The organism is Aeromonas sp. Y318-3 (assembly GCF_027706185.1).
Taxonomy (GTDB): Bacteria; Pseudomonadota; Gammaproteobacteria; order Enterobacterales; family Aeromonadaceae; genus Aeromonas; species Aeromonas veronii.
Window position 1 is genome coordinate 90435 of record NZ_JAPDCN010000009.1, and the last position, 56127, is coordinate 146561.

General features: G+C 59.6%; 56 protein-coding genes (1 of these 56 cut by a window edge). 26 read left to right on the top strand and 30 right to left on the bottom strand.

The genetic code is table 11. The features are described 5' to 3' along the window. Window positions 1-998, top strand: the 3' portion of a protein-coding gene (locus OKB77_RS13820; protein ID WP_019445736.1) for a GGDEF domain-containing protein. The gene continues 25 nt to the left of window position 1, outside the view; only the last 998 of its 1023 coding nucleotides appear in the window; its start codon lies beyond the left edge, outside the window; the stop codon is at window positions 996-998. 131 nt (window positions 999-1129) lie between these two features. Here the strand turns inward: OKB77_RS13820 and ompA are convergent, their stop codons facing one another. Together ompA and OKB77_RS13830 are read right to left on the bottom strand one after the other, a co-directional pair. Then, entirely contained in the window at window positions 1130-2167 is a 1038-nt protein-coding gene (ompA, locus tag OKB77_RS13825; RefSeq protein ID WP_005335824.1) for a porin OmpA, read from the bottom strand. 265 nt (window positions 2168-2432) lie between these two features. Next, window positions 2433-3470, bottom strand: coding sequence for an SGNH/GDSL hydrolase family protein (locus OKB77_RS13830; protein ID WP_042081581.1), 1038 nt, complete (start codon window positions 3468-3470; stop codon window positions 2433-2435). A 254-nt stretch (window positions 3471-3724) separates the two neighbouring features. Between OKB77_RS13830 and OKB77_RS13835 the strand changes: the two genes are divergently transcribed. Beyond that, window positions 3725-4111, top strand: coding sequence for a YgiW/YdeI family stress tolerance OB fold protein (locus tag OKB77_RS13835; RefSeq protein WP_005335826.1), 387 nt, complete (start codon window positions 3725-3727; stop codon window positions 4109-4111). An 85-nt stretch (window positions 4112-4196) separates the two neighbouring features. Here the strand turns inward: OKB77_RS13835 and mltC are convergent, their stop codons facing one another. The 3 genes from mltC to mutY all read right to left on the bottom strand — a co-directional run bounded on the left by mltC (window position 4197) and on the right by mutY (window position 6751). Next, window positions 4197-5300 (bottom strand): membrane-bound lytic murein transglycosylase MltC, encoded by a 1104-nt coding sequence (gene mltC, locus OKB77_RS13840; protein ID WP_123174110.1) that lies wholly within the window; start codon window positions 5298-5300, stop codon window positions 4197-4199. Window positions 5301-5417: 117 nt separating this feature from the next. Then, a complete protein-coding gene (locus tag OKB77_RS13845; protein WP_005335828.1) occupies window positions 5418-5690 on the bottom strand; it encodes an oxidative damage protection protein in 273 nt (90 codons plus the stop codon). Window positions 5691-5698: 8 nt separating this feature from the next. Continuing rightward, window positions 5699-6751, bottom strand: a complete 1053-nt coding sequence (gene mutY / locus OKB77_RS13850) for an A/G-specific adenine glycosylase (RefSeq protein WP_123172331.1) — start codon at window positions 6749-6751, stop codon at window positions 5699-5701. A gap of 237 nt (window positions 6752-6988) precedes the next feature. On the opposite strand from mutY, the gene OKB77_RS13855 reads away from it, so the two are divergent. Beyond that, window positions 6989-8227, top strand: a complete 1239-nt coding sequence (locus OKB77_RS13855; protein WP_123172330.1) for a multifunctional CCA addition/repair protein — start codon at window positions 6989-6991, stop codon at window positions 8225-8227. A gap of 118 nt (window positions 8228-8345) precedes the next feature. Here the strand turns inward: OKB77_RS13855 and OKB77_RS13860 are convergent, their stop codons facing one another. Together OKB77_RS13860 and OKB77_RS13865 are read right to left on the bottom strand one after the other, a co-directional pair. Continuing rightward, entirely contained in the window at window positions 8346-9944 is a 1599-nt protein-coding gene (locus OKB77_RS13860) for a BCCT family transporter (RefSeq protein ID WP_005335834.1), read from the bottom strand. Window positions 9945-9953: 9 nt separating this feature from the next. Further along, window positions 9954-10481, bottom strand: a complete 528-nt coding sequence (locus OKB77_RS13865) for a hypothetical protein (protein ID WP_123172329.1) — start codon at window positions 10479-10481, stop codon at window positions 9954-9956. 163 nt (window positions 10482-10644) lie between these two features. Here OKB77_RS13865 and OKB77_RS13870 point away from each other — a divergent pair, with 163 nt between their 5' ends. Then, window positions 10645-11124, top strand: a complete 480-nt coding sequence (locus OKB77_RS13870; RefSeq protein WP_021231719.1) for a MarR family winged helix-turn-helix transcriptional regulator — start codon at window positions 10645-10647, stop codon at window positions 11122-11124. 70 nt (window positions 11125-11194) lie between these two features. On the opposite strand, the gene OKB77_RS13875 is transcribed toward OKB77_RS13870, so the two are convergent. Continuing rightward, a complete protein-coding gene (locus tag OKB77_RS13875; protein WP_005335839.1) occupies window positions 11195-11776 on the bottom strand; it encodes a YjaG family protein in 582 nt (193 codons plus the stop codon). A 162-nt stretch (window positions 11777-11938) separates the two neighbouring features. Between OKB77_RS13875 and OKB77_RS13880 the strand changes: the two genes are divergently transcribed. Then, window positions 11939-12883 carry a D-2-hydroxyacid dehydrogenase gene (locus tag OKB77_RS13880; protein ID WP_005363043.1) on the top strand — a complete coding sequence of 315 codons (945 nt, stop codon included), beginning with the start codon at window positions 11939-11941 and terminating at the stop codon, window positions 12881-12883. Window positions 12884-12954: 71 nt separating this feature from the next. On the opposite strand, the gene mepM is transcribed toward OKB77_RS13880, so the two are convergent. Next, window positions 12955-14292 carry a murein DD-endopeptidase MepM gene (mepM, locus tag OKB77_RS13885; RefSeq protein ID WP_042081590.1) on the bottom strand — a complete coding sequence of 446 codons (1338 nt, stop codon included), beginning with the start codon at window positions 14290-14292 and terminating at the stop codon, window positions 12955-12957. Window positions 14293-14552: 260 nt separating this feature from the next. Between mepM and OKB77_RS13890 the strand changes: the two genes are divergently transcribed. Together OKB77_RS13890 and OKB77_RS13895 are read left to right on the top strand one after the other, a co-directional pair. Continuing rightward, a complete protein-coding gene (locus tag OKB77_RS13890) occupies window positions 14553-15851 on the top strand; it encodes a LapD/MoxY N-terminal periplasmic domain-containing protein (protein WP_064341643.1) in 1299 nt (432 codons plus the stop codon). Next, window positions 15848-16789, top strand: a complete 942-nt coding sequence (locus OKB77_RS13895; protein WP_064341642.1) for a TAXI family TRAP transporter solute-binding subunit — start codon at window positions 15848-15850, stop codon at window positions 16787-16789. The genes OKB77_RS13890 and OKB77_RS13895 overlap by 4 nt, the downstream gene beginning before the upstream one ends. Here the strand turns inward: OKB77_RS13895 and OKB77_RS13900 are convergent. Together OKB77_RS13900 and znuA are read right to left on the bottom strand one after the other, a co-directional pair. Then, window positions 16784-17458 carry a transglutaminase-like cysteine peptidase gene (locus OKB77_RS13900; protein ID WP_042052461.1) on the bottom strand — a complete coding sequence of 225 codons (675 nt, stop codon included), beginning with the start codon at window positions 17456-17458 and terminating at the stop codon, window positions 16784-16786. The genes OKB77_RS13895 and OKB77_RS13900 overlap by 6 nt on opposite strands. A 67-nt stretch (window positions 17459-17525) precedes the next feature. Beyond that, window positions 17526-18458 carry a zinc ABC transporter substrate-binding protein ZnuA gene (gene znuA / locus OKB77_RS13905; protein WP_005335850.1) on the bottom strand — a complete coding sequence of 311 codons (933 nt, stop codon included), beginning with the start codon at window positions 18456-18458 and terminating at the stop codon, window positions 17526-17528. A 93-nt stretch (window positions 18459-18551) separates the two neighbouring features. Here znuA and znuC point away from each other — a divergent pair, with 93 nt between their 5' ends. Then, window positions 18552-19328, top strand: a complete 777-nt coding sequence (gene znuC, locus OKB77_RS13910; RefSeq protein ID WP_069526907.1) for a zinc ABC transporter ATP-binding protein ZnuC — start codon at window positions 18552-18554, stop codon at window positions 19326-19328. Between the two features lie 21 nt (window positions 19329-19349). Further along, window positions 19350-20129 (top strand): zinc ABC transporter permease subunit ZnuB, encoded by a 780-nt coding sequence (znuB, locus tag OKB77_RS13915; RefSeq protein ID WP_005354863.1) that lies wholly within the window; start codon window positions 19350-19352, stop codon window positions 20127-20129. A gap of 9 nt (window positions 20130-20138) precedes the next feature. Here znuB and OKB77_RS13920 read toward each other — a convergent pair whose 3' ends face one another. Beyond that, complete coding sequence (locus OKB77_RS13920; protein ID WP_042052463.1) at window positions 20139-21029, bottom strand: LysR substrate-binding domain-containing protein; 891 nt, start codon at window positions 21027-21029, stop codon at window positions 20139-20141. A gap of 91 nt (window positions 21030-21120) precedes the next feature. On the opposite strand from OKB77_RS13920, the gene OKB77_RS13925 reads away from it, so the two are divergent. Continuing rightward, window positions 21121-21978, top strand: coding sequence for a DMT family transporter (locus tag OKB77_RS13925; protein WP_123172326.1), 858 nt, complete (start codon window positions 21121-21123; stop codon window positions 21976-21978). A gap of 3 nt (window positions 21979-21981) precedes the next feature. On the opposite strand, the gene OKB77_RS13930 is transcribed toward OKB77_RS13925, so the two are convergent. After that, window positions 21982-22569 carry a uracil-DNA glycosylase family protein gene (locus tag OKB77_RS13930; RefSeq protein ID WP_270817846.1) on the bottom strand — a complete coding sequence of 196 codons (588 nt, stop codon included), beginning with the start codon at window positions 22567-22569 and terminating at the stop codon, window positions 21982-21984. A gap of 99 nt (window positions 22570-22668) precedes the next feature. On the opposite strand from OKB77_RS13930, the gene rarD reads away from it, so the two are divergent. Next, window positions 22669-23559 carry an EamA family transporter RarD gene (gene rarD, locus OKB77_RS13935; protein ID WP_005363056.1) on the top strand — a complete coding sequence of 297 codons (891 nt, stop codon included), beginning with the start codon at window positions 22669-22671 and terminating at the stop codon, window positions 23557-23559. Here the strand turns inward: rarD and OKB77_RS13940 are convergent. After that, window positions 23541-24275, bottom strand: coding sequence for a substrate-binding periplasmic protein (locus OKB77_RS13940; RefSeq protein WP_123172324.1), 735 nt, complete (start codon window positions 24273-24275; stop codon window positions 23541-23543). The two genes, rarD and OKB77_RS13940, sit on opposite strands and share 19 nt — an antisense overlap. A gap of 44 nt (window positions 24276-24319) precedes the next feature. Here OKB77_RS13940 and OKB77_RS13945 point away from each other — a divergent pair, with 44 nt between their 5' ends. Further along, window positions 24320-24664 carry a GIY-YIG nuclease family protein gene (locus OKB77_RS13945; protein WP_123172323.1) on the top strand — a complete coding sequence of 115 codons (345 nt, stop codon included), beginning with the start codon at window positions 24320-24322 and terminating at the stop codon, window positions 24662-24664. A gap of 90 nt (window positions 24665-24754) precedes the next feature. Here the strand turns inward: OKB77_RS13945 and pspG are convergent, their stop codons facing one another. The 4 genes from pspG to OKB77_RS13965 all read right to left on the bottom strand — a co-directional run bounded on the left by pspG (window position 24755) and on the right by OKB77_RS13965 (window position 26832). Then, window positions 24755-24973, bottom strand: coding sequence for an envelope stress response protein PspG (gene pspG, locus OKB77_RS13950; RefSeq protein ID WP_005335871.1), 219 nt, complete (start codon window positions 24971-24973; stop codon window positions 24755-24757). A gap of 48 nt (window positions 24974-25021) precedes the next feature. After that, the gene (locus OKB77_RS13955) at window positions 25022-25228 is read right to left on the bottom strand and encodes a PspC domain-containing protein (protein ID WP_005335873.1); all 207 of its coding nucleotides are present in this window, start codon (window positions 25226-25228) and stop codon (window positions 25022-25024) included. Between the two features lie 2 nt (window positions 25229-25230). After that, window positions 25231-25893, bottom strand: a complete 663-nt coding sequence (gene pspA, locus OKB77_RS13960; RefSeq protein ID WP_058057954.1) for a phage shock protein PspA — start codon at window positions 25891-25893, stop codon at window positions 25231-25233. 210 nt (window positions 25894-26103) lie between these two features. After that, window positions 26104-26832, bottom strand: coding sequence for a 1-acylglycerol-3-phosphate O-acyltransferase (locus tag OKB77_RS13965; RefSeq protein WP_123172322.1), 729 nt, complete (start codon window positions 26830-26832; stop codon window positions 26104-26106). 185 nt (window positions 26833-27017) lie between these two features. Between OKB77_RS13965 and OKB77_RS13970 the strand changes: the two genes are divergently transcribed. Genes OKB77_RS13970 through OKB77_RS13985 form a run of 4 tightly spaced genes read left to right on the top strand, consistent with a single transcriptional unit; the run spans window position 27018 to window position 30761 of the window. Further along, complete coding sequence (locus OKB77_RS13970) at window positions 27018-27395, top strand: hypothetical protein (protein WP_005354882.1); 378 nt, start codon at window positions 27018-27020, stop codon at window positions 27393-27395. A 53-nt stretch (window positions 27396-27448) separates the two neighbouring features. Then, window positions 27449-29491, top strand: a complete 2043-nt coding sequence (locus tag OKB77_RS13975) for a protein-disulfide reductase DsbD family protein (RefSeq protein WP_270817847.1) — start codon at window positions 27449-27451, stop codon at window positions 29489-29491. A 10-nt stretch (window positions 29492-29501) separates the two neighbouring features. Continuing rightward, on the top strand, window positions 29502-30242 hold the full coding sequence (locus OKB77_RS13980; RefSeq protein ID WP_270817848.1) for a DsbA family protein: 741 nt from the start codon (window positions 29502-29504) through the stop codon (window positions 30240-30242). Between the two features lie 3 nt (window positions 30243-30245). After that, a complete protein-coding gene (locus OKB77_RS13985; RefSeq protein WP_270817849.1) occupies window positions 30246-30761 on the top strand; it encodes a protein disulfide oxidoreductase in 516 nt (171 codons plus the stop codon). Between the two features lie 62 nt (window positions 30762-30823). On the opposite strand, the gene OKB77_RS13990 is transcribed toward OKB77_RS13985, so the two are convergent. Continuing rightward, window positions 30824-31648 carry a LysR family transcriptional regulator gene (locus OKB77_RS13990; protein WP_270817850.1) on the bottom strand — a complete coding sequence of 275 codons (825 nt, stop codon included), beginning with the start codon at window positions 31646-31648 and terminating at the stop codon, window positions 30824-30826. Window positions 31649-31778: 130 nt separating this feature from the next. Here OKB77_RS13990 and OKB77_RS13995 point away from each other — a divergent pair, with 130 nt between their 5' ends. The 8 genes from OKB77_RS13995 (at window position 31779) to OKB77_RS14030 (ending at window position 40589) form a co-directional block, all read left to right on the top strand. Then, a complete protein-coding gene (locus OKB77_RS13995) occupies window positions 31779-32657 on the top strand; it encodes an NAD(P)-dependent oxidoreductase (protein WP_270817851.1) in 879 nt (292 codons plus the stop codon). Beyond that, window positions 32654-33406 carry an SDR family NAD(P)-dependent oxidoreductase gene (locus OKB77_RS14000; RefSeq protein ID WP_270817852.1) on the top strand — a complete coding sequence of 251 codons (753 nt, stop codon included), beginning with the start codon at window positions 32654-32656 and terminating at the stop codon, window positions 33404-33406. Before OKB77_RS13995 ends, OKB77_RS14000 begins: the two co-directional genes overlap by 4 nt. Window positions 33407-33687: 281 nt before the next feature. Next, the gene (gene atcJ, locus OKB77_RS14005; RefSeq protein ID WP_005343121.1) at window positions 33688-33972 is read left to right on the top strand and encodes a cold adaptation protein ActJcold adaptation protein ActJ; all 285 of its coding nucleotides are present in this window, start codon (window positions 33688-33690) and stop codon (window positions 33970-33972) included. 23 nt (window positions 33973-33995) lie between these two features. Beyond that, the gene (atcA, locus tag OKB77_RS14010; protein ID WP_123172316.1) at window positions 33996-34538 is read left to right on the top strand and encodes a cold adaptation protein AtcA; all 543 of its coding nucleotides are present in this window, start codon (window positions 33996-33998) and stop codon (window positions 34536-34538) included. A 12-nt stretch (window positions 34539-34550) separates the two neighbouring features. Further along, a complete protein-coding gene (gene atcB, locus OKB77_RS14015; protein WP_005343119.1) occupies window positions 34551-35318 on the top strand; it encodes a cold adaptation protein AtcB in 768 nt (255 codons plus the stop codon). A gap of 11 nt (window positions 35319-35329) precedes the next feature. Then, the gene (atcC, locus tag OKB77_RS14020) at window positions 35330-36232 is read left to right on the top strand and encodes a cold adaptation protein AtcC (RefSeq protein WP_123172315.1); all 903 of its coding nucleotides are present in this window, start codon (window positions 35330-35332) and stop codon (window positions 36230-36232) included. A 525-nt stretch (window positions 36233-36757) separates the two neighbouring features. Next, window positions 36758-38245 (top strand): peptide MFS transporter, encoded by a 1488-nt coding sequence (locus OKB77_RS14025; protein ID WP_266140891.1) that lies wholly within the window; start codon window positions 36758-36760, stop codon window positions 38243-38245. Window positions 38246-39113: 868 nt separating this feature from the next. Then, the gene (locus tag OKB77_RS14030; RefSeq protein ID WP_266140892.1) at window positions 39114-40589 is read left to right on the top strand and encodes a P-loop ATPase, Sll1717 family; all 1476 of its coding nucleotides are present in this window, start codon (window positions 39114-39116) and stop codon (window positions 40587-40589) included. A 120-nt stretch (window positions 40590-40709) separates the two neighbouring features. Here OKB77_RS14030 and parC read toward each other — a convergent pair whose 3' ends face one another. The 10 genes from parC to nudF form a co-directional block, all read right to left on the bottom strand. After that, entirely contained in the window at window positions 40710-43004 is a 2295-nt protein-coding gene (parC, locus tag OKB77_RS14035; protein WP_270817853.1) for a DNA topoisomerase IV subunit A, read from the bottom strand. Window positions 43005-43087: 83 nt separating this feature from the next. Continuing rightward, entirely contained in the window at window positions 43088-44998 is a 1911-nt protein-coding gene (parE, locus tag OKB77_RS14040) for a DNA topoisomerase IV subunit B (RefSeq protein WP_005335894.1), read from the bottom strand. A gap of 115 nt (window positions 44999-45113) precedes the next feature. After that, on the bottom strand, window positions 45114-47123 hold the full coding sequence (locus OKB77_RS14045) for an FUSC family protein (RefSeq protein WP_270817854.1): 2010 nt from the start codon (window positions 47121-47123) through the stop codon (window positions 45114-45116). Between the two features lies 1 nt (window position 47124). Beyond that, complete coding sequence (locus OKB77_RS14050; RefSeq protein WP_043849649.1) at window positions 47125-47991, bottom strand: efflux RND transporter periplasmic adaptor subunit; 867 nt, start codon at window positions 47989-47991, stop codon at window positions 47125-47127. Continuing rightward, a complete protein-coding gene (locus OKB77_RS14055) occupies window positions 47984-48226 on the bottom strand; it encodes a DUF1656 domain-containing protein (RefSeq protein ID WP_033113020.1) in 243 nt (80 codons plus the stop codon). The genes OKB77_RS14050 and OKB77_RS14055 overlap by 8 nt, the downstream gene beginning before the upstream one ends. A 196-nt stretch (window positions 48227-48422) precedes the next feature. Beyond that, a complete protein-coding gene (locus tag OKB77_RS14060) occupies window positions 48423-49046 on the bottom strand; it encodes an NUDIX hydrolase (protein WP_270817855.1) in 624 nt (207 codons plus the stop codon). A 2-nt stretch (window positions 49047-49048) separates the two neighbouring features. Continuing rightward, the gene (locus tag OKB77_RS14065; protein ID WP_270817856.1) at window positions 49049-49636 is read right to left on the bottom strand and encodes a YqiA/YcfP family alpha/beta fold hydrolase; all 588 of its coding nucleotides are present in this window, start codon (window positions 49634-49636) and stop codon (window positions 49049-49051) included. A gap of 12 nt (window positions 49637-49648) precedes the next feature. Next, the gene (gene cpdA, locus OKB77_RS14070; protein ID WP_041202814.1) at window positions 49649-50467 is read right to left on the bottom strand and encodes a 3',5'-cyclic-AMP phosphodiesterase; all 819 of its coding nucleotides are present in this window, start codon (window positions 50465-50467) and stop codon (window positions 49649-49651) included. A gap of 22 nt (window positions 50468-50489) precedes the next feature. Further along, window positions 50490-50978: a DUF1249 domain-containing protein gene (locus OKB77_RS14075; RefSeq protein ID WP_234917839.1), complete on the bottom strand. Its 489-nt coding sequence runs from the start codon at window positions 50976-50978 to the stop codon at window positions 50490-50492. Next, a complete protein-coding gene (gene nudF / locus OKB77_RS14080; protein WP_270817857.1) occupies window positions 50941-51582 on the bottom strand; it encodes an ADP-ribose diphosphatase in 642 nt (213 codons plus the stop codon). Before nudF ends, OKB77_RS14075 begins: the two co-directional genes overlap by 38 nt. A gap of 305 nt (window positions 51583-51887) precedes the next feature. On the opposite strand from nudF, the gene tolC reads away from it, so the two are divergent. Next, a complete protein-coding gene (gene tolC, locus OKB77_RS14085; RefSeq protein ID WP_270817858.1) occupies window positions 51888-53207 on the top strand; it encodes an outer membrane channel protein TolC in 1320 nt (439 codons plus the stop codon). A gap of 116 nt (window positions 53208-53323) precedes the next feature. Here the strand turns inward: tolC and hldE are convergent, their stop codons facing one another. Next, window positions 53324-54751 carry a bifunctional D-glycero-beta-D-manno-heptose-7-phosphate kinase/D-glycero-beta-D-manno-heptose 1-phosphate adenylyltransferase HldE gene (hldE, locus tag OKB77_RS14090; protein ID WP_005335903.1) on the bottom strand — a complete coding sequence of 476 codons (1428 nt, stop codon included), beginning with the start codon at window positions 54749-54751 and terminating at the stop codon, window positions 53324-53326. Window positions 54752-54955: 204 nt separating this feature from the next. Between hldE and lpxL the strand changes: the two genes are divergently transcribed. Further along, on the top strand, window positions 54956-55879 hold the full coding sequence (lpxL, locus tag OKB77_RS14095; protein ID WP_021231687.1) for an LpxL/LpxP family Kdo(2)-lipid IV(A) lauroyl/palmitoleoyl acyltransferase: 924 nt from the start codon (window positions 54956-54958) through the stop codon (window positions 55877-55879). Window positions 55880-56127 lie beyond the last annotated feature (248 nt).

Consider the following 56127-nt stretch of genomic DNA (forward strand, 5'->3'; position numbering starts at 1 on the left):
CCGCCGCCTATCTCAAACAGGCGGTGCCTTTGATGATCAAGTACCAGATCCCCACGACGCCGGACAATTACCACCTGTGGTACAACTATGTCTCGGCCAGCATGCCCGAGCTCAACCAGGCGATCGATCAGGCAGTCAAAATGCAGGGAACCTGCTCGCTCACCACCTGCGAGCGACTCTATCACCAGTATCTGGCCGCTCAGGACGAGAAGCAGATGGAGGCGATGAAACTGAGCCTCGCCGCCATGGCCAACGAGCTCGGCCACTCCATGCAGGACGCCATCTCCGATACCGGCATGTTTCAGGAGATGCTCGACAAGAGTTTTGACAAGCTCAGCCGCATTGATGACGAGGGCTTCAGCCTGGAAGACACCATGGGGATCCTGCGGGAGCTGGTGCGCGAGTCGCGGGATGTGCGCATGTCCACCATGCACTTTCGCAACCAGCTTAGCAATGCGGAGAAAGAGATCAAGGAGCTGCGGGCGGCACTCAACGAGACGCGCAAACTGGCCAACGAGGATGCCCTCACCAACCTGCTCAACCGCCGCGCCTTCGATCTGGAGCTGGAGGGGTTGATCCGCAGCCAGCACCCCTTCTCGCTGATCCTCGCCGATATCGATCGCTTCAAGAACTTCAACGACGAGTACGGTCACCTGCTCGGCGATCAGGTGCTGCGCGCATTCAGCAAACGGCTGCGCGATGCCTGCAAGGAGGGGGTCACCGCCTATCGGCTGGGTGGGGAGGAGTTCGCCATGCTGGTCCCCCATCGCTCGCTGGCGCTGGCCAGACAGATGGCGGAGAGCATGCGCCGCGCCATCGAGCGGATGTCGATTCTGGATCGCAAATCGGGCCGCCGCATCGACCACATCACAGCCTCGTTTGGCGTGGGCGAGTTCAACGGTCAGGAGAGCGCAGACTGTCTGGTCGAACGTACCGACAAGCTGCTCTACAAGGCCAAGGAGCTGGGACGCAACCGGGTGATGCCGCTCCCTTCCTGATTTAGTCCCCTGCCCGACCGCAATGCCAATGTAAAAAGCCAGTCAGATCAACTGACTGGCTTTTTGGTCTCTCTTGCTCCGACAGGGGCTGTTCATTCCAGCCCCAGTGGAACTCTGCTCAGTGTGAAGGATTACTCCTGCACCTCGCTGACACCTTCGACTTTCACATCAACACGGCGATCCGGAGCCAGGCAGACGATCAGCTCACGCTTGGACTTGCTGACGCAGCTGTCGCCGGTAACCGGTGAGGATTTACCACGACCTTCCACATTGATCTTGGCGGCCGGAATCCCTTTACCAACCAGATAGTTGGCAACGGTCTGGGCACGCTGTTCGGAGAGCTTCTGGTTGTAGGCATCGGAACCGATACGGTCGGTGTGGCCAATTACGGTTGCCACGCCATCTTTGGGTCGCGCCTCTTCAATCTGGCTATAGAGGCTATCCAGTGCCTGACTGGCCTCTGGCTTGAGAGTCGCCTTGTTGAAGTCAAACAGCACATCGGAGCTCAGGGTGAACTGCTTCTCAACCATCACAGGTGCAGGAGCAGGTTCCGGAGCCGGGGCGGGCGCCACAGGGGCAACCTGACCAAAGCGATAAACCGCTGCCAGTGAGAGCAGGCCGTTATCCATTCTCAGACCGGTATCATCGCGGCTGCCATACGGGGTGGTGTACTGGTACTCCAGGCGAGCGGCCCAGTCGAGATTGAACGCATACTCGGCACCCAGTGCACCGACCATGACAAAGCGGCTGTCATCTTTGTAGACATCGCTCTTGGTATCAGCCCAGCCATAACCGCCACCGACACGACCATACAGATCCAGATTATCGGTAACCGGGAAGCCCAGTTTCAGGGTCAGTTGAGCCAGCTGTGCTTTTACTTCATCACTGAAAGCGCCTGCCGCCGTAGTGGCATCGTATTTGTAATTGCCCAGATAGTCGTAACCCAGCTCCAGTCCCAGATTCTTGTTGATCTGATAACCGCCAAACACGCCTGCACCCAAGGCATCGTTGGTCTCATTGCCAAGGGTCAGGGCATTGCTTTCATCAATGCCGTAGAAGTTGGACCAACCCAGTTTGGCACCGCCATACCAGGTGTTGTCCTGACCGGCAGCCTGGGCATTGGCCGCCAGCAAGCCGGTAACCAGCAAGGTAATCAATGATTTTTTCATGTTTGAGCCTCTGCAACTTTATGTAGGAGGAGGTTGATTGATATCACCTCGTCTTATAGGTGCAACCACCCAAAAGCGATCGCAGCATATCAACGTTAGCCTATTTTCAAGTCACTGATATCAATTAACAAAAAACACTCTAACGCAACCACGTTACAAAAACAGCAACAAACGTTTGTTATTTGAACTGAATGTGACGCAAAAAGACGCACAAATGAGGGCAGATAGGAGAAAAAGGCCAGCAACATGCTGGCCCGAAGCGATATCAGTGACGAACAAACTCGTAGTGCTGATCGATAAAGTCAGCAACACGCTGGCTCAGTACCTTGTGCACCGTCCTGGTCGGATGCACCTGATCCCAGAACATATGCTCATCGCAGTTGAGGGTCGCTGCTCGCCCTTTTGCCTGCCCGCTCACAACCGCCTGCGCCAGGATCGGGTTACCGGCAATAGCCACTCTTTCGGAGACACTTAAAGCCGGGGTCGCAGCCACCTCGGCGGCGCTGCCGGAGAACGGCTTCCATGTATAGCCGCCACCGTAGCAAGCGTGTTCTGTGTCACTCAGCCCGAACTGCTGAGGATCGCGCATCATCTCGTCAAACTGCTTGTCCACTTCGAACAGCTTCACGATGCCAAGGGGAGCCAGCTCTCGAGTGAGGTTCTGCAACTTCTGGTTGTGGTAACTGGCCACATGGCGCACCTTCTCCACCACCTTCATGCTGCGGGCTGACGGGGTCTGCCCCAGATCAGGAATGTTGAACAGCAGGATCTGCTGCGCGCCGTTGAGCACCAACCGGTTGGATGCCAGCCGGATGGTATCGATCACCCGATCCGCATCCCGCTCGGTGTTCCAGCCATAGGCCAGATAGTCGTTGGCACCGACCCAGATCACCACCAGATCATCGGGGCGGAACTTGTCCTTTTTCAGGAACTGATCGATCTCGTAATCGAGATTGTTGATCACCTGATATTTGGGATCCCAGGACCAGAAACCGAGCCAGCCATTCAGAGCCCCCAGATGGTTATAGGCCACCGCGGTTGCACCGCCTTCCGCCTCGTTGGCCACGACCAGACCGGGGAAACGCTCGTCACCCAACTGCTCCAGCCACACTGGGCCGTTGCTGAAGCGCCCGTTGAAGTAGGGTGGGCTGGAGGGGAGATACCCCCGCATCTTTTTGTACATCTTGCCGGTGTCGGAGAGGCTGTCACCAAACATCACGACCCGGGAAAAAGGTTGGCGTCCCTCTGCCGCTTGCGCGGTTAATGCCATTAACCCCAATAAACAAACAAGCCATTTTTTCATATTGTTATGCTCTTCGATTAAGCAGGTGAGACCTGCGGACTTCTCCTCGAGTGGCGACAGGCATGGGAAGAGTCTGCTGCCACTGACTTCTGGTGAAGGCGACAGATTACAGTTCCAGATGAAATCACACATGTTCCGCCACCGATGAAATCGCTTGCGCTCACAAAACAGACAATCACACCTGCCTATTTCTTTCACACTTGTTTCACGCCCCCCCCGGCACAATGCCCCCATACCAACGACAGGAGTATGAAATGAACAAGGCAAGCGCAAGCGTAATCGGACTGTTGACCCTGATGTCTGTCTCCTCTTTTGCCATGGCGGCCTATACTGGCCCGCAAGAGCAGAACAAGGTTTCCGTTGCTCAACTGAAAGATCTGGCAGATGACAGCTGGGCCACCCTGGAAGGGAAACTGGTCAAGCACCTGGGCGGCGAGAACTATCTGTTCCGCGATGCCAGCGGTGAGGTGGAGGTCGAAGTGGATCAGGATGTGTGGCGTGGCACCGAAGTGGGCCCGGATGATCAGATCCGTATCCGTGGTGAAGTGGACCACAGCTGGAACAAGACCGAAGTGGAAGTCAAAACCCTGGAGAAAGTGGGAGCGGCCCCGCAGACCAAGGGCGGCTTTATCGCCAAATAAGGCCACTTCAACGACGAACTGGCCAGACGTTAAAAGGGCGCTTGATATCAAGCGCCCTTTTGCATGGTTAACCCAGCATCACCGCTTAACCGGCCCGACTGGCAAAGGCTCTCTTGAAGCCCTTCTCGGCCTGATTGACCTTGTAGAGGTAACGGCGCGCCTCCTCTTTGGGATGCTGCTCGGTCAACACCTGATAGACCGCCTCGGGGGAGAGCCTGTTGATCCGGCTCGGCGCCGCCTTGCGATCGCTGGAGAAGGTATTGAGCACCCCGCCAGCGCCACCGTTATAGGCGGAGATCACCGCATAGCGACGGGAGCGCGGATCCTGAATATCCGCCAGATAGACGGTCTGCAACAGGTGCAGATAGGCGGTACCGACATCGATGTTGTAGGCCGGGTTGAACAGCTCCTCCCGGGTCGGCTGGCCGTTCTTGCCCTTGACCCGCACATAGACGTCACGACCGGCAGTGGCCGGGATCACCTGCATCAGGCCATAAGCGTTGGCATGGCTCACCGCATAGGGGTTGAAGCTGCTCTCGGTCTTGATCACCGCATAGATCAGGCTCTCCGGCACGCCGTATTTGCGCGACGCTTCCCGGATGATCCCCGCATACTTGTAGCCCCGTCGGTCTTCATGGTTGGCCACCATGGGTATATCGACGAAGAAGATGGTGCGAATACCCAGAGTGCGCTTCTTCATCGCCGTGTTGAGCAGGTAATCGGCATAACGCTCGGCGCGCCAGGAGGCTCGGATTGGCTGGCGCTGATTGTCCAGCACCTGACCATAGAGGAAAGGCTCGCCTCCGGTCAGAATTTCCCGGTCGGAGTAAAGATCCACTTCGGCCGGATCGTCCGGGGTCAGCAGGGTCTCGATGATGGCGCGACGCAGGTGAGTACGGGGATCGATGCCCGAGACCGTCTCCACCATGATGTGGCCGCTGGAGAAGTCGATATGGGCCCGGCTCTTGTACTGATCCGTGTATTTTACGTAGTCAAACTTGCCCGCAAACAGCGCCTCCCGCCCCCATATCTCGTTCACGTTATGGGAGAGCGCGCTGATCATGTGTTCAAAACCGCGGATGTCCTTGCCGTTGACCAGATCGTCATCCTCACTCCCGCTGGGCTTGGGGGAAGATGAGCAGGCAGAGAGAAACAGCAGGGTACACAGCAGCCAAAAAATTCGGCCCATAGGATCCTCAAACCGGGCAGCAGAGCTGCCCATCATTCATTTGCTGCGACTTCAGAAGCGGTCACGCCAGTGTGGCGCCATTCCCGCACCTGTTCACACGTACAACAGCCGGAGAGCTTACTGGGCAGGCGGGGTGTAACCTTCGATCTGCACTTCACCTGCATCAAACAGGTAGCTGACCATCTCTTTTTCCAGCAGTTGGCGATGCTCAAGATTCATCATGTTGAGCTTTTTCTCGTTGATCAGCATCACCTGCTTCTTCTGCCACTCGGCCCAGGCTTCCTTGCTGATGTTGTCAAAAATCCGCTTGCCGAGCTCACCGGGATAGAGTTGGAAATCCAGACCCGGGCCCTCTTTTTTCAGGCGTTGGCAAAATACAGTACGGCTCATGTTGACCTCTATGGTTGTAACTCTGGATAGGCGAGCAGACGGGCCGTGGCGGCCGCCAGCCCCACCTCGGCAGGATGGCGTAAGTTATACCAGAGTCGGTTATCTGCTTCCATGAGCCGCAGCGGCTGCGCCTCATCAATTTCAATCAGCAACGGCTGAATATCGAGATGGAAGTGGCTGAAGGTATGGCGAAAACCGGCCAGTTCACGATAACCGTGATGGCTCAGGCCGAGGGATGCCAGCAGACCATCCACCTCCGCCAGCGAGGCCACCTGCGGGAAGCAGTAGAGCCCGCCCCAGATCCCCTGCGGCGGCCGCTTCTCCAGCAATAACTCGTCACCATGGCGGATCAGCAGCATGACGCCATCGCGGGCCGGAATACTCTTCTTGGGCTTGCTGTTGGGATAGACGGTGGGCTTGCCTTGCGACAGCCCCTGGCAATCGGCCCGCACCGGACAGCGATCACAGGCAGGCTTGCTGCGGGTGCAGATAGTGGCCCCGATATCCATCATCGCCTGATTGTATTGCGCCACGCCCAGTTTGGGGGTCAGCCGGATGGCGATCTCCCACAGCTCGTTCTCCACCTGTTTTTGGCCGGGCCAGCCCGGCAGCGCCAGCCAGCGGGTGAGTACCCGCTTAACGTTGCCATCAAGGATGGCGTGGGGCTGACCCAGAGAGAGCGACAGCACGGCCCCGGCGGTTGAGCGGCCAATCCCCGGCAGCGCCATCACCTCGTCAAAGCGCTCGGGAAAGAGGCCGTGGTGGTGATCGCGGATCTGCTGAGCCGCCTTGTGCAGGTTGCGGGCCCGGGCGTAGTAGCCAAGCCCGGTCCAGTGGTGCAGCACCTCGTCGACAGGGGCATCGGCCAGCGCCACTACATCGGGGAAGCGCGCCATAAAACGCTGGTAATAGGGGATGACTGTGGCGACCTGGGTCTGCTGCAGCATGATCTCCGAGACCCAGACCCGGTAAGGGGTCTTCTCCTGCTGCCAGGGCAGGGTTTTGCGGCCATGAAGCTCGTACCACTCCAGAACCCGGCTTGCGAAGGTTGATTGATTCACGTTGTTCTCATGTCGTTGATATATGGGGAACTCTGCGGTTCCTTCGGCTCATCTGGCCTGAGCGGGCATAAAGTCATCCCGCAGCACAGCGCCAGCTGTCTGGTGCGGCAGCGTAAGGCCTCGTCACGCCCAAGTCAAAGCCGCGCTGACTGGCGCTGCGGGCAGGTGGTGGTCAGGCAGCAAAGCGGTAACAAAGACGATATACTCGGCCCCACAATTGATGACGGGAGAGACGGTTTGCAGACTTATCTGGTTGGGGGCGCAGTGCGGGATCGCCTGCTGGGATTGCCGCAGGGCGACAGGGATCATCTGGTGGTCGGCGCCACCGTGGAGCAGATGCTGGCGCTGGGCTTTACCCAGGTCGGTCGCGACTTTCCCGTGTTTCTTCACCCCAAAACCCAGCAGGAGTATGCCCTCGCCCGTACCGAACGCAAACAGGGTCAGGGCTACACCGGCTTTGTCTGCCACGCCGCCCCCGATGTGACCCTGGAGCAGGATCTGCTGCGCCGGGATCTCACCATCAACGCCATCGCCGAGGATGATCAGGGCCAGCTCCACGATCCCTACGGTGGCATCGAGGATTTGGAAAAACGGCTGCTGCGCCACGTTTCCCCTGCCTTTGCCGAAGATCCGCTGCGCATCCTGCGGGTCGCCCGCTTCGCCGCCCGCTTCCACGCTCAGGGCTTTACCATAGCGCCGGAGACCCTCGCCCTGATGAGCGAGATGACGGCCGCTGGCGAGCTGGCCCACCTCACGCCGGAGCGAGTCTGGAAGGAGCTGGAGAAGGTGCTGCTGGGGCCGACCCCGCAGATCTTTATCGAGGTGCTGCGCAGTTGCGGTGCCCTCAAGGCGCTGTTCCCAGAGATTGATGCGCTGTTCGGCGTCCCCGCCCCGGCCAAGTGGCACCCGGAGATCGACACCGGCATCCACACCCTGATGGTGCTGGAGCAAGCCTGCCGGATCTCCCCCGAGCTGACCGTCCGCTTTGCTGCCCTCTGCCATGACCTTGGCAAGGGAGTAACCCCCAAGGAGTTCTGGCCAAGCCATCACGGTCATGGCCAGAAAGGGCTGCCGCTTATTCGCGCTCTGTGCGAGCGGTTCCGGGTACCCAATGAGTGCCGGGATCTGGCGCTGCTGGTGAGCGATCTGCACACCCACATCCATATCGCCTTTGAGCTCAAGCCCGCCACCCTGCTCAAGGTGTTCGACAAGGCGGATGCCTGGCGCCGCCCCGAGCGCTTTGCCCAGTTGCTGGATGCCTGTCGCGCCGACTTCCATGGCCGTACCGGTTTCGAGGAGCGGGTCTACGCCGAGCCGGACTATGTGGCCGAAGCGCTGGCTGCCGCCCAGGCGGTGCCGGTGAAAGAGATAGTGGCAGCCGGTTTCAAAGGGGAAGAGATCAAGGAACAGCTCGCCAAAAAGCGCACCAATGCCATCAGCCGCATCAAGGATGAGTGGACCTTTATCGAGGAGTAACCTCGGCCCCATAACAGACGGCCGCCCTGATGATGAGCTCCGCAAGGAGAGCATCGCCAGGGCGGCCGTTTTGCATCCAGATTGATATGTGAGGGGGTGCTAACCCCTGCTGGTGCCGTTATGCCGGACCAATTCGCTCCATCAGGCTCATATGGGATGAGCCATCGTGGCGCTTGAGATTCTGGCGATATTCGAACTGGCGCTGGCTCTCCTGCTTGAGCCCCAGCATCAGCGAATAGCACATCGCCAGCATGATCACCGAGAACGGCAGTGCCGCTATGATGCTGGCCGCCTGCAAGGCCGCCAGGCCGCCGGAAACCAGCAGGATGGCCGCAACCAACCCCTGCCCCAGACCCCATACGGCGCGGTGCAGTACCGGCGGCTCCTGATCACCGATGGAGAGCAGTGTGGTGATGACCAGCGTGCCCGAATCACTGGAGGTGATGAAGTAGGTGCAGATGAGCAGGGTCAGCACAGCTTTGGCAATCCAGCCGAAGGTATCCCAATGCAGCAGCTCGACCGTCTTGTAGAGCGCCAGCGTCACATCCTGATTGACCGCAGCGACCACGCCGCCACCACCAAACAGCTCCAGATTCATCGCCGTACCGCCAAACACGGTGAGCCAGAACATGCCGAGCAGCGAGGGCACCAGCAGCACACCGAGCACAAACTCGCGGATAGTACGCCCCTTGGAGATGCGGGCGATAAACATGCCGACAAACGGCGCCCAGGCAATCCACCAGCCCCAGTAAAACGCCGTCCAGCTCGACTGCCAGGCCGAGGTGCCGTTGGCCTCGGTGTTGGTCCAGAAGCTCAGTTTGACGATGTTCTGCAGGTAATCACCGATATTCTGCACATAGGCGTTGAGGATATAGGTGGTCGGCCCCAACACCAGAAAGAGCGCAAGTACGAAGACGCTCAGCCAGATATTGAGCTCGGAGAGGATCTTCACCCCTCGCCCGACCCCGGAGACCGCCGACAGAGTGGCGATCAGGCTGATGCCACCAATCAGCCAGAGCTGGTTGGACTGCGACACCGCCATACCAAACATCTGGTTGAGGCCGGTATTCATCTGGGAGACCCCCAGACCAAGGGAGGTTGCCACCCCGAACACGGTGCCGAACACCGCCAGCACATCGGCCGCATGGCCCCAGAAGCCGTAGATGCGCTCACCGAGGATGGGGTAAAGCACGGAGCGGATCGCCAGCGGCAACTTGCGACGATAACTGAAAAAGGCCAGCGATAGGCCAACGATCACATAGATGGCCCAGGGGTGCAGGCCCCAATGGAAAAAGGTGAGGCGCATGGCGATCTGGGCCGCTTCCGGGGTCATCCCTTCGGTAATGAACGGATTGCCCTGCAGATGGTTCATCGGCTCGGCGATGCTCCAGAACACCAGACCGATGCCCATGCCAGCGCTAAAGAGCATGGAGAACCAGGCGAAGTAGCCGAACTCCGGTACCTGGTCGTCGTCACCCAGCCGGATGCTGCCAAAACGGCTGAACATCAGGTAGACAGCGAAGAACAGGAACAAGGCGACCACCAGAATGTAGTACCACTTGAACCCGGCAATAATCTGATCCTTGGCACCGACAAACCAGGCGGCCGCGGTATCGGGAACAAATACGCCAAACAGCAAAAACAGGGTGATCACGGTGAGGGCCGTCATGGCCATAGTCGGGTTGAGGCCTTTCAATAGCCCTTTGCTTGCTCGCATCCAGCCTCCTTAGTCGTTGTTGAAAAAGTCTTCACCCACATGATCACCGGCACCGCCGATGGCGCGATAGACCAGTTTGCCGGCCGTCTGTTCGCGGTGATCCACCAGCGAAACCGAGGGCTGGCCATTCACGGCGTGACGCTTGCCAAGGAAGATGGCCATGGGGACGCCCAGATTGGAGATACCGCTGGTGATCCAGAGGCGGTTGAAGTCGTAAGAGCCACCGATGAACTCCAGCTGGGCCAGGCCGGTATCGAGGCCGGTCAGATAGAAGTTCATGGCACTTTCGTCAGGAAAGAGGTGCACCAGCACATAGGCGTAGCGCAATTCATTCACCAACTCCTTTAGGTTGAAAGTACCTGTCTCACTGCAAGAGAGGGGTAACTCACCATCATAGTGGTGTACCTTGAGGTTGTTCGGGTCTTCATCATAGGCAGGCTGATAGCGCACAAAAGCCGAGGTATCCGGCAGTTCATAGCGCACTCTGACCACACGTAACTCGGCCACCAGAGACTTGATATCCAGCTCGTCATTCATCATTTCGCTCCTCAAATGTCAGGGTGAATTCCGTGAAATGCCCGTTAACCTAACACAAAATTAATTAGAGCAGAAATTATTACAACAAAAACCATATTGACCTTGTGACGAATTAGGCGGAAAATTTTGCGCCTCTACATAGCCCTCCAATGACGCACACCCCATGGAAAAACATGATGAAGTGCTGGTCGCCCTGCGCCAGATTATTCGTGCCATCGATATGCACTCCAGGCGCTTGATCAAAGAAGCCGGGCTCACCTCCCCGCAACTCTTGCTGCTCAAAGGGATCGACGAGCTGGGACAGATCTCCATGCGTCAGCTGGCCGATCACACCAACATGAGCCAGGCCACCGCCACCACCATCATGGACCGATTGGAGAGCCGCCAACTGGTGCAGCGCGTTCGCAGCAATACCGACAAGCGCAAGGTTCACGCGACACTGACTGACGCAGGCCGCGCCCTGCTGGCCCAGGCCCCGACCCCGCTGCAAGAGCGCTTCATCCAGCGTTTTCAGGCGCTGGAAGCGTGGGAACAGACCCTGCTGCTCTCTTCCCTGCAACGCATCTCCGCCATGATGAATGCAGACGAAATCGACGCAGCCCCGGTGCTGAGCGTCAGACCCCTCACCGAAGAGCAGGCATAAGCTGCTGAACAATTTCAGGCATAAAAAAAGCTCCCGAACGGGAGCTTTTTCGATCAGGGGCCGCAGAGGATTACTCTTCCAGGCTGATCCCGATATTGGAGACGCCATCCTGAGAGGCAAATACTCTGATGGCCAGGATACGATCGCTGTCGCGCTCATGAGCAACCCGCTTGAGCAGTTCAACCTGGAACTCCAGCTCGGCTTCCATGTACTCGTGCTCGTAGAGCTCCTCTTCGGTCAGATCCCGCTCTTCCAGCAGCTCGATAAAACCGGCCACAGTACCGACTGAGGCATGACTGGCATCGTTGGCCTCTTCGCCAACCCGGCAGATCACCGAGTTATAGGCGCAGCCCAGCGCAACACAGGCATCCAGCGCGGGATAGGCGCCGTAGGATTCAAACTTGCGGGGATCCGGAATGTGAGACTCGAACTCTTCGAGAATGGCCCCCAGATTGACCCGGGATCCCTTGACGGTGAGGTAGACCCACATCTGATCCAGCGCATGCCGGAAAGCGCCAGCATTGCCAAAGCCGGAGGCCTGACAGAACAGGGCATAGTTGGGGTACATGCGCTCTGCCAGCGCCAGGGTGTAGACGGTCTGTTGCCAAGGCTGTAGCTCGGCCAGTCGCTTATAAAACTTGTCACCAAACACTGGAGTCGGATCCTTTGCAAAATGTGGGGCAGATTGTAGCCCACGAGGCGCGCGGCGAAAACGAAAAAGCGCCCTGGTCGGCTATGTTGCGATATGAAGTCAGGTAAGATGGGTCGAGAGCGGCATCTTGTTGCGCCGCAAATTCTGATAAGGAACAAGAGTATGAGCCAACGTACCCTTCTTTTGCTCAGCCAGGATAATGCTCACTACGAACGGCTGCTCAAGGCCGCCAACCTCCCCCATCTGCGCATTCTGCGGGCCGATAACCAGAGCGATGCCGAGAAGCTGATCGGCGAAGCCCATATTCTGATGGCCGAACCGGCCCGTGCCAAACCGCTGCTGCCCAAAGCCAACAAGCTGAGCTGGTTCCAGTCCACCTATGCGGGAGTCGATGTGCTGCTCGACCCTGACAGTCGCCGCGACTATCAGCTCACCAATGTCCGCGGCATCTTCGGCCCACTGATGAGCGAGTATGTCTTTGGTCATCTGCTCAGCCTGATGCGCCAAATTCCCCTTTATCGGGAACAGCAGAAACAGCGACTGTGGCAAAGCCACCCCTATCAGGGCCTCAAGGGGCGCACAATGCTGATCCTGGGGACCGGCAGCATTGGTCAGCATATTGCCCACACCGGCAAACATTTTGGCATGAAGGTACTGGGCATCAGCCGCAGCGGTCGGGAGCGGGCCGGGTTTGATCAGGTTTATCAACTGCCTGCGCTCAACAAGATGCTGGCGCAGGCCGATGTCATCGTCAGCGTGCTGCCAGCCACCCGCGATACCCGTCATCTGTTCAATGCCGCCCGCTTCGAACACTGCAAACCGGGCGCCATCCTGTTCAACGTCGGTCGTGGCAGCGCCGTGCACTCTGGCGATCTGCTCACCGCACTGCGTACCGGCAAGCTGGCGATGGCGGTGCTGGATGTGTTCGAGCAGGAGCCGCTGCCCGCCGACAGTCCGCTGTGGGGCCAACCCAACCTCATCGTCACCCCCCACAACAGCGCCTACAGCTTCCCGGATGATGTGGCCCAGATCTTTGTGCGCAACTACATCCGCTTTATCGATGGCCAGCCACTGGATGGCAAGATCGACTTCGACAAGGGTTACTAACCCTCACTGTGCATGTAAAAAGGCCCCGCCAATCTGGCGGGGCCTTTCATTTCAGGCTGTGACGACAGGAATCAACCCGCGGCCAGCTCCTTGCGGTAGCTCTTCACCTTGGCAAGGAACTGACGACGCTCCTTGCCGCTGAGCGGTTCAGCCATCGGCAGCTTGGCAGTCATGGCATTGACCGGGCGGTTGTTGATCCGCAGCTCGTAGTGCAGGTGAGCACCGGTCGAGCGACCTGTGTTGCCGGAGAGGCCGATCTTGTCGCCCATCTTCACTCGCTGACCGGTTTTGACCAGCAGCTTGCTCAGGTGCAGATAACGGGTAGAGAGAGTACGGCCATGCTTGATGACGATATAAGTGCCCGCTAGCGGGTGGCTGGTTGCCTTCTGGACGACACCATCACCGGTCGCCAGCACTGGCGTGCCCACCGGCACCGCGAAGTCGGTGCCCTCGTGAGGACGCACCATACCGGTTACCGGATGTTTGCGCGCCGGGTTGAAATTGGAGCTGATCCGATAGCGGCTATGGGTCGGGTAGCGGCGGAATCCGCGCTCCAGACTGTTGCCCTGACCGTCGTAGTAGTTGCCGTCATCGGAGAGCCAGGCCGACACCGTCTTGCCCTGGCTGGTAACTTCCACACCCAGCAGCTGGCTGTTGCCAGTGCTTTTGCCTTCCACCGTCTCCTGGCGTACCAGCACTTTGAACTTGTCGCCCTTCTGCAGATCCTTGGCGAAATTCATCCGCCACTGGAACAGGTTGGCAATTTTCTGGATATGGTTGGCCGGAATCCCCGCATTGCGGGCACTAACATAGAAGCTGCCGTTGATCACGCCGTTGTAACGCTGCGGTTGCCACTCAACCTTCTCATTGATCATGGAGGCGGTATAGGCATCGTCGCTGCGCGCCATCACCAGCGTCTGCTTGATGTTCAGGCGGATTTTGAGTTGCTGCAGGATGTTGTCCTGATCGATCAGCAGCTCGATATTCTGGCCCGGCTTGAGGCGCGCCAGATAATTCTTGTTATCGGCGTCCAGCACCTTGTAAAGGGTGGTGGTGGAGAGACCGAGATTGTTAAAAATAGCGGTCAGGTTTTCGCCGTTGCGGACCCGGTAATCCTGCCACTGGGGGGTGGTGTCAACCGGGATGTCGTCATCCGGCGCACTTTGATCAACCAGTTCGTGATCGGGGATTTCGTTAAAGTCGGTGTTGTTTTCGTTGGTTGCCGTACCTGCGGTATCAATGGGCAACTCAAGACGCAGCGGCCGCTCGAGGATGTCACCCGGAGCTGGCAATAATGCCACTGCTGACAGGGTCATGGCCGTCAGCATCAGCATGGCGTAAAAGTGTTTGCGGGGAACCGGTGGTTCCCAATTGGCAGCCTGTACTACCAAGGGACGGAGACGTTTCATCCGCTATCCTGTATTTAGATCTAAAGATTGTGAGTTGCGATGTCAGTTGTGACAAAACCGTATAAAACTGTTTGTTGGACACAAATAGTTACAAATAGTTCATCACAATCTGCATGAACCTCACATTTTATGCATAACCCGCCCGGATGGGCAGAAATGATCGTCTTTTTTAACCATTTTTTCCTATTTTTAAGAACCGGGTCGGATTCGATACTGAATAGAAACCCAAAATGTTGCGATAACTTTTCCATGGAGTGGATATGTCGTTAGCAAAACTGTTAATCAGAATAATTGTCGTCCTGTTCCTGATCGGTGCAGCGCTGCTGTTTGCACTGGAAGTCACGACGGTCCGCCAATCCATCCTCGACCAGATGTCAGCCAACCTGGAAACCGCCGTCACCGCTCTCGGGCTGGTGCTGCAAGGAACCCTGCTCAATGACGACAATGTGCTGGCCGAGACCATCGTCAATGCCATGTTCGACGGCGGCTTCGTCAGCTCGGTCACCCTGATCGATCCTGATGGCCAGTTGCTGTTTCAGAAGGTCTTCCACTCTACCCAGCAAAATGTCCCCGGCTGGCTTCCCTCGGTTATCGGCATGCCCCCCGTCAAGATTGAGCAAGAGTTGACCGATGGCTGGCGCATGCTGGGCACTCTGACCCTTGAGGGGCATAGCGGCTACGCCTATCAGCATCTGTGGAATGCCATCAGTCGCACCGGTCTGGCGCTGCTGGCGGGCCTCGTCGTATTTACCCTGATCATCTCCCTGGTGTGCAAACGCCTGCTGCAGCCCCTGGAGCAGATCAACCTGCAGCTGATCCGTATCCGCAAACACCAGTTCAACAGCACCCTGCCCACTCCCTGGTTGCAAGACCTCAAAGAAGTGGCACTTTCCATCAACCAATTGGTTTCCGAACGCAAACGGGATCTGCTGCAACAACGACTCAAAATCACCCAGCTGGGAAAACAGCTGCCACTGACGCCCCCACAGCCGCTGCAAGGAGTGAGCCCGCTGCCGGAAGGTGGGCAACTGCAAAAATTTGTCTCCACACAAGGGGAGATCGCCCTCTATCAGCGTTTCTTGCCCAGTCAGCCCCTCGGTGCCGACAGCGATCTCGCAACCATCCAGAGCGCCCTGCAACAGTGGCAGCACTCTCATATAGAAGGGGTCTTGCTGCCCCTCTCCCTGCTCAATCACCCGCAATGGTCCGAGATCGCCCCTCTGCTAAGCCAGGGGCGAGGAAAAACACTGGATTGGCGCTGGGATGTAGCCACATTCCCCGCCCACGGCCAGTCTACCTTGGCCGCGTTGCAGGAACAGGGGTGTGAGCTCGCCTTCAGCGCCATTCCCCTCAATGCGGATACCTTCAATCAACTTGACCCGCTCAATCCCATCTTTATCAGCTGTCAGCTGACCGATGCGCCGCTCTACTGGAATCTGCTCTCCCAAACCATGCATGCCGCCGGTTATACCCTGCTGGCAGAATCGGGAGAGTGTCGCGACATCGACAAACTGCGGACCTGGGGTATCGATGGTTATGCCAAGGAGGCGCAATCATGAAGAAGCTCGCCATGCTGTTGCCCCTGCTGTGGCAATCCGGCCTGATGGCTGAAACCGTCACTATCACCACCGGGGGTGAGCAGGGGATTTATCACCAGATAACCAAAGAGTTTTGCCGTCTGGCCCATGAGGTCGATGAGCAACTTGCGTGCACATTGCAAAGCTCATCGGGTTCAATAGAAAACCTGAAGCGGCTAAAGAGTGGCGAGACCTCCTACGCCATGGTGCAATCAGACTGGCTATATCAGGCAAGCCAGGGCTTGGGCCCTTTTGCCACGCAGCCGCAACCTGAGCTGCGCGCCCTGTTTGCCACCCATGCCGAGCCCTTCACCATAGTGATCCGTGCCGATGGCGATATCACTTCACTGGAACAGCTCAAGCTCGCCCCCATCGACATGGGGTTGAAGAGCTCGGGAACCCGCCAGACGGCGCTGACCCTGTTCAACATCTTGGGAGCGAAAGAACAGGATCTCGATCTAAAGAGCATGGCCAACCTGCCGGATGCGCTCTGCAGCAAGCAGATCGACGCATTTGCACTGGTGATGGGACACCCGAACCGGATTGTGCTCGACACCGCCAAACGCTGCGCGGTCAGTTTCCTCCCCATCGATGGGGCCACCCGTGATCAGCTACTCAAAGGGGTCAAATATTACCAACGTAGTCAGGTGCCCGCCCGCATCTACCCCGGCAATCTGAAGGCGACCCCCACCTTTGCCATTGCCGCCACCCTGGTCACCAATGCAAACATGCCGGAAGAGTCTGTCTATCGTCTGACCAAGGCCATGCTGACCCAGCAGACCAAGTTCAATGAGCAGACTTATGGCTACGCCAATATGTTTCACCGGGCACGCAATAAAACCGGCCCGGTGCTGAGTATTGAACAGCATCCGGGCGCGGTGAAATATTTCGATGAGTTGAAGGCGGCGGGCAAGCTATAACTGACGACGAGGAGAGCGCAGTTGCTCGCTGGAGAAACGGGTCTTCATCGATGTCCACTGCGCCAACCGATCGGCACTCCCCGCCAGCGTCCCTTCCCGCCGTGACTTCATGATCCAGATGCTTTTGGCATCGAAACTGTAAACGGGAATGAGATCGGTACGCTTGCTGCCCGGCAGGATCCGGCTGTTGATGTTGTCGAGCACCAGTGGGTCAGCCTTGGGTGTCGGGAAGTAGAGCGTCACCATGTGGAACTGGTTGTAACGCACCGCCTTGACGTAGGCCAGTCGCAGCTTCTTCTCATCAACCCCCAGCTCCATCAGGGTGTAGTACTTGGAGATGCTGTAATCCTCGCAATCACCACCCCGAGCGCCGATGAACTCCAGCGGATTGGCCCAGTAATCCTCATCTCCCCACAGCTTGGGATCCTCGCTATAGGTCAGATTGTTGAAGTAGTTGTTCACCAGCTCGATCTTCTGCTGGTCGGTTGTACCCGCTCTGGGGGTGAGCAGGCGAGAGAATGCCTCGGCCCGCTGGATGGCTCGGCCACCATACACTTCCTGCAGCTTGGCCCGCAGATCCGGACTGGCAATATATTCGGAAAGACGCGAAGCCTGCACGCTGGCGCAACATAGCGCCAACGTGCAAGCCGGGATCAACAACCATTTCATACCGGACACTCCATGTCAGATGCTGGAGGTCAGTATAGTCCCTCCGGATGAGAGGCTCAGCAGGCGATCAGCGACACTGTGCGAATGCGTCTGCCAGTTGCTGCATGAATTGGGGATAACCATCCGGGCCGAGCGGTACCTGTTCACCCACCTCATCAAGCAACAACACCTTGGCGCCGGTATTGCGTGCCACCGATTCGATCACAGCCGGTGAGAATTGCGGCTCGGCATAAATGCAGCTCGCCTGCTTCTCTTCCAGTGCCTTGCGAATATCCACCAGGGTCTTGGCGCCCGGGCGACGCTCAGGGCTCACGGTAAAGTGACCCTTTGAACTCATGCCGTAGTGGCGCTCCCAGTAGCCATACGCCTCGTGGAATACAAAGTACCCCTTCTCATTCACCGCCTTCATCTGGCCGGCAATCACCTTGTCTTTGGCATCCACCTTGGTATCAAATGCCGCGAGGTTGGCGTCATAGCGAGCCTGATTGGCCGGATCCAGCTTGCCCAATTCACTTGCGATCGCCTTGGCAATCACTTTGGCCTGCGTCGGGCCAAGCCAGATATGGGGATCGACCCCTTCGTGATGATGTCCTTCATGCCCTTCATCATGGTCACCGTGCTCGTGGGCGGCATGATCGTGATCATCATGGTCATGGGAGTCGTGACTATCCTGAGTCGCGTAGTTGAACAGCGGCATCCCCTCAACCTGAGTCAGGGCCAGAGCATGGGGATGATTAGCCAGCGGCTTGGCCATAAAACCTTCCAGCTCGGGGCCAACCCACACCACCAGATCGGCACTGTTGATGCTGCGAATATCGGACGGACGCAGGGAGAAATCGTGGGGAGAGGCACCGGTGGGCAGCAATACCTTGGGCTCGCTCACCCCGTCAGTGATCGCCGCAGCGATGAAGCCTAGCGGCTTGATGGTGGTCAGTACCTCAATGGCACGAACAGGCAAACTCACCGCCAGCAGGGCAGTGAAAAGCGCAATAATTCTCATTGGTGAATCTCGTCAGGGGGTGAGTATGTGATAATATAACAGCCGCTTTTTGTTATATTATAACTCTCACTGGCTGTAAACCCCGGAGTTGTCATGAGCCAACTGGTAGAGCTGAAAGAGGTCTCTCTCTCGTTTGATGGACGCTCTGTGCTCGACAAGGTCTCCTTTACCCTCAATAAAGGCAAAATCACCACGTTAGTCGGCCCCAACGGGGCAGGCAAGAGCACCCTGAGCAAGCTGGTGCTGGGTCTGCTCACCCCGGACTCGGGCAAGATCACCCGCAGCCGCGATCTGAGAGTCGGCTATGTGCCACAGCGCCTCTATCTGGATCCCACCTTGCCGCTGACGGTACGCCGCTTCCTGCAACTGGGCAAAAACAGCCGCCTCTCCATCGAGGAGGCGCTGACCAGGGTTGGCGCAGAGGGATTGCTGGAAAACCGGATGCAGAAGCTCTCCGGAGGTGAGATGCAGCGTGTGCTGCTGGCTCGCGCCCTGCTGGTCAAGCCCGAGCTGCTGGTGCTGGACGAGCCGGTACAAGGGGTCGATATCACCGGCCAGATCGAGCTCTACGCCCTGATCGGTCAGCTCGCCGCCGAGCTCAATTGCGCCGTGCTGATGGTCTCCCACGACCTGCATCTGGTGATGGCCAGCACCCACGAGGTGATCTGCCTCAACCGCCATGTCTGCTGTCATGGCGAGCCGGAAAGCGTGGCCCGCCATCCCGAATTTGCCCGTCTGTTCGGGCGACCGGAGCAGGAGGTGCTGGCGGTCTATACCCACCATCACCACTGCGACGGCGAACACCATCATCATGAACCGCAGGCCCCCGTCATCCGCCTGCCTTCTCGCAACAACGCTCACAGCAAATAGCGCAAGCAACAGGACATTCAAGTGGACAGCTTTCTGTTATACGCCCTCGCGGCCGGTCTCGGCATCGCCCTGCTGGCCGGCCCCCTCGGCAGCTTCGTGGTATGGCGAAAAATGGCCTATTTTGGCGACACCCTCTCCCACGCCTGCCTGTTCGGCATTGCGCTGGGCATCCTGCTACAAGTCGATCTCACCCTGGCGGTGGTGGTCTGCTGCCTTGCCATGGCGATGCTGCTGGTGATCATGAGCCGCAACCAGCAGGTGGCCACCGATACCCTGCTCGGGATTCTGGCCCACAGCGCCCTGTCCCTCGGTCTGGTTACCTTGAGTTTTATGGATAACGTGCGGGTGGATCTGATGGCCTACCTGTTTGGCGACCTGCTCTCGGTACAACCGATGGACCTGCTCTGGATCTACGGCGGTGGCGCGCTGGTGCTGCTCACCCTGTGGCGACTGTGGGATCCCCTGCTCTCCATGACCATCTCGGAAGAGCTGGCACGGGTAGAGGGGATCCGGGTCGACGTGTTGCGCTGCGTGCTGATGCTGCTGATCGGGCTGGTGATCGCCGTAGCGATGAAGTTTGTCGGGGCGCTGATCATCACCTCCTTGCTGATCATCCCTGCCGCCACCGCCCGCCGCTTTAGCCAGACACCGGAGCAGATGGCCGGCTTTGCCGCGCTGATTGGCTGTCTCGCCGTGCTGGGTGGATTGACCCTCTCCTGGTATCAGGATACTCCGGCAGGGCCTTCGGTCGTCGTCTGTGCCACCAGCCTGTTTGTACTGAGCCAGTTCAAGAGAGCGTAACGGTGCAGGCTAGAGCGGCATGCTCTGGCGTGTCTCCATCATCAGCCACTGGCGCAACCGGCTGATAGCGGGCTCATGGGCCCGCGAGCGCTTGCAGGTAAAGTAGAAGGCATCCCCCGTCTCCAGCTGGTGTACCGGCAAGGCCACCAGCTGGGGATCATCGGGCCGCAGCATGTAATCATTCACGAATGCCACCCCCTGATCCCAGGCTGCCGCCTCCATCGCCAACAGCACATGGCTGAAGTGGTGCATTCGCGCCTCGTCAGGGATCACCAAGCCACCTGCCTTGGCCCAGCGCTGCCAATCCTCCCCCCGCGCCTTGTAAATGGACTGCACCGAGAGCAGCGGCAGCTGCCAAATGGCCTCGGGCCACTCCCCGCTGATCTGCTGCAACAGACGGCGACTACAGACCGGAAAGAGCCGCTCCTGATAGATAAGATCGTGACAGTAGCCACGCCCGTGGGGTGACACTGTGATAAAGCAGTCCGCCACCCGATCGGAAAGTTCGGGATCTTCCGCCACCATCTCCAGACTCAGATCCAGCTCGGGATAGAGCTGGCGCAATCCGGCCAGGCGGGGGATCAGCCATTTCACCGCAAACGAGCTGTAGACCGCGAGCCGGACTCGCATCTCGCCACCCCCGCGCAGCTGTTCGCTGCTCTGGGCAATCTGGCTGAGCCCGGCGGCAATCCCTTCGAAGTAGCTCTCCCCCTGTGGCGTCAGCGAGAGCAGCCGACCCTGACGCAGCAGCAAGCGCTCACCCAGAAAATCCTCCAGCAGGCGGATCTGGTGGCTGACCGCACTCTGGCTGACGTTCAATTCAAGGGCGGCGCGGGAGAAGCTGAGCAGCCGGGCCACTACCTCGAAATATTGCACTGCACGCAGGGGAGGAAGCTTCATTATCTAAATATCTCATGAGTGGTCATTTTTTATCATTTTACTGGATATCAACCGGCACGCTACCCTCCGCTCATCTGAAGTGGGAGGTGGTATGAATGCAGTAGGGATCGGCATCCTTTATCTGGTGCTGGGCAATATGGTGGCGGTCTTTTCCGATGCGCTGGTCAAGGTGCTGGAGCCAGATCAGCCCATCTTCCAGTTTGTCTTTTTCCGCCAGCTCTCGGCCGCCATTCTGCTGATGCCCTGGCTGCTCTGGTCATGGCGCCGCAATCCACCGGTGGCCATCAAGTGGCACCTGCTGCGGGCTCATATCTGGGCGGTCGGCGTCTGCCTGATGGTGGTGGCCCTCACCCGCTTGCCGCTCGCTACCGCCAATGCCCTCTTCTATGCCGCGCCGCTGATGATGGTGCCGCTGGCGGTGTGGATGGCGGGGGAAGCGATCTCGCGCCAGAAGGTGCTGACCGCGCTGATCGGCTTTATCGGGGTACTGATCGTGCTGCGCCCGACCGAAGTGAACTGGGCCGCACTGGCGGCGCTCGGGGTGGCGCTGTCGATGGCGCTCAACAATCTGCTGATCAAGCGGATCCCGCTCAAGCAGCCCATCGCCCAGACCCTGTTTTTCACCAACGTGCTGAGCATGCCCTTCATTCTGGCGCTGGCATTGTGGGAAGGGGGCAACTGGCAGTGGCAGATGTGGTGGCCCGCTTTTGGCTCCTCGGCGCTGATCATGGTCTATGCGGGATTGTGCGTGGTGGCCTATCGCAAGGCGGAGGCGAGCAAGATCGCCTCGGCGGAGTACACCGGTCTGCTGATGGCGGTGGCCATCGGGGTGTGGCTGTTTGACGAGCAGCCGGGCCTGCCGCTGCTGCTGGGCTGTATCTGCATCGTCCTGCCGCTCATCGCCATGGCCCGCAGCAAACCAAAACCGCTGGCCGAGCCCGCGCTCTAATACTCAGGGTCTCCCCAGAAGCGGGGCGACCCTTTGCTGCAGATGGGGGACGATCTCCTGCTCGAACCAGGGGTTCTTCCTGAGCCAGAGGGTGTTGCGCGGGGAGGGATGCGGCAACGGCAGCCAGCCGGGGCCATAATCGGCCCAGTTGCGCACCGTTTCGGTGAGCGACCCCTTGACCGCCCCCCGCAGGTAGTAGGCCTGTGCATACTGGCCGATCAGCAGGGTCAGTTCGATGTTGGGTAACAGCATCAGTACCTTGTCATGCCAGGTGGGCGCGCACTCGGGTCTGGGCGGCAGATCGCCCGACTTGCCCTTGCCGGGATAGCAGAGACCCATCGGCATGATGGCGATGCGGGATTGGTCGTAGAAGGTGGTTTTATCGACCCCGAGCCACTGGCGCAGCCGGTCACCGGAGGGGTCATCCCACGGGATACCGCTGGCATGCACCCGGGTGCCGGGCGCCTGACCGATGATCAGCAAGCGGGCACTCTCGGCCCCGCGGATCACCGGACGAGGCCCCAGCGGCAGATGAGCCTCGCACAGACGGCAGGCCCTGATTTGCTCAAACAACTTATCGATTCGCTGCATGACGTTGATAGTACCAGCATTTCCCTGTTTTCCCTCTTGTGGAAACAGGGCGCGCCCCCTACTATCACCATGGATGTTTAATTTAATAAACGGATAATAATGAAAAACTGGCTAGGTACCGGCACCGCGACCCTCTCCTTCATCCTGTGGGGGATGCTGCCGCTCTATTATCAATTCATGCCCGAGGTCAACATGTGGGAGCTGATCTCCCACCGGGTGCTCTGGTCTGTGGTGCTGCTGGGTGCCCTATTTTTGCTGCTTGGCCACAAGGTACCCTGGGCACAACTGCGCAGCGAGCCGCGCCAGCTCGGCCTCATTCTGCTGGCGGGCCCCGTCATGTCCATCAGCTGGTGCATGTTCACCTGGTGCCTCACTACCGGGCAAGTGCTGACCACCAGCCTCGCCTTCTTTATGACCCCACTGTTCAATATCGTATTCGCCGTCATCTTCCTAAAAGAGCGGCTCACCCCGCAAAAGCATCTGGCGGTCGCCCTGGCGCTGGCGGGTCTCGCCTACATGCTCTTCTGCTACGGCCAGCTCCCCTGGTTCTCCCTCATCATGGGGGCCAACTTCGCCTGCTATGGCCTTATCAAGAAGAAGATCCACTACGACACCGGCTCCAGCCTCTATCTGGAAGCCATGGTGCAACTGCCCGTCGCGCTGATCATCATCGGCACGCTGGCGTGGCACGGGGAAGGGGCATTCGTGAACGGGGATCTGGCCGACAAGCTGCTGCTGATGGGCAGTGCGCCCGCCACCCTGCTGCCGGTGGGGCTCTTCTGCTACGCAGTGGCGAGAACCCGGATGAGCACGGTGGGGCTGCTGCAATATATCGAGCCCAGCCTCGCCTTCCTGCTCGCCATCTACTGGTTTGGTGAGGCGCCGGACCCCATCAAGGCGGTCGGTTTCGCCTTCGTCTGGGCTGGTCTGCTGGTGAGCCTGTTGCCGCTACACCGGCTCAAGCGCCGCCCTCAGGGCGTACCGCGATAGGACTCCAGCACCTTGTGCCAACGGGGATCCCTGTCCATCTGCTCGGCGATGTCGTTGAGGGTGGTATGCAGCTCGGGACGGGATTTGGGCAGCAGGATATGGCGGGTATAGCTGGATTGGGGGAAGCGCGAGATAAACAGCTTGCCCTGATAATGCTGTGAGTCGATGAAAAAGCCCAGCGATGAACCACTTACCAACGTCACATCGATGCGGCCGCGCACCAGCAGCTCAAGATTGGTCTTCACCTTCTTGGCATCCTGACGCACCAGCTCCCCGCGGCCAGCTGCATCATCGATCCCCTGATAGCGGTAACCCTCCACCCCGCCAAACACCAACCCTCTGAGGGAGTCAGGCCCGCGATAGGTGACCGGGTTGTCGATGTTCGAGACCAGCTCGTTGGTGTCGCGCATCACCGGGAAAGTCCAGAGATAGCGTTCGCGATGGGGATCCCCCACCCAGGCGGGATTGACCCAGACCACCAGACCGTCAAAGTCGGGATCTGCCATCTCCAGCGCCAGTCGGGCGCGATTGACCAACCAAAGCTCGATTCTGGGTTCACCCCCCAGCTTTTCATTGAGATACTTGACCAGCTCGCGGCTCAGCCCTGCATCCACTCCGGTGTTGAAGGGCGGATGCTGATGGTAATCGTAGAGACGGATCGTCTCCCCCAGAGCCGGGACCGACAACAGTAACCACAACCAAAACCAGACTCTCATCGCACCTCCTTGAGCTGCCTCTGAGTTTGGCACAGAGAATTTGAATGAGAGAACCCGCGACCACCACTCCAGCGCCGCAACCTTCCGCCCCTTCCCGCTGGTCTGTCTATATGGTGCGTACTGCCACCGGCCTGCTCTATACCGGGATCAGCACGGATCCGCTGCGCCGCCTGCGCCAGCACCAGAGTGGCAAGGGTGCTCGCGCCCTGCGCGGCAAGGGGCCACTGACGCTGGCGTGGCAACAGGAAGTCGGCGAGAAGGGGGCGGCCCTGCGCATCGAATATCGCCTCAAGCAGCAGCCGAAATCCTTCAAGGAGCAGCTGATCCACAGCCCGGCACTCTGGCAGAGCTGGAGCCCCCAGTGGTTACCCGCAGCCACCCAGCCTTGAGGACGACAGGCAAAAAAAGGCCACTCGATGAGTGGCCGGAAAGGGGAAATCAGGGAGCATCACACAACGTCTTGCACAACCTCAGGCGGGTTAGAGGTAGGTATTGGAACGCTTGCTGCGGTTGCTGATCAGCCAGCAAACCGCCAGCACCAGTAGCAACCAGGGGGCCAGCTTGATGATCAGAGCAAGCATGCCACCCAGCGCCCCAAGCAGCACGAACAGGCCGCTCACCAGCAACATGGCTACCAGGGTAAAACCGGTCAGTGCCATGACCAGCAGCACCACCAGCAATATGAAAAATTCCAGCATAACTTGCTCCTTATCAGTACCTTGTCTGCCGGCTGATCAACCCTTCGGTCAATCCAGCCAGCGCTTCAATTCATAACGGGGCGGCATCACCAGCACCGCCAGCAGATAGGCGGCCAGTGCCAGCGGCGGCATCAGGATCAGGGCGAGCAGTGCCACCACCCGCACCGTGACTCTGGAGACCCCCAACCGCCTGGCAATACCGGCGCAGACCCCGGTCAGCTTGCGATGCACCAGATCCTTGGGCCAGGGGCTCATGATTACACCTCCGCCTTCTGGCCTTTGAGGCGAGCCAGCTCGCGCTCGATCTCGTCATTGAGCTCCAGCTCGCGGAACTGGGCCTCCAGCGAGGGATTCTGCCCCAGGGTGGCCGCCTCCAGCTGGGCTTCCAGCTGATCGACCCGGCCCTGAAAACCGTCAAAGCGCGCCATCAGCTCATGCATGCGCTGGTTGTCCACCTGGGCGCGGGCCCGAATGCGGCTATGGGCTGTCTGCTCGCGCAGGGTCAGCAGTTTCTGCTTCTCGCGGGCCTCGGTCAGCTTGGCCGCCAGTCGCTCGCTGTCGGCGGTGAGCTGAGCCAACACCTCGGCCACCCGGGCCTTGTCCTGCTCCAGCTGTTCACATTTTTTGACCTCCGCCAGCTTCTCGGTCAGCGCGGCACGGGCAAGATCCTCACGTCCCTTCTGGATGGCGAGCTCGGCCTTGGCCGACCACTCCAGGATCTGCGCCTGCAACCCCTGCTGGTGACGCTCCAGCTGTTTCTGTTCGGCAATCACGCGGGCGGCCTGGGTACGCATCTCGACCTGCACCTGCTCCATCTCTTCGATCATCAGGCGCAGCATCTTCTCCGGCTCTTCACTCTTGTCGAGCAGGCTGTGCAGGTTGGCATTTATCACGTCGGTCAGGCGGCTGAATACGCTCATGGTCTGGCTCCTTGTTGATGGGATGGCTATCTCTTCCCATAGCATTACAAGAGCCGTGCCAAGAAAAATTATTGTTGTTTTACATATAGATGGGAATTTACTGAGGAAATTCAAGATGGGGTTATTGGTGAGAATAGCCAACCAGGTGGTGATTTTTACCAACAAAAAAGGGAGCCAGTGGCTCCCTTGTCGATTCAGCTGCGATATCCGTCAGGCGGCGTGGCTGTGGCCCAGCTTGCTGTCCAGTTCGGCCAGCTTGGCCTCCATCCGGGCGCGGCAGGTGTCGGAGAGATCGCGAATGCCGCTGGCACCGTGCTCCTTGCTGCAGACCGGGGCCATCACTTCCACCAGCACTTCGCCGTTGTCCCAGCGATTGAGGTCGACCTGACCGAAGTAGCTGGAGCAGACGATGGGCACAACGGGCACTTCAGCCTGTACCGCAGTGTGGAAAGCGCCCGCCTTGAACGGCAGCAGGCCACGTCCCTGGGAGCGGGTCCCTTCCGGGAACATCCAGATGGAGGTGCCACGGTTCTTGATGCGATCCACCACCTGACCTATGGTGCCGATGGCACGGGAGCGGTTGGTGCGGTCGATCAGCACGTTGCCGGAGAGCCAGAAGATAAGGCCGAACAGCGGCAACCAGAGCAGGCTCTTTTTGCCCACTGCCACCACACCGGGCTGCACCGCACCGGTCACGGTGAAGATGTCGAAGTTGCTCTGGTGGTTGCAGACGTAGACCGCCGGGCCGACCGATTTGACCTCGTCGGCCACCGTCACCTTGACTCGCAGCCCGATCAGCGGGCAGACCGCGTGATACATGCGGGCGAAGACATAGACGTTATTGGGATGGCGCGGACGAACCAGACAGAGCAGCAGGCCGAACAGGAACCAGAAAATGAGCAGCAGACCAAGCAGCAGCACACGGGCAATTTTGAGCATCGAACACCTCGAGTTTTAACTCGGCGCAGTATACTGATCCCCCTTTTAGCGAACAAGCGTTCGCCAAACAGAACCGACCTCCCTCCCCGTCGCGCCACCCACAGTCCTGCTCATCAATACGCCGCCGACTTGCCCCACCCGCCATTGGTCGTTAGGATGGCCCCATCTTGATGGACGGGGCGAACATGATGTTGCAACAACGGGTAGCGAAACATCTCCTGCTGCTGGTCTGCCTGCTGGTGCTCAATTGTGCGGCCCAGCCGCTGGCCCGGCTTGCCCTGCTCGATCACGCCCTCAGCTGTCAGGCGCTGCCCGTTCCAGGCTCGGCAACGGATCAAGAGGATGCCAAACCGGCCAGCCCGCAGCCCACCAGTTGCCAGCTCAACGGCAAGTGGCTGAGCGCCGCCACCCTGCTCTGCGTCGAACAGCTCTTCTTTGCCGTGGCCGTGCTGATCGCCCTGCTGGCCCCCCTTTGGCGCTACACACCGCCACTGCCCCCTCCCAGAGTCATCTCGCCGCCCGAGCGGCGTCTGCACCTCACCCTCTGCGTCTGGCGGGAATGAGTTCGGCAGCGTTCTTTCGTTAGCTATCACTCAATTTTTGCGAGACCAAAAAGATGTCGAATCTCTTCAAGGCGGCCCTGCTACTGGGCGGTCTGCTGTGGCAATCCATGGGATTGGCCAGCGACACGGGCTGGCTCACCAGCCCACAGAATGATCACGCCAAGGTGCGACTGCAAGCCGACCGCAGCGCCCCTGACCACACCCGCATCCTGCTCGACGTAGCCCTCGAGTCCGGCTGGAAGACCTACTGGCACAGCCCGGGCGAAGGGGGCATTGCCCCCCAGATCCTGTGGGATGAGCCGGTCGATGACTTTCAGTGGCGCTGGCCCGCTCCGCGCCACTTCGAGGTGGCCGGACTTAGCACTCAGGGTTATCAGGGTGAGGTGCGTTTCCCCCTAAGCCTCAACTACCCCGCCGGCCAATCGCTCAAGGGCACCTTGCGCCTCTCCACCTGCAGCAACGTCTGCATCCTGACCGACTTCCCCTTCACCCTCGCGGTAGATGGGCAGACTCCGGCCGGTTTCGACTTCAGCTGGGCCAAGGCCATCAGCAATTTGCCCCAACCGCTGCCCGCCGCCACCCGGGTCGAGCTCGGTTATCAGCACAACCAGCTGCAACTGCGCGCCGAGCGGGCAGAGGGCTGGCAATCACCCGCCCTCTTTATCGATGCGCTGGAGGGGGCCGAGTTTGGCAGGCCGGTGCTCGAGGTTGAGGGCAACACCCTGATCGCCCGGGTTACGGTGAGCGATGGCTGGCAGGGAGATGCGCCGGATCTGCGCGGCCAATCCCTCGGCCTGCTGCTCACCAGTGGCGAACAGGCGTGGCAGACCAAAGGCTCGATTGGCGAAGCGCTCGTATTGCCAGCGCCGAGCCAGCCCCTCTTCTGGTTGCTGGGGGCTGCGCTGCTCGGCGGCCTCATCCTCAATCTGATGCCCTGCGTGCTGCCGGTGCTGGCGCTCAAGTTGGGGTCTGTGCTGCAACATCAGGAGCGTGAACAGGGAACCGTGCGCAAGCAGTTCCTCGCAGCCAGCGCCGGGATCATCGCCTCCTTCTGGGTGCTGGCGGCCATGAGCACTCTGCTGCGCGCCACGCAAGGGGCCGTCGGCTGGGGCATCCAGTTCCAGAGCGCCGGTTTTATCGGCTTGATGGTGCTGGTCACCCTGCTGTTTTGCGCCAACCTGCTGGGGCTGTTCGAGATCCGCCTGCCGAGCAACCTCAATACCCGCCTCGCCACCAGCGGCGGCAATGGCCTCGGCGGTCACTTTCTGCAGGGGAGTTTCGCCACTCTGCTGGCGACTCCCTGCTCGGCCCCCTTCCTCGGCACTGCAGTGGCCTTTGCGCTGGCGGCGCCACTCGGCCAGCTCTGGCTTATCTTCACCGCGCTCGGGATTGGTATGAGCCTACCCTGGCTGCTGGTGGCGGCCCTGCCGCGGCTCGCCCTCTGGCTGCCCAAGCCAGGTCGCTGGATGGGGCGCCTGCGCATCCTGCTCGGGCTGATGATGCTGGGCTCCAGCCTCTGGCTGGCGAGCCTGCTTGGCAGCCATCTGGGCAACGTTCAGGTTTACTGGCTGATGGCCGCCATGCTGCTGGCCCTGCTGATTGGCATCGTCTGGCGTTATGGCATGCGCGGCTTCACGCTGGCCCTCTCCCTCTCGGCGCTTGTCGGCGCTGCCCTGCTGCTGGGGGGCGCCTTCACGGCGCAAGGGTCGGGCAGCATCGACCGAGTGGTCTGGCAGCCGCTCTCTGAACGCGCCATCACCGATGCCCTCGCCCAGAACAAGCGGATCTTTATCGATGTCACCGCCGACTGGTGCGTTACCTGCAAGGCAAACAAATACAACGTGTTGCTACGCGATGAGGTGCAAAACGCCCTCTCGGCCCCCGATGTGGTGGCCCTGCGCGGCGACTGGAGCAAACCGGACGACACCATCGCCGCCTTCCTGCGCCAGCGCGGGGCGGCAGCAGTCCCCTTCAACCAGATCTACGGCCCCGGCCTGCCACAGGGAGAGATCCTCTCCCCCCTGCTGGACAAGGCCGATCTGCTTACCCTCTTGAATCAGGCCGGTCTGATCCAGACCAACGCCACCCATTTTTAAGGAGAACTCCATGAACCTGCGCTCCATCGCCCTGTGCACCGCCCTGTTTGCTGGCTCGCTGACTGCTCCGGCCCTGCACGCCGCCCCCTTCACCCCGGAGCAGGAGGCCCGCATCAAGGAGCTGATCCGCGAGACCCTGATCGCCAACCCCAAGATCCTCGACGAAGCGGCCGAATCCTGGGAGAAACAGAACGCGGCAGCCCAACAGGCGCAACTTGGCAACTTCATCAAGGGCAACAAGGATGTGCTGTTCAACAGCGCCACCAGCCCGCGCCTCGGCGCCAAAAACCCCAAGCTGACGCTGGTACTGTTCACCGACTACAACTGCCCCTACTGCAAGCAGTTCGATCCCCAGCTGACCAAACTGCTCAAGGCCTATCCGGACGATCTGGGGCTGGTGATCAAGCTGCTGCCGTTCAAGGGGCAGACCTCCGCCAAGGCGGCCCAGTACAGCCTGACCCTGTGGCAGCAGGATCCGGCCCGCTTCCTCGCCCTGCATGACAAGCTGATGAGCAAGCAGGGGATGCTGACCGAGGCGGATATCAACAAGGCGCTGGCCGCCACCGACAACGTGGCGCTCAAGCCCGTGCCGAAGGCAACCGAAGAGCTGCGCAACAGCCTGCGTATCGGCACCATTCTGGGGGTGCAGGGCACACCGGCGACCCTGATCGGCAACCAGCTGGTGCCGGGCGCCGTTCCCTATGAGGAGCTGGAGCAGCTGGTGAAGGCCGAACTGGCCAAGCTGGGGTAAGGGATGAGCACCAACCCTCAACCCCGCTGGCGACGCAGGAGCAAGGAGGCACTCTGGCTGCTGTTGCTGGCGCTGGTCATCTCGACCCTGCTCGATCTGTGGCGCAGCCCGACCCTGCCAGAGGGGGCGATGAGCGCCCCCGTCACTCTGCAGGATGGCACCAGTACGGATCTCGCAACCCTGAGCCGCGGCAAACCGCTGCTGGTCTACTACTGGGCCAGCTGGTGCGGGGTGTGCCGTTTCACCACCCCAGCCGTGCAGCAGCTCTGGCAGGAGGGGGAAAACGTGCTGACGGTGGCGCTGCGCTCCGGCAATTCGGAGCAACTTGGCATGGGGATGAGCAAGAAGGGGCTCACCTTCCCGACCCACAACGACGAGTCGGGAGATCTGGCTGCCCAGTGGCAGGTGGGCGTCACCCCGACGTTCCTCGTCATCAAGGATGGGACGCTGGTGAGCAGCACCACCGGCTGGAGCTCGAAGTGGGGCTTGCAGCTGCGACTCTGGTGGGCGTCGCTCTAGCCACGCAGCATCGTTGCCTGCAACAGGGCCATCCCACCGGATGGCCCTTTTTTATTCCGACATCAGGCGGGGAGCTGCATCCCGCGCACCTGCGCCAGCAGGGCGGTCACCGCCGCCGATCGTAACGCATCCGGGGCGTAGCAGAGCCCCACCCGCCGCTTGAAAGAAGAGGCCGCCAGCTCGGCGACCGAACAACCGGGCGGACAGAGTGAACGGGGCAACCAGGCGATCCCCGCCCCGGCGGCCACCATGGTAGCCGCCAGTCGCAGCGACCCAGCCCGCCGTGGGTAGAGGGGCACCTGATTGCCGAGGATGGCGATCAGCCGCAGATGGGAGTCATGGCGTGGGCAAGTGACCCACGGCTCGTCCGCCAACACACCCGGGGTGAGCGCCCCCTTGCCCGCCAGCGGGTGATCCGGCGGCAGCACCAGCACAAACTCCTCCTCCAGCAGGGGGATAAAGAGCTCGTCACCACAGCGCAGGGATTCACACCCCAGCCGCACATCGCCACAGCAGCCCTCCTCCAGGGTCAGCAGGATCTCCTCGTGGGCGAGCGCCCCTTGCACCAGCGCCCCCACCACGCCATCACCCAGATCAGCCTCAATCCCCACCGTCACCTCGAGGCAGGGGGAGGTTTCACGAAACTCGCGGGCGAGGGAATCGGTGTCGGCGATCAGCCGCTTGGCGCGGGGATAGAGCCGGTGCGCCGCTTCGGTCCCCTCAACCCCGCGCGCCTGCCGCACAAACAGGGTCACCCCCAGCTCATCCTCCAGCGTCTTGATAGTGGTGGATAGGGTGGGCTGGGTAATGAAAAGGCGGGTAGCGGCCGCCGTGATGTTGCGCTCCTCGAAGACAGCGACAAACGCACGCAGGGTTCGCACATCCATAGAATTCACCTATACCAGACAGTCATAAAAGCCATTTTTAACGGCGACACTGGGCAAATATAGTGGCTTACCTGCCACAAGGCATCCCAATTTTCTATATCAGCGTCTATCAACACCGTCAGGAGCCATCATGCGCCATCTCTCTGTCATCGGCCTCGGGGCCATGGGCTCCGCCCTCGCCACCACCCTGCTCAAGGCGGGCCATCCGGTCACCGTCTGGAATCGCAGCGCCGCCAAGTCGGCCCCGCTGCAGGCGCTGGGTGCGACACTCGCCCCCTCGGTTGGCGCGGCCATCGCTGCAAGCAATATCACCCTTGTCTGCGTCGATAACTACGCCGTCAGCCAACAGTTGCTGGATGAGGCGAGCGATGCGGTGGCGGGCAAGCTGCTGGTGCAGCTCTCCACCGGCAGCCCGCAGGGGGCCAGAGCGCTGGAGAGCTGGAGCCACGCCCGCGGCGCCCGTTATCTCGATGGCGCCATCCTCTGCTTCCCGGATCAGATCGGCACTAGCGATGCCAGCATCATCTGCTCGGGGGCCAGCGCTGCCTTTAGCGAGGCCGAGCCGGTGCTGCGCCTGCTCGCCCCCACCCTCGACCATGTGGCCGAGGCGGTAGGCGCAGCCGCGGCACAAGATTGTGCCGTCGCCGCCTACTTTGCCGGTGGTCTGCTCGGGGCCCTGCACGGCGCGCTGATCTGCGAGGCGGAAGGACTACCGGTGGCCAAGGTGTGCGCCCAGTTCAGCGAGCTTTCACCGATTTTGGGTGGCGATGTGGCCCATCTGGGCAAGACGCTGGCGAGCGGCGATTTCGATCACCCCTACGCCAGCCTGAAAACCTGGAGCGCCGCCATCAGCCGCCTCGCCGGTCATGCTACCGACACCGGGATAGACAATCGCTTCCCGCGCTTTGCCGCCGATCTGTTTGAGGAAGGGGTGGCGCAAGGGTTTGGTCAGCAGGAGGTGTCAGCCCTCATCAAGGTGCTGCGGGCACGCAATGGAGCGGCACAATGAACGAGCTGACCAACCAACCCCAAATTGCACTGGTCACCGGCGCCGCTGGCGGGATTGGCCGCCAGCTCTGTATCGGGCTGGCCGAGGCGGGTTATCGGGTGATCGCCACCGATCTGGCCCCTCACGCTTTCGACCATCCCGAGATCCACTTTCACCCCCTCGATCTGCGGGACGAGCAGGCCATAGTGCGGCTCTTTGCCGAGGTGCGCGAGCAGCATGGCGGCATCCACCTGCTCATCAACAACGGCGCCATCAGCAAGTTCCACACCCGCTTCGAGGAGCTGAGCGCAGCCCAGTTCGATCAGGTGATGACGGTCAATGTGCGCGGCGCCATGCTCTGCGCCCGCGCCTTTGTGCAGGCCAACCGCGATCTGCCCTATGGTCGCATCATCAATATCGCCTCCACCCGCTGGCAGCAGAACGAACCGGGCTGGGATGCCTACGGCGCCTCCAAGGGGGCGCTGGTCGCCCTCACCCAGTCCCTCGCCAACTCGCTGGCCGACTACCCCATCACGGTCAATGCTATCAGTCCGGGCTGGATCCAGGCAGAGGATTACCACACCCTGACCGAGGCGGATCACCGCCAGCACCCGAGTGGCCGGGTCGGGCGCCCCGACGACATCACCCGCGCCTGCCTCTTTCTGGCGGATCCCCAGAACGACTTTATCAACGGCGCCAATCTGGTGGTCGATGGCGGGATGAGCAAGAAGATGATCTACCACACCTCCGCCTCCTTCTGGGAGGAGTAACCCCTGCGGCGGCAGCCTCGCCCCGGCCTGCCGCCCGCCCCTTTCCTGCCCGTTTTTTCATCGCCTTCCCGTGCTCGCCCCTTGCACTGGCCAGACCGACTGGCAACAATAGGCACTCAACTGCCCCCTCTTCATTTCGCCCGTTAATTGATCGCCCAACTCATCGCGTTGGCGGGCTGTTTCCGTTAAAATGACGGGTTTTTGCCGTGCCTGGTTTGCCAATCCCCACCATCAGGCACTCGCAGCGTGAATCCTATGATGCCAGTGATGCAGGATCTGCCATGAACAACTACTTTCGGGTGCTGGGCGTCAAGTCCAACGCCAGCGAAAACGACATCAAGAAAGCCTATCGTCGGCTGTCGAACCAGTACCACCCCGACAAGCTGCACGGGGCCAGTGAAGAAGAGAAAGAGCAGGCAGCCATCAAGCTGCACCAGGTAAAGCAGGCCTATGAAGTGCTGTCCGATCCGAAACAGCGGGCCGCCTTTATCAAGGATTTCAACAACGTCATCGTGACCGACCCCGCCTCCGCCATGCAGGAGATGTGGGATCAGTTCTACCCCTGAAACAGCAGGCAGAAAGAGCAACTATGCAAAAGAGATGGGACCAGGCGCGGCTCAAGTCGCTGCAAAGCGATGCCAGCGAAAACATCGAATCCTACCGGGATCAGGACGACCCCAAGGGGCTGGAACAGTTCACCGACCAGATGAAGAGCCTGCTGCTGGCCGACATGAGCATGCTGGAGTTTATGCCCGAGTATCTGCCGCTGGCCCTCTATGGCCGGGTGCAGTTCCCGGCCAAGGCCAAGTCGCAGTGGAACAAGTGGCTCACCAGCGGCGAGCAGCCGGGCTGGGACGAGTTCAAGGTGAGCGTCGGCTTCAACAACGCCGCCCTGCCGCTGGTCAAGGCGGTACGGGCCCAGAGCGAAGATCAGCTGATGGAAGCCTGCGCCGTGCTGTTCCTGCTCGACAACCCGCTGCCGCGCGGCAGCTACCGCGGCGATGACGACTATGAGCTGCGCGACGAAGAAGATGAAGACGGGGAAGATGCCGACGCCGACTACCACGGCGGCAGTGACCGCTATGGTGATGACGACGGCGATCAGGATATGTACGACGAAGTCCGTTTCTAATTGGGGCAAGGCATGAGCAACAGTCTGATAGAAATTACCGCCATCGAGATCAAAGAGCTGGCCGTTATCGAGCCGAAGCAGGCCAGCGAGAAGTTCGAGCTGATCGCCAAGACCATGTCTGACGACCAGCTAGCAGAAGTGATTGAAAACATTGATATCGTTACCCTGACCCAGATTAACGGCCAGCACGATATCTCCTTCCCCTCCATCATCTCCGAGCTGATGACCCCGGAGCGGATCCGCGACATCGTCTGCCAGCAGCCGCTCTACTGGGAAGAGGCGATCAAGAACAACGCCGACGAGCTGCAACAGCACACCTTCGACTTCCTCAACTACCTGATCCGCACCCAGGATAGCGAAGCCAAGCAGCGCGAGATCCTCGAGTGCGTGGCCGAAGATCCGGCCGGTCTCTTCTACCTCGCCATCCCCTTTATCGAGTTCTATCGCGGCGATCGCTATGAAGAGGACGAAGGCTATCGCGACGTGCTGCACGCCGAAGAGGAAGATCTCGAAGAGTCCCTGCGCTACAGCGAGCGCCAGCAGAGCGAGGATGTCCACGACTACGCGCTGGACGACCCGCGCAGCCTCTTGATGCTCATTCGCGAGCTGGCCCCCGAGGTGGAGAAAGCCATCAAGGCGCTGCTGCGCAACGAGCACTCCAGCTGGGATGGCATCATCAACAAGTTTGCCGCCGAGCTGGTGATGCAGGCCAAAGAGAAGAACAAGGTCGAGGAAGACGAGTACGGCGACGTCGACGACATGTTCAGCTTTCTGGATTAAGGAGCCCATTCATGCAGTTAGTCATTCGCGATGCCAACCAGGGCCCCTTTCTGACCCAGGTGCTGCGCTTTGGCCGCGACAACGAACTCTTGAGTCAGCAACAGCTCGCCGCCATCAAGGGCAAGGCGGTGCTGATGAGCCTCAAATTCGCCGACAAGTACTACAACAAGTACAAGATGCACCTGCTGGAGCAGGCGGCCCACGACGTCATCGGCGTGGTGAGCCTCGGCCTGCAGGAGCTCTCGGCGCGGGATCCGGCCAAGGCGCTGGCGCTGCTGCAGGCGCCGGAAGGCCCCATCAAGCCGTTCCAGAAGGGCTGGTCGATGCTCATTACCGTCAGCCCCAAGCAGGCTGGCAACAGCCTCTACGGTGACGTGGATGCCCGCCTGCTGGACAAGATCTCGAGCCCGCCCGATGTGGAGGAGTGGCAAGGGTGGCAGGAGTACGAGAAGGCGCTGACCGAGCACAACAAGAGCCGCCTGATGGAACTCATCGACCAGCACTTCTTCGCCTGCGAGAGCGACCACCCCACCATGGAGGACAAGCTGGCCGAAGCGCTGCTCTACCGCATCCTCTGCGGCAAGGGCAGTGGCGCCGCCCCGCTCAAGGTGAAGCAGGATCTCAAGCGCAAACTGGCGCGGGAGATTGAGCTCGACGAGAACTGGTACGACACCGACTACCTCGCCGCCCAGCTCGCCCTGATGCTGAGCGCGCTACCCGCCGACATGGCCGCCGCCCTGCGCCAGGAGCTGAGCCCGGGCTTTGTGCCCAACCTGCTCCACACCCTCGGCTTTGTGCGCCAGTACCAGCTGCTGCAAAAAGAGAATGCCTCGCCGGAGAAGCTCGACAACGTCGAGATGCGCGCCGGTCTCAAGCACCCGCTGCTCGGCTGGCCGCTCTACCACGACTTCTAAGGCCGCTTTCGCCGCCCATCAGTCGCACCACAACGCCCGGCCCGCCGGGCGTTGTTCTATCCTCCCCTCACCCTCTCGACAGCAAAGAGAGAACACACGCAAGTCACCCTGCTGCGACCCCTTCTCCTCCCGATATTTATTCACTCAATACCCGAGGATGAATAAACAACCTGCAATACAACAACTTGGCGCCAGCTGCGTTTCGGGACAACAAAGCGGGACATAGATCCCGCTACAGGGCCATAATCGGCACTAAATAGTCGATTGGATCACATCAACCATGCCGCAATCCCGTGGTAAGCCGAGCTAAAACCACGGCACAATCGCGCATAAAAAGGCGGAATAGATCAATAAAAAGCAATTAATCGCGCCAGATTAAATTTCAGGTATGGCTATTTGCACCGCTTGGCCGCTAAATGACAGACCGGCCTTCAGACTAGCATGGAAGCGCACAAGGCTAGCCGGCAGCAGACCGGTACGCTCTCAGGACGAGTAATGACTTTCTTCTCTCACAGGAGACAGACCGTGAGCGCTTCGAATCAACACCCCACCATTCCCCCCGGCTCCGGGGCGCTGTTCTTTATCCAGACCTTCTCGACCCTGGGGTTTGCCGTGCTCTACTCCACCCTGGTGCTCTACGCCACCAAGCGGCTCGGCTTTAGCGAATCCCAGGCCAACGCCATGATGGGGGTCTTCGGGGCCTTCAACTATGGCCTGCACCTGTTTGGCGGTTATCTCGGCGGGCGCTACCTCAGCAACCGCAACCTGTTCGTGATGGGGATGGTGCTGCAGGTGATCGGCTGCTACTTCATCGCCGAGATGGGGATCACCGGCCTCTACTGGGGGCTCGCCATGTTCCTCACCGGCAGCGGCCTTAACGTCACCTGCCTCAACATGATGCTGACCCAGCGCTTCGCCCCGGATGATCACCGCCGCGAGAGCGCCTTCCTGTGGAACTACGCCGGGATGAATCTGGGCTTCTTTATCGGCTTCACGGTGGCGGGCTACTTCCAGCTCACCGAGGATTACCGCACCCTGTTCCTGTTTGCGACGTTGGGTAACATCATCGCCATTATCGCCACCTTCGCCTGCTGGCCGATTCTGGCGGATATCAGCACCCCGCTGCGCCATATCAAAGGGAGCGGCTTCTACCGCCGCATGCTGGCCGGGATCGCCATTCTGGCCATGCTGGTGCCGGCGCTGCGCCTGCTGCTGACCCACGCCAGCTTTAGCGGCAGCTTTGTGCTGATCCTGGGGGCCGTGGTGCTGGTACTGCTCTGCGTGATGACCGCCCGCCACCCGGACGCCGCCGAGCGCAGCCGCATGGTGGCCTACCTGATCCTCGCCCTCGGCTCCCTCATCTTCTGGTCGCTCTACCAGCTGGCGCCCATGGGGCTGATGCTCTTCTCCGAGCACAACATCAACCTCAACGTGTTCGGGCTGCGGGTCGCCCCCCAGTGGATCCAGAACATCAACACCCTCGTCATCGTTATCGGTGGCCCCTTGATGGCGCTGCTGTTCAAGCGACTGCGCGAACAGGGCTGGAATATCGACATCCCCTCCCAGTTTGCCGCCTCCCTGTTCTGCATGGGGCTCGGCATGCTGGTGCTGCCGCTCGGCATCCATCTGGCGGGGGCCGACGGGCTGGTCGCCTTCAAGTGGATCGCCATCAGCTATGTGCTACAGAGCTTTGGCGAGCTGCTTATCTCCCCCATCGGTTACGCCATGATTGGCAAGCTGGCCCCCGCCAGCCTGCAAGGCTTGATGATGGGCTGCTGGATGATGGTGACCGGCGTCGCCTCTGTGCTTGCGGGCTATGTCTCCGGCGCCATGCCGCAGAATATCGGCAGCACCCCGGTCGCCACCAACCCGGGCTACAGCTCGGTATTCAATATGCTCGGCTGGGGTTCGCTGGCAGGCGGCGTGGTGTTGCTCCTGCTGGTGCCCCGCCTGCGCCAGCTGATCGCCTCGAAAATCACCCCGCCACCGGCAGCGACAGCCATTCCTGTCTAATCGGGCTCGAGCCAGCCATTTCAGTGGTCCCTGCCAGCGCGAACGATTGAATCAGCGGCACTGCTGTTAATGTAAAGGGCCCCGCCATCATGGATGGCGGGGCCCTTCTCGTTTGGTGGGATGGATGACTCATTTCAGATTGCCCACCTGGCGATCGCTGTGGCGTTTGCCCTATTGTCAGCGTCCCCTCACCCTAACCCTCTCCCGAGGGGAGAGGGGATCAGCACCTGCCAACCTGAAGCCCTAGCTGTCACGCTTAGCTATCACGCCATACCACGGTCACTATCAATGGCTGCGATCTCTGCTCCCTTCTCCCACTCTTTGCCATAGATAAGGGAGGAAAGGTCGGGGATAAGGGGGAGCAAACCACCGACAAGCAGCAGAGCGTGAAATCAAGCAGGGACGCGTAGGGTCGATTAGCGAAGCGTAATCGTCCGCACCGCAATCTCGGTGGCGATGGATATAGAGAAGAGATCAGCTGGAGCACCGGCAGAATTACGGTAACCTGTTTTCGCGATCGTCTGATTACGCTTCGCTAATCAGACCTACGGGCTGGCTCAATCGCGGTGCAATTCACCCTGTTCATTGCACCCTAGGGTTACCTCCCCTCTCCCCCTTTTTGCCATAAACAAGGGAGAAGGGCCGAGGATAAGGGGGCCGCAAAGTAAAATTACCGACCAAGAAGGTGGGTGTCCTAGTTTTTCCCTTGAACAAAAATTTGCTTGGATCACAACAAGGAACCATTCGGTTCTGGTAAGCTATCCACCTGTTACATCGAGTTTCAAATTCTAGGCGTAGAAAACTCTCTACCACGTGGAGTTATAGGCGATTTTAAAGCCAGCACTTTTAGATTGAAAAGGAGGTTCTTTTGGAATTTGAAGACTATTATAAATCTCTTGGCCTATTAAGTTATCCATTCTCTGTATATACCGCAGAATCAGAAATGGAAAAAGCAGAAAGTATTTATAAAAAACCTCAAAATTACTCAGTAATTGATGAAGCTATAAAAGGAAGCTCAATTATAATTTCTGGTGAGCGTGGTAGTGGTAAAACTGCTCTCAATCTTGATATTGGTAGAAGAAAAAAATCAGATGATATCTTACTCGTTCGACTTGAAGAATTCTCTATGCTGGAAGAATCCTTTGAACACGAACAACTCTATAAATTTATAACATCAGTAATTGCTGGTGAATTTTTTAAAATAATGAGCCTTAGTCCTAGTGCATTATGGAAATATGATCAGGATGAAAGAACTCACCTATCAATGTATCTACATCAATATGTTCCGGCATCAACTAAAAATCAGCTTAGAGAACAAATCAAAAAAATACAAAATGGACTTACGAAGCGTATCTGTATAAATATATACAACTCTACTAGAATAGTATTCAACTATGGGTTGAAAGCACTAACGAAAGTAGTTAGTGACGCGTTAACAAAACATTTCTCTGCTCTTCCCGACATAGACATTGGAGATGCAGAATACTTCAAGCGACTAGAGTTAGAGGTCGATGAAAATTTCACTCCGGCTGACCGAAATTATTATTATCTTGAGAAACTATGCGATCTCATAATTAAGTCAAAGATAAAAGAAATAATTTTATTAATTGACAAGGTTGATGAAGACCCACGACTTAAGAATGATGCTGAACGTATAGCAAAGTTTATTGAGGGCGTAGCTTCAAATAATAAAATAATGATAAACAATAAATTTAAAATTATTCTTTTTGTATGGTCAACTCCCTTTAATGAAATAAAGTCAAATGTTAGAACTCAGAAGATCGGATTTCAAGCGCTATCATGGAACCCAGTAGGCCTTAGAGATGTAGCAAGCAAAAGGCTATCAGCCTTTTCAAACGGGTTCGTCAGTGAACTTAATGCTATATTTGATGATGAAGCAGATCATTCGATCAATTTGCTACTTGAAATGTGTAATGATAACCCTAGAGATTTATGGCATCTCTTAGATAAATCGCTAGTATCTCAATTTGAGATTGACCCCTCACGGAAAATAACAAAAGAAGCTGTTATATTAGGTATTGAAAAATTTGTCAAAGAGTTCAATTACTATGAATATTATCCGAAAAAAGCAAATGCACGTGCAGACTCTATGGACATATATTCATATATCAAACATTTAATTAAACTCGATTCAAATATATTTACAAAAAACAAATTTAGTGAGATGGCCAAAACGGGAGGTTCCACTAACAATTATGTTGTCTCAATGGAAAATATGGGTCTAATTAAAAAAACGGGAGAAAAACAGCAAGGCGGTGTGCTCTACGAAATAAGAGACCCTAAGGTCCGTTATATTAGAGAGAATGGAATAACCTTGGGGTAGGAGCATTGATTTGGCTGAGTTTATATAAACTATCAATCATTGCCAATGAATGATGATAAATTTAACCATAGGTTAATATTAAAATTTGAAAGGGAGCGACTAATCACTCCCTTCCATTAATTACCCTTCCTGATTTTCCCCGGCTGCCGGTTCGGTGCCGGCGGCGGGTTCAATCTCGATGCGATCCACCCGCTGCAAACCGCGGGGCAGCTTGGCACCACGGCGGCCGCGCTCGCCGCGGTAGTAGTCAAGGTCAGATGGCTTAAGAGTCAGCTTGCGCTTGCCGGCAAACAGGGTGACCGACTGGCCCTGCGGGATGACGGCGGCCATCACCACAAACTCCTCCCGCGCCTTGACGCGCGCCGAGGGGATGCTGATGAGCTTGTTGCCCTTGCCCTTGCCGAGCACCGGCAGGGTGTTGAGAGGGAACAGCAGCATGCGCCCTTCGTTGGAGATGGCCATGCAGAGATCGGTCTCCGGCGAGCCGATCTTCTGGGGTGCCATCACCTGCCCCCCTTCCGGCACGGTGAGCAGCGCCTTGCCGTTCTTGTTCTTGCCGATCAGGTCGTCATAGGTACAGACAAAGCCGTAACCGGCATCGCTGGCGATCAGATACGGCTCGCCCTCGTTGCCCATCACCAGATGGCGCACCTCTTCCCCTGCCCCCAGCGCAAAGCGGCCGGTGAGCGGTTCGCCCTGACTGCGCGCGGATGGCAAGGTGTGAGATTCGAGGGCGTAGGTTCTCCCCAACGTGGAGAGGAACACCGCCTGCTGGTTGCTGCGGCCAAAGGCGTGGGTGAGGTAGTTGTCCCCCGCCTTATAGGAGAGCCCCGCCACATCGACATCGTGGCCCTTGGCGGCGCGCACCCACCCCTTGTCGGAGAGGATGACGGTGACCGGTTCGCTCGGCACCAGCTCTTTCTCGGTCAGCGCCACGGCGGTAGCCCGCTCCACCAGCGGGGTGCGGCGATCGTCGCCGTACTTCTCGGCATCGGCCAGCAGCTCTTTCTTGAGCAGGGTGTTGAGGCGACGCTCGGAGCCCAAAATGAGTTCCAGCTTGTCGCGCTCTTCGGCCAGTTCGTTCTGTTCGGCGCGCAGCTTGAACTCTTCGAGCTTGGCCAGATGGCGCAGTTTCAGCTCGAGGATCGCTTCGGCCTGGGTCTCGGTAATGTTGAAACGCTCCACCATCACCTTGCCCGGCTCATCCTCGGTACGGATGATCTCGATCACCTCGTCGATGTTGAGATAGGCGATCAGCAAGCCTTCGAGGATGTGCAGGCGAGCCAGCACCTTATCGAGGCGGAATTGCAGACGGCGACGCACAGTCTCGCGACGGAACTGGATCCACTCGCTGAGGATGGTCTTGAGGCACTTCACCTGCGGCCGGTTGTCTAGGCCGAGGATGTTGAGGTTGACCCGGTAGTTCTTCTCCAGATCCGTGGTGGCGAACAGGTGGGCCATCAGCCCCTCCACATCCACCCGGTTGGAGCGCGGCACGATCACCAGACGGGTCGGGTTCTCGTGGTCCGATTCATCGCGCAGATCGGTGACCATCGGCAGCTTTTTCGCCACCATCTGGGCGGCGATCTGCTCCATGATCTTGGCGCCGGAGGCCTGATGGGGCAGCGCTGTGATGACGATGTCGCCATCCTCCTCGCTCCAGACCGCCCGCTGCTTGATGGAACCCTTGCCGGTCTCGTAGATTTTGCGGATATCGTCGCGCGGGGTGATGATCTCGGCGTTGGTCGGGTAGTCCGGCCCCTGAATGTGCTGCATCAACACATCCAGCCCCGCATTGGGGTTGTCGAGCAGCTCGGCACAGGCGTAGGCCACTTCCCGCGCGTTGTGGGGCGGGATGTCGGTCGCCATGCCCACCGCGATACCGGTCACACCATTGAGCAGGATGTGGGGCAGACGGGCGGGCAGCACAACCGGCTCTTTCATGGTGCCGTCGAAGTTCGGCGTCCACTCCACCGTGCCTTGGCCGAGCTCTGAGAGCAGCAGCTCGGAGAAGCGCGACAGCCGCGCTTCGGTATAACGCATGGCCGCGAAGGATTTGGGATCGTCCGGCGCACCCCAGTTACCCTGACCATCCACCAGCGGGTAGCGGTAGGAGAAGGGCTGGGCCATCAGCACCATGGCTTCATAACAGGCGATGTCGCCGTGGGGGTGGTACTTACCCAGCACGTCACCCACGGTACGGGCGGATTTCTTGTGCTTGGAGAGGGCCGACAGCCCCAGCTCGCTCATGGCGTAGATGATGCGCCGCTGCACCGGTTTGAGGCCGTCGCCAATATGCGGCAAGGCCCGATCCATGATGACGTACATGGAGTAGTTCAAGTAAGCCCGTTCGGTAAAGGTGCGCATTGGCTGGCGCTCTACCCCGTCCAGACTGAGCTCGATAGCATCACTCATGTGATTTTCTCTTTCGGTTCGGGAGCCGCCACAGGGCGACTCCGGCTAAATGCTTGCCGGCCCCGACAGGGCCGGCCGACGGCTTAGATGATGGCGAGGTTGCCCTTCTCTTCGAGCCATTCGCGGCGATCACTCGCCCGCTTCTTGGCCAACAGCATGTCCATCAGTTGCAGGGTCTCGTCAGCGGCATCCCCTTCACTCTCCCCTGCCGGCTCCATGGTGAGCTGCACCAGACGACGGGTGTTGGGATCCATGGTGGTTTCCCGCAGCTGTTTCGGGTTCATTTCGCCCAAGCCCTTGAATCGGGTCACCATCACCTTGCCCTTCTTCTTCTCGGCTTCGACCCGCTGCAGCACGCCGTTCTTCTCGTCCTCGTCGAGGGCGTAGTAGACCTCTTTACCGATATCGATCCGGTAGAGGGGCGGCATGGCGACGTAGACGTGGCCCTTCTCCACCAGCGTGCGGAAGTGCTTCACAAACAGGGCGCAGAGCAGGGTGGCGATGTGCAGACCGTCCGAGTCCGCATCCGCGAGGATGCACACCTTGCCGTAGCGCAGGCCACTGAGATCCTCGGAGTCGGGATCGAGCCCGATGGCCACCGAGATATCGTGCACTTCCTGTGAGGCGAGCACCTGACCGGCCTCCACCTCCCAGGTGTTCAGGATCTTGCCGCGCAGCGGCATGATGGCCTGAAACTCGCGATCCCGCGCCTGCTTGGCACTGCCGCCCGCGGAGTCACCCTCCACCAGGAACAGTTCGCCCTGCATGGGGTCGGCGCAGTTACAGTCGGTCAACTTGCCGGGCAGCGCCGGGCCCTGGGTAATCTTCTTGCGCACCACCGTCTTGGCGGCGCGCATCCGGCGCTGTGCGCTGCTGATGCAGATCTCGGCGATCTGCTCCGCCAGCTCGGTGTTGCTGTTCAGATAGAGGCTGAAGGCATCCTTCACCACGCCGGAGACGAACGCAGAGCTCTGACGGGAGGAGAGGCGCTCCTTGGTCTGACCGGCGAACTGCGGATCCTGCATCTTGATGGAGAGGATGTAGGCACAGCGATCCCAGATATCTTCCGGGGTCAGCTTGACCCCGCGCGGCAAGAGGTTGCGGAACTCGCAGAACTCGCGCATGGCGTCGAGCAGGCCCTGACGCAGGCCGTTGACGTGAGTACCGCCCTGCGCAGTGGGTATCAGGTTCACATAGGATTCGGCGAGGCATTCGCCCCCTTCCGGCAACCAGCAGAGCGCCCAGTCCACCGCCGATTGTTCCGAGCTGAACGAGCCGATAAAGGGCTGCTCCGGCAGGCAGGTGAACTGCTTGACCGCGTCGACCAGATAATCCTTGAGGCCATCTTCGTAGCACCACTCCAGCTTGATGCCGGTGTTCTTGTCGAGGAACTTGATGGTGAGGCCGGGGCAGAGCACAGCCTTGGCTTTGAGCAGGTGCTCCAGCTTGGTGACCGAGAATTTGGGCGAATCGAAGTAGCTCGCCTGCGGCCAGAAGCGCACCCGGGTGCCGGTGTTGCGACGACCGCAGGTGCCGGTGATGGTCAGCTCCTGCACCTTCTCGCCACGCTCGAAGGCGATGTCGTAGACCTGACCGTCGCGACGTACCGTCACCTCGACCCGATCGGAGAGGGCGTTCACTACCGAAATACCCACCCCGTGCAGACCGCCGGAGAACTGGTAGTTCTTGTTGGAGAATTTGCCGCCCGCGTGCAGCTTGCAGAGGATAAGCTCCACCCCGCTAACCCCCTCTTCCGGGTGGATATCGACCGGCATGCCGCGGCCATCGTCGATCACTTCGAGAGACTGGTCTTCATGCAGGATCACCTCCAGATTGCGGGCGTGACCTGCCAGCGCTTCATCGACGCTGTTGTCGATGACCTCCTGGCCGAGGTGATTGGGCCGGGTGGTGTCGGTATACATGCCGGGGCGGCGACGCACCGGCTCAAGGCCATTGAGGACCTCAATGGCATCCGCATTGTATTGAGTAGACATGGAGGGCCTTGCGAATTGACGTTTGGGGAGAATCTTACTCGTTGGGAGGGTATTGGACAAACTTGGCTGCGGGAAAGGGTGATCCGGAGGGGATTGTTCCCCTCCGGAGGCTGTTTCAGCTCCCTTCGGCCGGGCCCGGCAGCTCCTGTTGCAGTTGGGAGAGCGAGCTTTGCAGCCGCCACACCATGCCTGCCAGCTCTCGCGCCGTGCCATCGCCATGGTTGGCCAGCCCCTGACTGATCCGCTGCAGCTCGGCCAGCGTGCGGTCGAGGGAGGCGTGCTGCACCCCCTGCTCGGTGAGGATCCCCTTCAGGCTGCGGATACAGTTGTCACGCACCAGATAGAGAGGATGTTCGTCACCGCGCCACTGGCGCAGCTGCCAGACGATATGGCTGCAGTTGAGCAGCACCACGCCCCAGCGCAGCACCCAGAGGCGGGCGGTCTGATCCTGACTCTGGCCGAGCTGGCTGATGCAGTGGTAGATCAGCGATTCGAACTGGCTCTCGCTCTGGCGCGGGGCCGGCTCCAGCTGATCCATGAAGTGGCGGCGCAGGGAGCGGATGAGGCGGCGGCTCTTGCGCCGATCCGAGCTGGGTCGCAGCAGCTGAAACGCCAGCGCGGCGCTCATCACCCCCAGCATCTGGGCGAGGCTGCTGTTGATGAACTGCTGATAGTCGTAGCTGGGCGGATTGGTGATGGCGAGAAACGAGCCGAGCAGCACGATCATCTGGCCCCAGAGGCCCGCCTGCCGCACCTGCTGTTGTTTGCAGAGCTGCATGGTGAGCAGCGCCGGAAAGAGCAAGAGGCAGAAAACCCAAAAGTCGTCGATGCGGATCATCAGGCCAAACTTGACCGCAAAGCAGATGAGGCTGAGCAGCAGGATCGCCCTGAGCATGGTGTTGGCCCCCTGAGCCGGCGCCGGGGTCGCCGAGTAGAGCACGCAGCAGATGGAGAGCATGGTGAGCGCCGAGCTGCCCGCATCCCACTGACTGTTGATCCAGAAGGTGCAACCGAGCAGCACGCAGAGGAAGGTGCGCCCGCCGTTGTAGGCGGCCTCCAGCGTGTCGGTATGGCTGGTGAGAGAGGTGTGACGGGGCGGCGCCGGCCACTCCTGATCGTCGTAGCAGGACAACCGGTCAAGCCAGCGCTGACACTCCAGATAGCTCCAGCAGAAGTGGCGCAGCCGCAGCAAAAAGGTGCGCAGTCGATAATCATGCTCGCTGGTCGGCGTCAGGGGAGCCAGTAACCTCGCGACCCGATACTTGTCGCACCCCGGCTTGCCAAGCTCGGCCAGCAGGGTGGCGAGCAGCGCCTGAATGCCTTCCGGTTGTTCCGGCCAGTTGTGCAGCATGCGGCGCTGGCTGGAGATAAGGCTGATCAGGCGCAGCTGGCGATGGAGCAGGAAGTTGAGCAGCCGGTTCTGGCGCCGCAGCCGGTGATGGCTCCAGACCGCCTGAATGCGCAGCACGTTCATGGTGAGGATCTGGCCGATCAGCCCTTCGTGGGAGCTGCGCACCTCGGGCGTCATCTCCCCCAGCCAGAGCAGCTGGGCATGCTCCAGCAGACGAGCTTGGCTCTTGCGCAGGGATTCCAGCAGGGTTTCGCTATCCGAGGTGCTGGGCAGGATCATCATCATCAGACCGCCGCAGAGGATACCGATGATCACCTCGCTCACCCGGGCCTGGGCGATATCGAAGATATGGTGGGGATCCGCCACATTGACGCAGGAGAAGGCGATGATGGCGGCTGTGTATCCGCCGAGGGCAAAGGCGTAGGAGACGTTGTTCTGATAGTGATTGGAGATGTAGGTACACAAACCCAGCCAGAGGGCGATAAGGAAGCTGAACAGCCAGGGATCGCTGATGCCAAGACCGGTGATCACCACCGCCGCCATCGCCCCCATCAGGCTGCCAACCACCCGCCCCAGACTCTTGCTGATCACCCCGCCCACGGTGGGAAAACTCACCACCGCGGCCGAGCTCATCGCCCAGTAGGGAGAGTCGAGCTGCAGCACGAAGGCCAGCCAGAGCGACAGGCACATGGCAAGCGCATTGCGCAGGGCATAGCGCCACTGCCCCCCTGTCGCCCTCCCCCAGGGGGTACGCAGCCAGAATGACTCGTTCACCCTACTCGCCAATGGTGATGGTGCAAGTGGTACCGGCGATCAGCGTCACGTCAGCCGGCACATCCAGCAGCTTGATCCGCACCGGCACCCGCTGGGCCAGCCGCACCCAGGGCACGTTGGGTTTGACGTCGATCAGCAAGCCCTTGCCGCCATCGACGCTCTGATCGTGGATGGCGCGCCCTATGCTCTCCACCTCGCCGCGCAACCGCTGTTCCCCGCTGTAGAGCACCACTTCGGCCGGTTTGCCCGGCGCTATGTGGCCAAGCTTGGTCTCTTCAAAATAACCCTGCACATAGAAGGAGTGAGTATCCACCAGCGCCACCAGCGGCACGCCGGCACTGGCATAGTTGCCGACCCGGGTCTGCAGGTTGGTGATGTAACCATCGCTCGCCGCATGCACCCGAGTCTTGGCCAGCGACCACTCCGCCTTCTCCAGATTGGCCTGCGCCACCTGATAGGCCGCCTGCATCGCCTGGGCATTGAGGCGCGCCTCATCCATCGTCTCGGCGGAGATGACGCTGCGCGACAGGCCACTGCGCCGGTTCGCCTCGTGCTCTGCCTTGTCGAGATCCGATTTCGCCTTGGCCAGCGCCGCCCGGGCATTATCGAGGGCGATCCGGTAGGGCTCGGGGTCGAGCGTAAAGATCTCCTCCCCCGCCTTCACCAGCTGGTTGTCCTTCACCGCTATCTTGATGATCTTGCCCGACACCTCGGGGGTAATGCTGACCAGCTCGGCGCGCACCTTGCCATCCCGGGTCCAGGGCCCCTGCATGTAGTAGTTCCACAGCCACCAGCCCGCCGCCAGCGCCAGCGCGCAGACCAGCAGGGTGGAGAAGTATTTGAGGGTCGCGAGAGGTGATTTAGCCATGTAACAGCATCCATAGAGCGCCGCTGACGGCGAGGATAAAGAGGGAGAGATCCATCAGCAAGGGGTGCCAGACATCCCCGCCATAGAGCCAGTCGCGCAGCAGATGGTGCACCGGCAGCCAGCAGAGCAGGCCGAGCAGCACCGCCTTGAACAGCGGCGGAAAGTAGAGAGAGGCGCCCAGTACCAGATCCGGCAGCGCAGAAGGAGTTGTCACAAACGTGCTCCCTGTTGGCAGTGAAGTTCAGAAGAGTCAGGCCATCCCCTGCCCCGGGCGAGGCAAAGTAAACAGGCCGCTAAAGATTAACACTGCCCCGCAGGGCGCAACAGGAACATATGAGCCCCTTTTGTTCAGACCTGTCGATCCGCCGGGTGATGCACACCATCGCGCGTCGGCACCTCCCCCAGCTCGAACGGGTTGACGTCCTCAGATGTCAATCAAACAGGGTATCGCGCCGCCCCTGCAGCAAGTGCTCATGGAGGGTGCGCAACTGGGAGGCCACCACCCGATGGTGGGAGAGCGGGGGCAAGTCGTCGATGGGGAAGTAACCCGCCCCTTTGGTTTCATCGGTTTCGCCCAGCAACTGGCCGCCGGTCACCTCGCACAGGAAGAAGGCCTTGTGGGCGTGAGGCAGCTGGGGCGGATGAGGGTGTTTTAGCTTGTCGAACAGGGCCAGCAGTTGCACCGCACGGCACTCAAGGCCGGTCTCCTCCACCACTTCACGCACCACAGCATCCGCCGGCGAGTCGCCGATATCGCACCAGCCACCGGGCAGAGTCCAGCAGTCGTCGCTGCGCTCCTGTACCAGCAGGATATGACCCGCATCGTTCTGAATGAAGGCCCGCACATCGAGCTTGGGGGTGGGATAACCGCTGTCGAGGGCAATCCAGTCGCTGATGGCTTCCGGCGCCAGCTCGCTCTGGTTGGCGATAAGGGCCACGGTGGCCGCGCGCAGCGCCTCGAAACGGCCGATATCGAAGGGGTCTTTGGAGTAGGTGAGGCCCGCTTGCGCCGTGGCCAGTACCTGTTCCAGAAAGGCGGCCAACGGCGGTTGCATGATTAAAGCCCGAGGAAACGGATAATCTGGGCGGGGTAGCGCTCGAACGCCACAAAGGCATGGTCGCCGCCGCACTCCAGCGAGAGACGGGCAAAGCGGTATTCGTCCAGCGCCTTGCGATAGTCGAGCACCTCATCTCCCTGCTGTTGCAGGATCCAGAGTCGCTCCGGCGCCGTCACCGGTACCGCCAGTGCCCGCAGCTCATCCATATGTTCAGGCAGCAGTACATACTGCTCACCCGTATAGGGATTGGTCTGGGGGCCAAGGTAGTCACAGAGCAGCTCGTGCGGGCGCACCGCCGGATTGATCAGCGCGGCGCGGCAGCCGTACAGCTCGCTCACCCGGGTCGCCATAAAGCCACCAAGGGAACTACCCACGGAGCCGAGCTTGAATTCACTACCATAACGACGCTGCAGATCGGCAATGGTCTGTTCGATAGCCGCCCAAGCCGCCGCCGGCGTATTGGGCTGAGCCGGAATGATCACCTCGATGTCGGGCCGATTGGCGGCCACCCAGGCAGCCATCTGCTGCGCCTTGGCGGAGCCCGGTGAGGAGTTGAAACCGTGCAGATAAAGGAGAACCGACTTCATGGAATGCTCTCCTCAATAACCGGTGGCGTTGGGGTCGGGCACAAACTGTCCCACCGGCAGGCGCCACACCTCGCTGGCCACCCGCCCATCCGGATAGAGGGTGAGATAGCGCCAGCCCGGGCCGGATTCATCCAGCGCGAAGCCGTCGGATAGCGGTTTGAACTGAATGCAGGTGGAGGGGCTGGCAATCAGCCGCACCCCGCGGTGCACCTCGTCAAACTCCTGATGAACGTGGCCGAACAGGATGGTCTTCTGCTGCGGATGACGAGCCAGCACGGCGAACAGGTCATCGGCATTCTTGAGATTGTGCTGATCCAGCCAGGCGCAGCCCACCGGTACCGCCTGATGGTGCAGGGTGATAAGGGCGTGGCGATCAGGATATTGACGCAGGGCACGGTCGAGGGCGGCCAGCTGGTGATCGCCAATCATGCCGTGGGGTTTGCCGCGCACCTGGGTGTCGAGCAGGATCACCTGCCAGTGGTCGCCCACCAGCTGTTTGGATTCGCTGATCCCGGCGGCATGGAGATATTCGGTCATCAGCGGGCTGTCATCGTGATTGCCCGGCAGCCAGTAGATGGGGCGGCCCAGGGGCGCCATCATGGAGGCGAAACGCTGATAGGATTCCGGGCTGTGATCCTGTGACAGATCGCCGGTCGCCAGAATCACCTCGTAGGGGTGTTCATTGGCCTGCACCTGTTCCAGCACGGCGGCCAGACTCTCTGCGGTGCGCACAGCCAACAGCCGCCCTTCGGCACTCGCGAAGAGGTGGGTGTCGGTAATTTGCAACAGGCGCACACTGCCGTCCTGCGCCTGGGGGAGCTCTGTTTCCAAAATCACGCTTCTTTTTATTTGTTCAACTGGAGATATTGATCGGGCTGGTACCATGTCTGAGACAAAATTTTAGCCATTCGGCCAGAAACAGATTTACCTGCTCCTTTTCGTCCCGCTGGTGCATCTTTTTATTGGGATAATCATAACGTGGTTGCAAACGGGAAATCTGTTGCGCTGCACACACTTCCGCCATCCGCACGTCATGATACAAACGAATCTCTATCTGAGCTTGTAAATATTCGGGCAATTCGGGGTTGTGCTGGCTCAGGATCACCTGATTGGTGAAGCGACTCTCGCCAATGATGGTGAGCTGGAACTGCAGATCGTTGCCGACCCGATAGCGGCGCTCGGCCCCGACCTCTCCATCTGGCGGCAGCAGCTTCATCAATGCCATGTAGTTGACCTCGCAAGTACGCTGCAAGGACATCAGATCAGGCACATAGCGCCTGCTCTGTTGCAGGGTCAGCGCCACCTCAGCGATCCGCCAGCCAGCGGGCACGCAGCTCGCCATGGTTGAGGGCCAGCCACTGCAGGGCAATGACCGAGGCCGCATTGTCGATGCGTCCCTCTTTGAGCCAGGCGTAGGCCTGCTCGCGGCTCACCACGTGCACCCGGATATCCTCGCCCTCATCCGCCAGACCGTGCAGACCACTCGCCTTGCTGGCATCCACCTCGCCCACAAAGACCTCGATCCGCTCGGTGCTGCCGCCCGGGCTCACCAGATAGCTGATGGCATGCTCGCAGCGGGCCACCTCGATCCCGGCCTCTTCAACCGCTTCGCGACGCACCACCGCCTCGGCGGTCTCCCCTTCGTCGATGATGCCGGCCACCAGCTCAAGCAGCCAGGGGGTCGGGCTGGTCTCCATGGCGCCGATACGGAACTGCTCCACCAGCACTATCTGGTCGCGTACCGGATCATAGGGCAGCAGCGCGGCAGCATGGCCCCGCTCGAAGAGCTCGCGCACGATGGGCTGATTCCAGCCGCCAGCAAATAACCGATGCTGCAGACGATAGACATTCACCTTGAAGAAGCCGTTATATCCAGCTGATTTTTCAATGATTTTCACATCATCGGTGGCGTAATGCCGATCTTGCGGCAAGGGTTGCTGCGACATCCGGGGCTCCCGTCAGCTTGACTTGTATCAGTTTGACCATAAAATCCGAGGAACATGAATGAACGTTCATTCACTCGGCGTGCCATGGTAATGAGGGGTGGATTTTAGCAGCCACAGACCATTTGGCTAGGCGCGCGGGGAGAAAACTGCGTCCGGTTCTTGACGTTCCCGTCACCGGACCTGAGACTCTTAGCATTAAATTTTGCTTACTAGTAGAGTGATTAAGCTGCAATCAAGCTTGGTCGGTGACAATATTTGCCTCTCCAGCAACCAGTTTGGGTTACTACATAAGGTTAAAACGATCTATGAAAAGAACACTTTTGTCAGTCATGGTGTTGCTGGGCGTCAGTGCCGGTGCCCATGCCGAAAACCTGCTCGACATCTACCAGCAAGCCCAGATCAAAGACCCGCAGTTGCTGCAGTCCAAAGCCGTTCGCGACCAGGCCTTCGAGAAGATCAACGAATCCCGCGCCCCTCTGCTGCCCCAGATCGATCTGGGTGCCGGGCTCAATTATCTGCAAAACAAGAACGATACCCAGAGCAATACCAACGCCAAGGGTGAAGTGACGCTGTCGCAATCCCTCTATCGTCGGAGCAACTGGGTCAATCTGGATATCAGCGAGAAGCAGGCCACCCAGTCAGATGTTGCCTACAACCTCGAAATCCAGAACCTGATGGTGCGCACCGCCAAAGCCTACTTTGATGTGCTCAAGGCGATGGATACCCTGGAGTTCGTCCGTGCCAACAAGGTTGCGGTAGAGCGTCAGCTGGAGCAAACCCAGCAGCGTTTCGAAGTGGGCCTGACCGCCATCACCGACGTCCATGAAGCCGAAGCCTCCCGCGACCAGGCGCTGGCTGACGAGATCAATGCAGAAAACTCGCTGGACAACAGCTACGAGACCCTGCGCGAGCTGACCGGTATCGATCACCGCAATCTGGACGTGCTGAACACAGATCGTTTCAGCCCGCAGAAGACCGCCTTCGGCTCCGACAAGTGGCTGGAGCTGGCGCTGGACAAGAACCTGCAACTGCACAGTGCCCGCATCAGCAAGGACATTGCCAAGGAGCAGATCGATCTCGCCAAGACCGGCCATGAGCCGACTCTGGATCTCGGTGCCGGACTGCAAACCAGCAATACCGATTACAAGCTGGATAGCATTCCGGGCGGCAATGACAATCAGGCCAATATCGGTCTGACCTTCAAGCTGCCCATCTACAGCGGTGGCGCCACCAGCTCCAAGGTGAAGCAGGCTCAATACAACTACGTAGCGGCCAGCGAACTGCTGGAGAAGAACTTCCGCTCGGTGCAGAGCACTGTGCGCTCCTCCTACAACAACGTGAACGCCAGCATCGGCTCGGTGCGCGCCTACAGCCAGTCTGTGGTCTCCGCCGACAGCGCCCTGAAGGCGACCGAAGCCGGTTACGAAGTGGGTACCCGTACTATCGTCGACGTGCTGGACTCCACCCGCAAGCTGTACGAGGCCAAGCAGAAACTCTCCGAAGCCCGTTACAACTACATCCTCAATATCCTGAGCCTGAAACAGGCTGCCGGTATTCTGGAAGCGCAGGACCTGGTGGAAGTGAACCAGGGCCTGATGCCCGCCACGGCAAAAGCCAAAAGCTGATAGCCGCTATCGGACATGAAAAAGGCGACCGCAAGGTCGCCTTTTTGTTATCCGTATTTCTGTCGGCTTGCTACCGCCGATAATGAGCCCCGCCAGATTGCGGGGCCAGCAGCGCGTTAGCCGCGCTCGCGGATCGTCTTGATGATGTCGGTGGTGGAGCAGCCATCCTCGAAGTTGAGAACGCGCACCTCACCGCCATTGGCAGTCACTTCGGCGTAACCGGCGATATCTTCCGGCTTGTAGTCACCGCCCTTCACCAACAGATCCGGCAGGATCTCGGCGATCAGGCGCTGCGGGGTATCTTCACCAAACGGCACTACCCAGTCCACCGCGCCCAGCGCAGCCAGTACCGCCATGCGGCGCTCGGTCGGGTTGACCGGACGACCCGGCCCTTTCAGACGGCGAACCGACTCGTCTGTGTTGACCGCCACGATCAGACGATCCCCCAGCTTGCCCGCATTGGCCAGATAGGAGACATGGCCGGCGTGCAGGATGTCGAAGCAGCCGTTGGTCATCACCACCTTCTCGCCACGCAGACGGGCGGCACGAACCGCCACTTTCAGCTGGGCTTCGGACATGACGCCGAAGCCGGTCTCCTGCTCGGTATAGAGGGCGTTGGCCAGCTCGACCGGGCTAACGGTAGAGGTACCCAGCTTGCCGACCACGATACCGGCTGCGGTATTGGCCAGCGCGCAGGCTTCGTCCAGGCTCTTGCCTGCCGCCAGTGAGGTAGCCAGAGTGGAGATGACGGTATCACCGGCACCGGTCACATCATAAACCTCGTGGGCCTGAGCCGGCAGATGCAGCTCCGGCTGACCTTCGCGGATCAGGGTCATGCCGTTCTCGGAACGGGTGACCAGCAGGGCATCCAGCTCGAAACGCTTGACCAGATCCAGCCCCTTGGCGACCAGCTCCTCTTCGCTCTTCACCTTGCCCACCACGGCCTCGAATTCGGACATGTTGGGGGTCAGCAGAGTGGCACCGCGATACTTCTCGAAGTCGGTCCCCTTGGGGTCGACCAGCACCGGAATACCGGCGGCTCGGGCGCGCTGGATCATGCCGGGCACGTCGTTGAGAGCACCCTTGCCGTAGTCGGAGAGGATCATCACGTCGCTGTTTGGCAGCGCCTGCTCGACCTTGCTCATCAGCAGGGTGGCATCGACGGAGTGGAAGGGCTCTTCAAAGTCCAGACGCAGCAGTTGCTGGTTGCGGGACAGCACCCGCAGCTTGGTGATAGTCGGGAAGTCGGCCAGACGAACGAAATCACAGGCCACCTTGACGCCAGCCATCTGGCCAGCCAGCGCATCGGCCGCTTCATCCTGACCGGTCAGGCCAAGCAGCACGGCATGAGCGCCAAGGGCGGCGGAGTTGAGGGCCACGTTGGCTGCGCCACCGGGACGCTCCTCAATGTGTTCAACCTTGACCACGGGCACCGGCGCCTCGGGCGAGATCCGACCGGTAGGGCCATGCCAGTAACGGTCCAACATGACATCGCCAACGACCAGAACGCGGGCTTTTTCAAAATCGGGCAGGGTGATCTTCATCTGTATCGACTCTCAAAACCTGAAAAATCAGCGGGCGATTTTATCACACTCTTTTATCCGGTGTAGAAAAAGCCGACCGCAGTTGCCGCCGCTGTCACGCTAACCGGACGCAGGCTACCCCTCTGACCAGCACACAGCCATTCGCCCCCGCCCCCCCTTTTCGGCTAGAATCCCCCGATTGTGTTTGCGAACAAGAGATTAGCCATGGCCCATGACAACGCTCCCCGCCTGGAGCCCCGCCTGTTTCATCCCCGTTACTGGGCCAGCTGGTTCGGCCTCGGCCTGCTCTGGCTGCTGACCCTGCTGCCGTGGCGCAGCCAGATGTGGCTGGGCCGTCAGCTCGGTCGCCTCGCCGCCAGGATATTGAAGTCCCGGGTGAAGATTGCCCGTCGCAATCTGGAGCTGGCGATGCCCGAGCTGACCCGGGATGAGCGGGAGAAACTGCTCAAGGCAAACTTCGAGAGCGTGGGCTGTGCCGTGTTCGAGGTGGGGATCGCCTGGTTCTGGCCAGACTGGCGGATGCGCAACCTGATGAAGGTGGAAGGGGAAGAGCACGTTATCGCAGCCATGGAGAAGGGACAGGGCATGCTGCTGCTCTCCTGCCACTTCCTGACGCTTGAACTCAACGCCCGCTGTTTCGGACTGGTACGGCCCGGGGTGGGGGTCTATCGCCCCAACACCAATCCGGTGCTGGAGTATGCCCAGTATCACGGTCGCTGCGCCTCCAACAAATATCTGGTGGACCGGATGGATGTGAAGGGGATGATCAAGGCGCTGCGCAACGGCGACGCCCTCTGGTATGCACCGGATCACGACTACGGCAGCCACGCCAGCGTGTTCGTGCCCTACTTCGCGGTGGAGCAAGCCGCCACCATCACCGGCACCGCCACCCTGGCGCGGGTGAAAAACACCGTCACCCTGCCCTGCTACAACATCCGCACCAGCGAGGGTTACACCCTGCATATCGGGGCGCCGCTCGCCGACTACCCCAGCGGGGATGACATGGTTGATGCCGCCCGCGCCAACCGCGAGATTGAAGCCGCCGTGCGCAAGGCGCCGGAGCAGTACATGTGGCTTCATCGCCGCTTCAAGACCCGCCCCTCCCCCGAGGATGCCGGCTTCTACTGAGCCGCAGCCCCGACAGGGCTCAGATCGCAAAAACCGACAAACCGCCTGCTGGCGGTTTGTTTTTATCTGCAGTCTGGCCTGCGCAGCAAACAAGCGCCCCGAACATCTGCCGCTCGATAACATCCTGCATGTTGGCGCCCATTCCCATCGGCCAGCCGCAAAAGAGACCTCATCACCAACCGTAAAAACTGAAAGCGGGTTACAAATTTATTGATTCATTGGTAAGCAATGGAGTATTTCGATAGATC

What these genes read in the sequence shown, in the direction of transcription:
- ompA (WP_005335824.1), bottom strand. Translation starts at nt 2,167, where the DNA reads ATGAAAAAATCATTGATTACCTTGCTGGTTACCGGCTTGCTGGCGGCC.
- OKB77_RS13830 (WP_042081581.1), bottom strand. Translation starts at nt 3,470, where the DNA reads ATGAAAAAATGGCTTGTTTGTTTATTGGGGTTAATGGCATTAACCGCG.
- OKB77_RS13835 (WP_005335826.1), top strand. Translation starts at nt 3,725, where the DNA reads ATGAACAAGGCAAGCGCAAGCGTAATCGGACTGTTGACCCTGATGTCT.
- mltC (WP_123174110.1), bottom strand. Translation starts at nt 5,300, where the DNA reads ATGGGCCGAATTTTTTGGCTGCTGTGTACCCTGCTGTTTCTCTCTGCC.
- OKB77_RS13845 (WP_005335828.1), bottom strand. Translation starts at nt 5,690, where the DNA reads ATGAGCCGTACTGTATTTTGCCAACGCCTGAAAAAAGAGGGCCCGGGT.
- OKB77_RS13860 (WP_005335834.1), bottom strand. Translation starts at nt 9,944, where the DNA reads ATGCGAGCAAGCAAAGGGCTATTGAAAGGCCTCAACCCGACTATGGCC.
- OKB77_RS13865 (WP_123172329.1), bottom strand. Translation starts at nt 10,481, where the DNA reads ATGAATGACGAGCTGGATATCAAGTCTCTGGTGGCCGAGTTACGTGTG.
- OKB77_RS13870 (WP_021231719.1), top strand. Translation starts at nt 10,645, where the DNA reads ATGGAAAAACATGATGAAGTGCTGGTCGCCCTGCGCCAGATTATTCGT.
- OKB77_RS13880 (WP_005363043.1), top strand. Translation starts at nt 11,939, where the DNA reads ATGAGCCAACGTACCCTTCTTTTGCTCAGCCAGGATAATGCTCACTAC.
- mepM (WP_042081590.1), bottom strand. Translation starts at nt 14,292, where the DNA reads ATGAAACGTCTCCGTCCCTTGGTAGTACAGGCTGCCAATTGGGAACCA.
- OKB77_RS13890 (WP_064341643.1), top strand. Translation starts at nt 14,553, where the DNA reads ATGTCGTTAGCAAAACTGTTAATCAGAATAATTGTCGTCCTGTTCCTG.
- OKB77_RS13895 (WP_064341642.1), top strand. Translation starts at nt 15,848, where the DNA reads ATGAAGAAGCTCGCCATGCTGTTGCCCCTGCTGTGGCAATCCGGCCTG.
- OKB77_RS13900 (WP_042052461.1), bottom strand. Translation starts at nt 17,458, where the DNA reads ATGAAATGGTTGTTGATCCCGGCTTGCACGTTGGCGCTATGTTGCGCC.
- znuA (WP_005335850.1), bottom strand. Translation starts at nt 18,458, where the DNA reads ATGAGAATTATTGCGCTTTTCACTGCCCTGCTGGCGGTGAGTTTGCCT.
- znuC (WP_069526907.1), top strand. Translation starts at nt 18,552, where the DNA reads ATGAGCCAACTGGTAGAGCTGAAAGAGGTCTCTCTCTCGTTTGATGGA.
- OKB77_RS13920 (WP_042052463.1), bottom strand. Translation starts at nt 21,029, where the DNA reads ATGAAGCTTCCTCCCCTGCGTGCAGTGCAATATTTCGAGGTAGTGGCC.
- OKB77_RS13925 (WP_123172326.1), top strand. Translation starts at nt 21,121, where the DNA reads ATGAATGCAGTAGGGATCGGCATCCTTTATCTGGTGCTGGGCAATATG.
- OKB77_RS13930 (WP_270817846.1), bottom strand. Translation starts at nt 22,569, where the DNA reads ATGCAGCGAATCGATAAGTTGTTTGAGCAAATCAGGGCCTGCCGTCTG.
- rarD (WP_005363056.1), top strand. Translation starts at nt 22,669, where the DNA reads ATGAAAAACTGGCTAGGTACCGGCACCGCGACCCTCTCCTTCATCCTG.
- OKB77_RS13940 (WP_123172324.1), bottom strand. Translation starts at nt 24,275, where the DNA reads ATGAGAGTCTGGTTTTGGTTGTGGTTACTGTTGTCGGTCCCGGCTCTG.
- OKB77_RS13945 (WP_123172323.1), top strand. Translation starts at nt 24,320, where the DNA reads ATGAGAGAACCCGCGACCACCACTCCAGCGCCGCAACCTTCCGCCCCT.
- pspG (WP_005335871.1), bottom strand. Translation starts at nt 24,973, where the DNA reads ATGCTGGAATTTTTCATATTGCTGGTGGTGCTGCTGGTCATGGCACTG.
- OKB77_RS13955 (WP_005335873.1), bottom strand. Translation starts at nt 25,228, where the DNA reads ATGAGCCCCTGGCCCAAGGATCTGGTGCATCGCAAGCTGACCGGGGTC.
- pspA (WP_058057954.1), bottom strand. Translation starts at nt 25,893, where the DNA reads ATGAGCGTATTCAGCCGCCTGACCGACGTGATAAATGCCAACCTGCAC.
- OKB77_RS13965 (WP_123172322.1), bottom strand. Translation starts at nt 26,832, where the DNA reads ATGCTCAAAATTGCCCGTGTGCTGCTGCTTGGTCTGCTGCTCATTTTC.
- OKB77_RS13970 (WP_005354882.1), top strand. Translation starts at nt 27,018, where the DNA reads ATGATGTTGCAACAACGGGTAGCGAAACATCTCCTGCTGCTGGTCTGC.
- OKB77_RS13975 (WP_270817847.1), top strand. Translation starts at nt 27,449, where the DNA reads ATGTCGAATCTCTTCAAGGCGGCCCTGCTACTGGGCGGTCTGCTGTGG.
- OKB77_RS13980 (WP_270817848.1), top strand. Translation starts at nt 29,502, where the DNA reads ATGAACCTGCGCTCCATCGCCCTGTGCACCGCCCTGTTTGCTGGCTCG.
- OKB77_RS13985 (WP_270817849.1), top strand. Translation starts at nt 30,246, where the DNA reads ATGAGCACCAACCCTCAACCCCGCTGGCGACGCAGGAGCAAGGAGGCA.
- OKB77_RS13990 (WP_270817850.1), bottom strand. Translation starts at nt 31,648, where the DNA reads ATGGATGTGCGAACCCTGCGTGCGTTTGTCGCTGTCTTCGAGGAGCGC.
- OKB77_RS13995 (WP_270817851.1), top strand. Translation starts at nt 31,779, where the DNA reads ATGCGCCATCTCTCTGTCATCGGCCTCGGGGCCATGGGCTCCGCCCTC.
- OKB77_RS14000 (WP_270817852.1), top strand. Translation starts at nt 32,654, where the DNA reads ATGAACGAGCTGACCAACCAACCCCAAATTGCACTGGTCACCGGCGCC.
- atcJ (WP_005343121.1), top strand. Translation starts at nt 33,688, where the DNA reads ATGAACAACTACTTTCGGGTGCTGGGCGTCAAGTCCAACGCCAGCGAA.
- atcA (WP_123172316.1), top strand. Translation starts at nt 33,996, where the DNA reads ATGCAAAAGAGATGGGACCAGGCGCGGCTCAAGTCGCTGCAAAGCGAT.
- atcB (WP_005343119.1), top strand. Translation starts at nt 34,551, where the DNA reads ATGAGCAACAGTCTGATAGAAATTACCGCCATCGAGATCAAAGAGCTG.
- atcC (WP_123172315.1), top strand. Translation starts at nt 35,330, where the DNA reads ATGCAGTTAGTCATTCGCGATGCCAACCAGGGCCCCTTTCTGACCCAG.
- parC (WP_270817853.1), bottom strand. Translation starts at nt 43,004, where the DNA reads ATGAGTGATGCTATCGAGCTCAGTCTGGACGGGGTAGAGCGCCAGCCA.
- parE (WP_005335894.1), bottom strand. Translation starts at nt 44,998, where the DNA reads ATGTCTACTCAATACAATGCGGATGCCATTGAGGTCCTCAATGGCCTT.
- OKB77_RS14050 (WP_043849649.1), bottom strand. Translation starts at nt 47,991, where the DNA reads ATGGCTAAATCACCTCTCGCGACCCTCAAATACTTCTCCACCCTGCTG.
- OKB77_RS14060 (WP_270817855.1), bottom strand. Translation starts at nt 49,046, where the DNA reads ATGCAACCGCCGTTGGCCGCCTTTCTGGAACAGGTACTGGCCACGGCG.
- OKB77_RS14065 (WP_270817856.1), bottom strand. Translation starts at nt 49,636, where the DNA reads ATGAAGTCGGTTCTCCTTTATCTGCACGGTTTCAACTCCTCACCGGGC.
- OKB77_RS14075 (WP_234917839.1), bottom strand. Translation starts at nt 50,978, where the DNA reads ATGGCGAGCTGCGTGCCCGCTGGCTGGCGGATCGCTGAGGTGGCGCTG.
- nudF (WP_270817857.1), bottom strand. Translation starts at nt 51,582, where the DNA reads ATGTCGCAGCAACCCTTGCCGCAAGATCGGCATTACGCCACCGATGAT.
- tolC (WP_270817858.1), top strand. Translation starts at nt 51,888, where the DNA reads ATGAAAAGAACACTTTTGTCAGTCATGGTGTTGCTGGGCGTCAGTGCC.
- hldE (WP_005335903.1), bottom strand. Translation starts at nt 54,751, where the DNA reads ATGAAGATCACCCTGCCCGATTTTGAAAAAGCCCGCGTTCTGGTCGTT.
- lpxL (WP_021231687.1), top strand. Translation starts at nt 54,956, where the DNA reads ATGGCCCATGACAACGCTCCCCGCCTGGAGCCCCGCCTGTTTCATCCC.